The following is a 47370-nucleotide window of genomic DNA, read 5'->3' as shown; positions in this document are numbered from 1 at the left end:
CTCGTCGCCAAGGGCAAGATCCGCCACTACGGCGTCTCGGTCGAAAAGGTCGAGGAAGCGCTGAAGGCGATCGAATATTCCGGCGTTGCGACCGTGCAGATCATCTACAACATCTTCCGCCAGCGCCCGCACGAGCTGTTCTTCGCGGAAGCACAGAAGAAGAATGTCGGCGTCATCGTGCGCGTGCCGCTCGCCTCCGGTCTGCTTTCGGGCAAGATCAACCGCGAAACCGCATTTGCCGCCGACGACCATCGCAACTTCAACCGCCATGGTGAAGCCTTCGATGTCGGCGAGACCTTTGCCGGCGTGCCGTTCGAAGCGGCGCTGGAAGCGGTCGAGCAGCTTCGCCCGCTCGTGCCCGAGGGCGTGCCGATGGCGCAGTTTGCGCTGCGCTGGATCCTTGAGCAGCAGGCAGTCTCCGTGGTGATCCCGGGCGCCCGCAACGAGGCGCAGGCGCAATCCAACGCGGCCGCCAGCGCGCTTGCCGCCATCGACGACGACACGAAGGCGGCGATTGCAGCGGTTTACGAGCGGCTGGTGAAGGTTCATGTTCATCACCGCTGGTAACTGACGCCGCGCCGACGGGGCGGCCAAGGGAGGTGCAGCGATGACCGACCCCTTCGACCTGCAACGGTTTGTCGACGCTCAGGACCGCGTCTATGCCGCGGTCCTCGATGAACTCGGGCATGGCCAAAAGCGAACCCACTGGATGTGGTTTGTCTTCCCGCAGCTTGCCGGCCTTGGCCATTCGCCGATGGCACAGCGCTATGCGATCTCCGGCCTCGACGAAGCGTCGGCCTATCTCGCCCACCCGGTTCTTGGGCCCAGGCTGCGTGAATGCACAGAGCGCGCCAATGCGGTTGCGGGCAGATCGGCCCACGACATTTTCTCCAGCCCCGATGACATGAAGTTCCGGTCATCGATGACGCTGTTTGCCGAGGTCGAGAGAGACCGGGGACCGTTCAGAGTGGCGCTTGCGCGTTATTTCGCGGGAGAGAAGGATCGGCGCACTATGGAAATCCTGGCGCAGCGGCGTTGATGCCGGCGTTCAAGCGCTCAGGAAGCGCGCTTCGGCGACCCTCAGAGGTTGGGCGTCGAATTGATCAGGAAGAACAGGATCATGAAGGCACAAACCGAAAGGCCAGCAACAATCACCAGCAGTTCTTTCATCATATAGCGATACATCGGCACCTCCTTTCTTCGAGCGGCCCCTTCCTCCTTCATATAGGAAGCCGCGGGACCGATTTTCACACTTCGGCGTCAAAAGATCGTGAACCCAGCGCTTTCGTGATCGGGGTCTCAATCGTAGCAACTCGGCCCATTCGCCGCCGCAACACCGCTCCCGAGAAGCGTAAATCATTATATACTAACATATATTATTGTCTCCTAATCCTTTCGAAGGGCGGCGTTGCCGGAACTGACCCGGCGCCCGAAGCCCCACCGGATGCGGCGCACTGCCCGCTCCTTCGAAACAAGCGGCAGTACCACCATTGACGAACGGCAGATCGCTTCTTAAATCTACACCCAACGTCAGGTTTAGATAGGTGTCGGATTGTCGTCGCTCATGCAGATTGGGGAATTGTCGGAACGGGCCGGCGTCAGCCACCGCACGATCCATTATTACGAGCGGCTGGGCCTGGTGAAGCCGGCCGAGCGCGAAGGGACCGGCTACCGCTACTATGACGACACCGCCGCGAAACGGCTGGAAAAGATCGCGGCGCTGAAGCGTCTCGGTCTCAGCCTCGACGAGATCGCCGCTGTCATCGACCTCTATTTCGAGGATGCCAGCGGCATCCGGGGCAAGGAGCGCGTGCTGGAAATCCTGCAGGCACAGCTCGACAAGACGAATGCCCAACTCGACGAACTCTCGACATTCAAACGGGACCTCGAAAACAACATCACCCGCATGCACGGGCTGATCGCCGAGGCGCGGCAAAAGTGAACGCGGCAAGAACGGGACGTGGCATATGCTCAATCTACACTTGACGTCAGGTTTCATTCCCAGATCCACGTGCCCCGCCAGCTCCCTGCCGGTACTCCGCTTCCGTTGCCGGCAACATCCGCCTCTCAAGTGCCCCCTTAGCGATCCGCGATCGGTTTCATGACCACCTTCCGCCCCCCAACCAGACATAAGGAGCTCTGGACATGCCGCATAGACGCCCTCTCGCGGCCCTCGCCGCCCTCGGCCTTGCCGCCGGCACGGCAACTGCAAACGTAGCCTTCGCGGAGACAGGAGTGAGGCCCGCTGCAGCCGACAGCGCTCAGCCCGCAGCCGCCACCATCGGCGCCTTCATGCCCGCCGGTTACCGCGAGGCGGGCCGCCGTGCCGCCGTCGTCGATGGTAAAGCTGCGGAACTCGTCCGCTACGCGCGCGCCGACGGACGCAATGCAACGCTCGGCGGCGAGCATTTCAGCACCGTCATCGCCGACGATGGCCGCCTCAAGGGCTTTGCCCGGATCGACCTGGATCTGGTCGGCCGCCCATTGCCGACCCGCGAGGAAGCGCAGGCAATCGCCATGGACTTCCTGCGCGAGGCAGCGCCAGACCTTCTACCGGGAATGAGGATCAGCTGGATCGACCCGCATGACGAACCCCTGCGGGTTGCCCGCAACGGCCGCAGCGAAAACCTGACCCTCACGGGCATGAAGGTCAAGATGCGCAACGAGGCCGACGGCCTCTGGATGTGGGTCATCGTCGGCGCGGACCGAAAAGTCATGGTCTTCGAGCGCGACATTCACTGGATCAGCTTTCCCGGCCGCCGCGGAACGGAAAAGTGGCTTCACGATGCCTGGCTCGTCGAGAAGGGCTACAGCGTAGGCCAATCCTAGCGCTACAAGGAAGGCGCTTGCGGGATAGGAGACGTGCGTCGCGAAACGTAAGGCCGCGACGCACGTACCGGCCGAGATATTTGGGTGCCACAGATATGTCGGCAGCGCCAGAAATGGCGGCCAAACGTATCGCCCTCACTACGCCTAAGCTAATAAGCGAATTCCATGAGGCGAAATAGAGAAACCCTTCTGCGCAGCTTCCCGCCAATCGCACTGGACAATCTTATCCAAACTCAACCACGGAGCCGCCCCCGTGTGCGGACGCCGCCAGCGGCTTGAATGCCAAAACATGAAGTGAAGATACAATATGCCGGACGAGAACCGCTCATTCGAGAGCTGTCCGTTCTTCCAGGTCCATGCGTCAGGGCTCTGCAAACCATCCGGCCAAAGACGCTCGCCACCGCCAGGTGTCGTATAACGCTCAACCAGGAGCGACTTCGGCGCCAACAGCCTTTTGATGACATGCTTGCGGCGCGGCACCATCATCGTTGTCAAAGCACCTTCGTCCAAACCGAAGTGTTCGACGGCCGCTATTCGCTCACGCCAATTTGGAATGCGTTTGGCGATTGTCTGCATTTTGGGCGTATTTCGAAAAACCGACAGATGACCGGCCATTCTGTCTGAATGCGATGAAATCGCTTCATACCTGTCAAGAATATCGTCAGTGTATATCGCCCGTAAATCTCCAAAAACAATATCATTGTCGCAATACCCAAAAGACTTGTAGCCTTCCAACTGCGCTGAGAATATCAACCCCAGAAATGGCTTTAAATCACACAATTTATATGGCGTTAGATTGTGAAGATCGACGCCAATTTTGCTGGAGAGCTTCTCTCTATAATCATCAAACGAATAGTGAACAAATTTTACATTTGGCGCTTTGTTTTCAGGCTCAGCTTGATCAGTTGGTATCAACCAGTCAATTTCACGATTGTGCTTACAGGACTCGATAAAGAAATTTATCCATTCAGGCCACGCCCCGAACCATGGCGAAATAAGCAGCAATCGTTTCATGCAAATGCGCACTCGATCTTAATAAGCGATGGCTTATTGTATTCTTGGATAAAATCCACGTTAAAGCATCGAAATATTACTGAATATTGCCGCGCCTGTTTCATCCACAGCACATCAAGATCTTCCGACGTCAGCGCGCGGACGGCAGCAAAGCCTGGAGAAAAACCGCCAAGCTGCAAAATTGCGCACCGCTCATCGGACCACTGCGGAACAGGGCAAAAAACGATCGAAAAAGCGTCGTCAGACTACCGCGCGCAAATTCTAGTAAGCTATTGAAAAGAATGGCGCACCCGAAGAGATTCGAACTCCTGACCCCCAGATTCGTAGTCTGGTGCTCTATCCAGCTGAGCTACGGGTGCGTTTGTCTGCCGCGGTCAAACCGCTTGCGTGAGCGGTTCTCTAAAGGGTCCTTTCGGGGATTGCAAGCGCCGTTCCGCAAAAAAATTCATTTTTACGACGGCAATTCCGCTTTGCTGTGGAAGGACGAAACCGTGCCGGTGCTGAACCCGCTGGAAAGCAAGGCATCGTGGCCTGCGAGCCTCGCCGCGAATTTTTTCGAGGCACCCGCATTTGCCGCTTTCGCTTCGCACAGTCAGCCGTATCGCGGAACGCGCGCAGCCCATTTGTGAATGGAATCATTGAAAACGACGCGACCTCGGGCCCCACCTTTCGTCGCCCAACGACGCCGAACTAATGGCGGAACTTCGAACGGAAGGCGTCGAGCGGCACCGGGCGGTCGGGCAGTTCGATGCGGAACAGCGTGCCGGGCGTCGGCTTTTCGACGAGGGCGATGGTGCCGCCGTGGGCAAGCACGAGTTCCCGAGCGATCGCGAGGCCAAGGCCTGTACCGCCGGAGCGCGCCGAGCCGCGGAAAGCGGCAAACAGGTTTTCTCGCGCCTTGGGCGGCATGCCGGGGCCGGTGTCGTCCACGGAAATGGTGACGACACTGCCGATGCGCATGGCGGAGACGGCAACGGCGCGTGGGCGCCCGTCCTCGGGCTCGTGATTGGTCAGCGCCTGCACGGCATTGCGGCAGATATTGTGCACCACCCGGAAGAGCTGCTCGCTGTCGGCGTCGACTTCGAGGTCGTCCTGCATCTGGATTTGGAAATCGATGCCGGCTTGCGGATCGATCGCCAGCAGTTCGGCGACATCGGAGACCAGCGGCTTCAGCGCGACGAAGCGCCGATGCGGCTCGGCCTCGGTGGTGCGACCGTAGGACAGGACTTCGCGGGTGTAGCCGACGGCGCGGTCGATGGTGCGCAGCAGGGTCGGCGCGAAGCGCTTGACGACAGGATCGTCCACATCGGCCAGCCGGTCGGAAATCAGCTGCGCTGAGGACAGGATGTTGCGCATGTCGTGGTTGATCTTCGACACCGCGAGTCCGAGTTCGGCCAGGCTCTTCTGCTGCTTCAGCGTCTTTTGCAGTTCGCGCTGCATGCTGGCGAGATGCTGGCCGGCGACGGCGAGTTCGTCGTGGCCCTGCGGCGGCACGAGCACGCGGGCAGGATCGGCCGGGTCGTTGGAAAAGTCCTGCATGTTCGCCGTCATCCGCCGGATCGGCGCGATCAGCATGCGGTTGATGGCGAGGAAGATCAGCGCCGCGGTGATCAGCGAAATGATCAGGGAGAGCACAAAGACATTTCGCGAGTAGACGAGCATCGCCTTGCGCAGGCTCGCATCCTTCATCAGGAGTTCGATCGTCGCATCGCTTTCGCCAAGCGGACCATAGACGCGGATCACGCGATCGCCGCCGAAGAGCAACGTGTCGAAGGCGTCGCGGATGGCGGCGACGGCGGTGGAATTGGCGACGTCGTATTCGCCTTGGATCTCGAGCGGCATGTCGGTGAGCGCGATCATGCGCGAGGCGTCCTTGCGCCGAATGACGATCGCCTTGGTGCCGGTCGCCATCAGCGTGTCCTTCTGAACGCTGCGCGGCAGCTCGACATTCTGCAGGCCGTCGACGACGACGGCTGCAGCCGCGGCCGTATTCAGCCGATCCTCGAGCCAGCGGATGCGCATGGTGGCAACGGACGGAGCGAAAATCAGCACTTCGGCCAGCATGACGAAGACGATGGTCAAGAGCAGCAGCTTGCCGGATAGACCGCGGAAAAACCCGGCACTGGTTCTCAATGCCTCGCCTGCCTTCGCCGGACGTGTTTCTTCCGCCATGCCTTAAAAACTTTCCTGCCCGTCAACCAAAACGCCTGGGACCCCGTATGAACATCCGGGCCATGGGGCATCGCGCCTGAAGCGCATAATAGGAGATGGCGGCCGTTTTTCCAATCGCTGACGGACTTTAGAGGGTGCGGCATAGGCGCGGCCATCTCTCCGTCTCGTGCCGTCGATCATGACCAAGGATCGCATCCCGCTCATCTTTCTCCCCTTGCATCGTCGAAGCAAATTTCGGCACACCGCCGCCTCGGCTCGACCTACCTGCACAGAATTGGCATCGATGTAAGTCACCCAGGGAACAGTTCACGTGGCGCCCTTGCGGGCGGCGACGGCAGCCCTGCCCATGATCAGGGGCAAGTCTTGATGGCCCCAAAGACAGAAAGCCCGCGGCACCTTGTGGCACCGCGGGCTCCAATCACCTGGCGAGGCAAGCCGCCGATCAGAACTCTTCCCAATCGTCCTTGGCGGCCGCCGCAGCGGCGCCGCCGCCGCCAAAGGCGCGGGCAACGTTGCCCATCATGCGCCGCGCCGGCGATGCGACCGGCTGGGCCGTCTCGCGGGCGACGGCGATCGGCCGCGCGGCAACGTTATCGACCTTGAAGTAGGCGATCAGGCTGGCGAGATTGTTGGCTTCGCCGGAGAGCTTGTGGGTTGCGGCATTCGCCTCTTCCACCATGGCGGCGTTCTGTTGGGTCACCTGGTCCATCTGGTTGACGGCGGTGCTGACTTCGCTGAGGCCCGTCGACTGTTCGCGCGCGGCGGTCGCGATCGAGTGGATGTGGTCGTTGATTTTCAGGACCCGTTCCTCGATCTCGCCGAGCGCCGAACCGGTCTCCTGTACCAGGCGGACGCCGGTTGCCACTTCGCTGCCGGACTTGGAGATCAGCGACTTGATATCCTTGGCGGCACTAGCGGCGCGCTGGGCGAGCTCGCGCACTTCCTGCGCGACGACTGCGAAGCCCTTACCTGCGTCACCGGCACGGGCTGCCTCGACGCCGGCGTTCAGCGCCAGGAGGTTGGTCTGGAAAGCGATTTCGTCGATCACGTTGGTGATCTGGCCGATTTCGCTCGAGGCCTGCTCGATCCGGCCCATGGCGTCGACGGCGTTGCGCACGACGGCTGCCGACTGCGCGGCGCTGTGCTTGGCCTCGTTGACCATGACCGTCGCTTCCTGCGCCCGCTCGGTGGAACTCTTGACGGCGACCGTGATCTGGTCGAGCGCCGCAGACGTTTCCTCAAGGGCGGCGGCCTGCTGTTCCGTCCGCTTCGACAGATCGTCGGCGGCCGAACGCAGCTCGGACGAATTGCCGTTGATCGAGTCGGTGGTCACACGGACCTCGCGCAGCGTCTTTTGCAGCGTGGAGAGGGTCTCGTTGACGTTCTTCTGCAGCTCGGCGAAGGCGCCTTGGTAGTGGCCGTTCATGCTCTGGGTCAGGTCGCCGGCCGCAAGGCTCGCAATGACCCGGCGGGTTTCGGCGATACCGGCATCGACGCTGCCGACCAGCTCGTTGACGCTGCCAGCAAAGCGGTTGAGATCGTCGTTCTCGTAGTCCTTGCCGATGCGCTTGGTGAAATCGCCGGCGGCGGCGGCCGCAACGACGACACCGATGCTCGACTGCAGGTCGGCGCTCTTTTCACGCAACACCGCTTCCTGCGCATTGAGGTCGCGCACGGCCAGGCCGTTTTGCTTGAAGACCTGCACGGCTTCGGCCATTTCGCCGATCTCGTCCGTGCGGCCCACGAAGGGCACGTCTGCGGCGAGATCGCCGCCAGCCAGTTGCTTCATCTTGCCGGTCAACTCGAGGATCGGACGGCTCAGATGGTTGGTAGCGATATAGAATGCCGCGCCTATGCCGGCGATGAGGCCAAGGCCAGCGATAGCAAGAATCGTGATGATCACGCCGCGCTCAAAGACAGCAACGTCAGCCGTCACGACTTCAAGCGTCTTCAGATTGATGTCGACGACGCCGTCGATCTGCTCCTGGAACGCCTTGCGGTTGGCGCGATTGGCGTCAGTATTGCCCTGCTCGTTGGCAGCCTGCGGCGAAACTTCCTCGCCAAGACGGGCGGTCTCGACGCGGAAAGCCTTGAACTCCGCGGCCCGCGCGACCAGCGTGTCGAAGGAGGCCATGGTTTCAGCCGGGATCAGCAGGCGCCACTCGGCGAGCAGCGTATCGATCTTGTCGAGATTCTTGCGAATGCCTTCGGCGAAGGGCTTTGCCTTCTCAAGGGTCGGGGCGGCATAAATGCCACGCGATTCCATCACCACCGCGGTCACCAGACGGTTGAGGCGCTCGGCATTGAAGGCGCGCTCCGCAACGTTCTCGTACTGATGGAATTTTTCGTTGTATTTGTTGACCGCCACCAGCGACATGCCGGTCACAGCGACCGCCAGCATGCTCATGATGCCGACGATTAGATTGATCTTTCCGCGTATTTTCATCCCGACCTCCACGGAGTGACGAGAGCGTCCGATTATCGGACATGCCGCCGCCCCATATGCACCGGGAAGACCCTAAAATAGGCGTGGTTAATAAAGCTCGTCGGCCTCGACCGGCATTCTGGGGAGTTCCAGTTAGGGCTCCCTTTACCAATCTCGGCTAGTTGACCTTCCTTTTCGCGGTCCGACGGATCGCCATTGGCGGGTGCACCGGCGCTTTTTGCGGCGCTGTCGCCACTGAATCGCCGCCCGCAATTGACTTTCCGGGAAAATTCCCCTTATAAGCCGCCCACGTCCGGTCAAGCCCTCCTGCCCGAAATGGCGGAGCCATGTCCGATAACGTAAACGCTCCTTGCTACACGCAAACCCAAGAAGGGCCGCACACCGCGGTATTAAATAAATGAAGCGTACTTACCAACCGTCCAAGCTTGTCCGCAAGCGTCGCCACGGCTTCCGTTCGCGTATGGCTACCAAGGGTGGCCAGAAGGTCCTCGCAGCCCGCCGGGCTCGTGGCCGCAAGCGTCTTTCGGCTTAAGCCGAAACTGCCCGAAACCAGTGTCCGGGCACATGACGTCAGATAAAGACAAAACGACTGTCGGGCGGCTGAAAAGCCGTCCGCAGTTTTTGGCCGTTCGGGCTGGAGAAGGCCGCAGAGGCCCCCTGTTTCTCCTCGAAGTGCTCGACCGCAACGATCCGGAAGGCGAAGCCCGCGTCGGCTTCACCGTGACCAAGAAACACGGCAATGCCGTCGAGCGAAACCGGATGCGCCGACGCCTGAAAGAGGCGGTGCGGCTTTCCGCCGGGTTTGCAATGAAACCCGGACACGACTATGTGATTGTCGCCCGACGCGAACTCCTGAATGCTCCCTTCGACGCCTTGACCCGGGGCCTTCACGAGCGCATCGAAAACAAGCCGAAACAGAAGCGGCCGCCGGCCGGTTCCAGGAAACTATGATGGAAAAAAACCGCAACTATTTCGTGGCGATTGGCCTGTCCGTGCTGATCCTCATTGCCTGGCAGTTCCTTTACGTCAATCCGAAGATTGAAAAGGAACGCATCGCTGCGGAAGCGCTGCAGGCCCAGCAGGCACAGTCGCAGTCGGCAACGCCGGCACAGCAGACGCCAGGCCAGGCCCTGCCGGGCGGCGGCGCAATCCCGGGCGCCGGTGAAAACCGCGACCAGGCCATTGCCAAGTCGGCCCGCGTTGCGATCGACACGCCGGCGCTTTCCGGCTCCATCAACCTGACCGGCGCCCGCTTCGACGACCTGAAGCTCAAGGAGTACCGCGAGACGGTCGATCCGAAGAGCCCGGTCATCACGCTTTTCAGCCCGGCTGAAACCGCTGACGGCTACTTTGCCGAAATCGGCTATGTCGGCAGCGACGCGACCGGCACCGTGCCCGGCCCGCAGACCGTCTGGACGCTTTCGGGCGGCGACAAGCTGACCTCGGCAACCCCGGTGACGCTGACCTTCACCAACGAAAAGGGCGTCACGTTCAATCGCACAATCTCGGTTGACGAACATTACATGTTCCAGGTGGTCGACAGCATCAAGAACGGTGCAGCCGAGCCCCTCAGCCTTTCCTCCTACGGCCGCGTGACCCGCTTCAACAAGCCGACGACGCCGAGCGTCTACGTGCTGCATGAAGGCTTCATCGGCGTGCTTGGCGAACACGGCCTGCAGGAACTGAAGTACGGCAAGATCGAAGACGAAAAGTCGGTCGAGCCGGGCAAGGCGACCGGCGGCTGGCTCGGCATCACCGACAAGTACTGGGCAGCGGCCATCGTTCCGCCGCAGGCAACCCCCTACGACACGCGCTTCACGCACTTTACCGACGGTCGCGCCCGCTACCAGAGCGATTACAAGAGCGACGCGATCACGGTCGCGCCTGGCCAGTCCTCGGAAATCAAGAACCTCGTCTTTGCCGGCGCCAAGGAAGTTCCTGTCGTCGACAACTATGAAGTGGCTTACTCGATCCCCAACTTCGACAAACTGATCGACTGGGGCTGGTTCTACTTCATCACCAAGCCGATGTTCAAAATGATGGACTTCTTCTTCCGTCTGTTCGGCAACTTCGGCATCGCCATCCTGATCACCACCATCGTGGTCAAAGCCATCTTCTTCCCGCTCGCCAACAAGCAGTACGCTTCGATGGCGAACATGAAGAAGGTTCAGCCGAAGATGGAGGAACTGAAGAAGAAGTTCGGCGACGACCGCATGGGGCTGCAGCAGGCGATGATGCAGCTTTACAAGGACGAGAAGATCAATCCGCTGGCCGGCTGCTGGCCGATCCTGATCCAGATCCCGGTGTTCTTCGCGCTCTACAAGGTGATCTACATCACCATTGAAATGCGTCACGCACCGTTCTTTGGCTGGATCCGCGACCTCTCGGCGCCGGATCCCACGACGATCGTCAACCTCTTCGGCCTCCTGCCGTTCGACGGTCCGGCCTTCCTGCACCTCGGTGTCTGGCCGATCATCATGGGCGTCACCATGTTCGTGCAGATGCGCATGAACCCGACGCCGCCGGATCCGACCCAGGCGATGCTGTTCACCTGGATGCCCGTGGTCTTCACCTTCATGCTGGCCTCCTTCCCGGCCGGTCTGGTGATCTACTGGGCCTGGAACAACACGCTTTCGGTGCTGCAGCAGTCGATCATCATGAAGCGCCAGGGCGTCAAGATCGAGCTCTTCGACAATCTGAAGGGCCTGTTCTCGAAGAAACCCAAACCGGCGGAATGACGCCGGCCGACACCACAATCGCAGAGCCCCGGACTTCGGTCCGGGGCTTTTTTGTTTCCACGCCGCGGCGCGACACGCGGATGGCGTTGACGCGGGCGTGCGGTCCGGGCATCTGGCGTTATTGAAATCAGCGCGCCCCTGCTCCAGGACAACTTGCCATGACCGACCCGTCGGCCACTTCCACCCCGTTTGCCGCCAACGAGAAGCTTGGCGCCCTGCTCGTCTTCGGCTCGGCCTTCTTCTGGAGCTTCGGCGGCGCCATTGCGCGGTTCCTGCACATTTCCGACAGCTGGACGATCGTCTTCTGGCGCTGCCTGTTCGCCGGCCTGTTCCTGCTCGCCTTCATGCTGGTGCGCGACGGACCGCGCGGCACGGTGGCGCTGTTCAAGGGCATGGGCTGGCCGGGCATCGCCGTCGGGCTCTGTTTCACCATCGCCTCGACGTCCTTCATCATTGCGATCTCCTACACGACGATCGCCAATGTCGTTCTGCTCGGCGCCGGTGTGCCGCTGTTTGCAGCGCTGATGAGCTGGGTGTTGTTTCGCGAACGGGTCTCGCGCTTCACCTGGGGCGCGATCACCGCCGTCATCTTCGGCGTCGGGATCATGGTGTCGGAAAGCCTGACAGGAACAATGTCACCGGTCGGCGACGCGCTGGCGCTCTTGATCCCCGTCGTCTTCGCACTGGCGACCGTCATTACCCGCCGCTACCCGCATGTGCGCATGACGCCCGCCACCTGCTTCGGCTGCTTTGCCGCAAGCGGCATTGCCGCCAGTCAGTCGTCGGGCCTGGCGGTGACCGGAGGCGAGCTCGCGCTGCTCTTCGTCTTCGGCGCCTTCAACCTCGGGCTTGGCATGGCGCTCTTCGTCACCGGTGCCCGGCTGGTGCCCTCGGCACTGGCCGCGCTGCTCGGGACGGCGGAAACCGTGCTGGGGCCGCTATGGGTCGCGATCATCCATGGCGAGGTACCGAGCAGCCGGACGATCGTCGGCGGCACCTTCATTCTTCTGGCCTTGCTTGCCTACCTGCTCAACGAATTCCGGCGGACGCAAACCATCCCCACACGGCCGGTCCGCACGCCGACGCCTTGACATCCACGGCCAAAACCTTGAAGCCAAGGACTTTCTCGATGAAGGACCGACCGCCGATGGCCGATACCAGACCCAAAGACGACAAGCCGTTGTTCGGCCGGCCGTGGATTTTCATTCGCGGCGTCCCCGCCATGAAATTCCTGCCACCCGAAGGACCGGCCGAGATTGCCTTTGCCGGTCGCTCGAACGTCGGCAAATCGTCATTGATCAACGCGCTGGTCGGCCACAAGGGCCTGGCGAGAACCTCCAACACGCCGGGACGCACGCAGGAACTCAACTACTTCGTGCCGGATGGTTTTTCCGGCGAGGCCGACGACCTGCCGCCGATGGCGCTGGTCGACATGCCCGGCTATGGCTATGCCCAGGCGCCCAAGGACCAGGTCGATGCCTGGACGAAACTCGTCTTCGACTATCTGCGCGGCCGCTCGACGCTGAAGCGCGTCTATGTGCTGATCGACAGCCGTCACGGCATCAAGAAGAACGACGACGAGGTGCTCGACCTGCTCGACAAGGCAGCGGTCTCCTATCAGCTCGTGTTGACCAAGACCGACAAGATCAAGGCCGCCGGCGTGCCACGGCTGGTCGCCGAGACGCTCGAAAAGATCAAGAAGCATCCGGCGGCCTATCCCGAGGTCCTTTCGACCTCTTCGGAAAAGGGGGAAGGTCTCGAGGAACTGCGGGCCGCGATCGCCACGGCGATTGCCCACTAGCGGAACCCGCGGGACAAACCCGGGGCGGCGCGGCCTCGACAACCTCTGCCAATTCTCTGTCTTTGATCTCTGTCACTACCCCGACATGCAATCCGCTCTATCTCTGCGTTGCGCCCAGAACGGTGGCGCGGCCAGAGATAGGAGTGAGACATGTCCGATTTGATCGTTGTCGGGTTCGATTCCCCCGAGGAGGCTGACAGGGTTCTGGTCCGGCTCGCCGGGCTGAAGAAGGAATATCTGATCGACCTCGAGGATGCGGTGGTCGTCGTGCGCGACACCGAAGGCAAGGTCCACCTCAAGCAGAGCCTCAACCTGACGGCCGTCGGCGCCACCTCGGGCCTGCTCTCCGGCTCGCTCTGGGGCGGCCTGGTCGGCCTTCTGTTCCTCAATCCACTGGCTGGCTTTGCAATCGGCGGCGCGCTCGGCGCGGGTGCCGGCGCTCTCTCGGGATCGCTCAGCGACTACGGCATCGACGACGAATTCATCAAGTCGCTCGGCAACACCATCCCGAACAATTCCTCCGCTCTGTTCATCCTGGTGCGCAAGGTCCAGCCGGAAAAGGTTCTCGCCGAATTCCCCGACTTGCGCGGCCGCGTGCTGAAGACGTCGCTTTCGCCCGAACAGGAGCAGAAGCTGCAGGCAGCCCTCTCCGGCGCAGCACCGGCTACGCCGCCTGCCGGAGCCTAGTCGTCCGGACTGGCTTATCGAGACAGCGCGAAGGCAAGCGCCAGGCCATTGATGCAATGGCGCTTGCCGGTCGGTGGCGGGCCGTCGTCGAAGACGTGACCGAGGTGGCCGCCGCAACGGCGGCAATGGCATTCCGTCCGGGTCATGAGCAACGAGTTGTCTTCCCGTGTCGCCACGGCATTGGGGAGGGATTGCCAGAAGCTTGGCCAGCCCGTGCCGCTGTCATATTTCGCCTCGGACGAATAGAGCGGCAGCGCGCAGCCGGCGCATTGGAAGGTGCCCTTGCGCTTTTCGTGGTTGAGCGCGCTGGTAAAGGGACGCTCCGTATCCTCGTGCCGCAGGATCCGGTACTGGTCGTCGGTGAGCGTCGCCCGCCATTCGGCATCGGATTTGACGACTTCGAAGGTCTCCGTTCCCGCAGCCCATGCCAGCGGCGTGAGGCCGCGAAACGCAAATGCTGCGGCCAATGCCGTGCCTGCCATCAGGAAGACGCGCCGGCTGATCATGATAACCTCCTACCTATCCTAAAGCGCGTCACGGTCATTCGTGCGGTGCGCTGTAAGCTGTCGATTTGTCGGATGTCGAGATCGACGATATCGCCCGGACGGAGGCACTGCAAAACAATGCCGTTCAAAGCGTCGTGACGCGGCGAAAAGCCATCCCGTACGACAGATGCGCCAGGCCGCCGGCAGCGGCCCGGCGCAACAGAGGGTCAGCTTTTCGGCAGGAGAACCTTGTCGATCACGTGGATGACGCCGTTCGACTGCTTGACGTCGGCGATCGTTACCGTCGCGGTACCGCCGGTTTCGTCGGTCAGCATCAGCTTGCCGCCATCTTCCCTGGCTTTCAGCACACAGCCCCCGACCGTCTTGACGTCATGCTCGCCGCCGTCCTTCTTGATCATCTCGGCAATCGTCGCCGACATCGCGTCGGCGGCAACCACATGGCAGGTCAGGACCTTGGCGAGCTTGTCCTTGTTTTCCGGCTTCAGCAGCGTATCGACGGTACCGGCCGGCAGTGCGTCAAAGGCGGCATTCGTCGGCGCAAACACCGTGAATGGCCCCTTGCCCTCCAGCGTCTTCACCAGGCCGGCGGCCTTGACGGCGGCGACCAGCGTCGTGTGATCCTTGGAATTGACCGCGTTTTCGACAATGTTTTTCTCCGCATACATCGGCGCGCCGCCGACCATCGGATTTTCGGCGTGGGCGACGAATGCACTTGCTGCGAGGACGGACGCTGTTGCGACCAAGCGGATGGCAGACGTGAACATCTTCTCTTCCTTCCTGTTGAGGGAGGCGGCATAGCGCCGCCCGCCGAAGCTGCCGTTCCCTGCGGGGAACAGGACAAGCAACGGAAGGACGACAGAAAGAGTTTCAGGAATTCGCGGGAAAGTTAGCCGACTGATAAATAAGGGTATTTGTCAGGCTGATGCGATCAGAGGTTTCGCGCCTTGCCGAGCGCGATAATCGGTCCGGTGGCCGCGCCGGTTGGCGAACCGCCGAGCGGCTCGACGCTGACGGCAAGAACCGAACCGGCGGAGATCCTCGAGCGGAACGTCGACGGCACGGCGATTTCGCCTTCCCCGGTCTGCGGCAAAACACCGAGCGAAATCGCCGGATTGTTGCCGTTGATCAGCCAGAGTTCGAGGGATTTCTGTTCCGCCTGGCTGGCGGCCACCGGCGTTACCTGCAGGCGGCCCGACGCCCGGTCGAAACGGGCAACGAGATCGATGGCGGCCCCTTTGCCCGTAAGCTCTGCAACGAGCGAAGCACCGGTCGACGGCGTCTCGAACAGGCCGGCCATGGAGGCACCCATCACCATCAGCGCGGCGAGCGAGGCAAGCGCCAGCCCACGCCAGAGCGCCAGCGAATGCCACAGCCCGCGAGACCGCGCGGGTTCCGGCCGCAACGTATCGAAAAGTTGCCGCTCGATCGCGGCGAAAGTCCTGGGTGGAGGCACCACCGGATCATAGGCTTCATCGAAGGAGGATAGGTTGCTCTGCCAGCGGTCGACCATGGCGGCGAAGTTGCGATCGGAGGCAAGCCGGGCTTCGACCTTGCGGCGATCGTCGGCAGACAACACGCCGAGCACATACTCGCCCGCAATCACCTCGTCGCGGCGAAAGTCCCGGCCCTCTGGGGTTGGTGTCGTCATCGCTCCATACACTCTCGCAACTTCAGGAGGCTGCGCCTCAACCAAGTCCGCATCGTGTTCAGCGGCACCGCGAAGACGTCAGCCAGTTCCTGGTAGCTCAGGCCCTCGACATAGGCGCGCCGCACCGCTTCCGCGCGGTCTTCTTCAAGCTCCTCCATGCAGGCGTCGATCCGCCTGCCCTCCGCTTTCACCACTGCCGATTTTTCCGGATCGGCAGCAGGATCAGCCAAATCGTAGGCTTCGTCAATCACGTTGGCGGCTGGTTTGCGCGCCCGGATGAGATCGATCGCCTGATTGCGCGCGATCGCCGCCAGCCAGGACGCCGCCGGCGCCTGTCCTTGCGCGAAACGCCCGGCGTGCTGCCAGATCTTGACGTAGATTTCCTGCAGGGCTTCTTCCGCTTCGCTCCTGTTTGCAAGGATACGCAAGCAGATGCCGAAGAGTTTCGGGCTGGTCTGGCGATAGAGTTCGGAAAAGGCATCGCGGTCGCCGAGCGAAATGCGGCCGAGCAGCCCGGCTATGTCCTCGTCCATCATCCAGTGCGCGCCCCAAAGCCTCGTTCACGAAACGTGAGATAGGGCGCCGATCACAATGTGCCAGCCGTTCCGTCATTCCGGCTTTATCTTGTTCGCCGATCATTCCCTCGGTCCGGAACTTGCGCTAAACAGCAGCCGGTATTTTTCGAGGGTCCGCCATGTCCGCCAATGAAAGTGAAATCCAGGCACGCCTGCTCACCCAGGCCCTGCCCTACATGCAGCGCTACGAAAACAAGACGATCGTCGTCAAATATGGCGGCCACGCCATGGGCAACAGCGAGCTCGGCCGCGCTTTTGCCAGCGACATCGCGCTTCTGAAACAGTCGGGCGTCAACCCGATCGTCGTGCATGGCGGCGGCCCGCAGATCGGCGCGATGCTGACGAAGATGGGCATCGAATCGAAGTTCGAAGGCGGCCTGCGCGTCACCGACGAAAAGACCGTCGAGATCGTCGAGATGGTGCTGGCCGGCTCGATCAACAAGGAGATCGTCGCGCTCATCAACCAGACGGGCGAATGGGCGATCGGCCTTTGCGGCAAGGACGGCAACATGGTCTTCGCCGAAAAGGCGCGCAAGACCATCAAGGACCCGGACAGCAACATCGAGCGCGTGCTCGATCTCGGCTTCGTCGGCGAAGTGGTCGAAGTCGACCGCACGCTGATCGACCTGCTTGCCCGCTCGGAAATGATCCCGGTGATCGCGCCGGTGGCGCCGGGCCGTGACGGCCACACCTACAACATCAACGCCGATACCTTTGCCGGCGCGATTGCCGGCGCGCTCAACGCCACGCGTCTGCTGTTCCTGACGGACGTTCCAGGCGTGCTCGACAAGCAGGGCAACCTGATCAAGGAACTCTCGGTTTCCCAGGCGCACGCACTGATCGCCGACGGCACGATCTCCGGCGGCATGATCCCGAAGGTCGAGACCTGCATCGACGCGATCAAGGCGGGCGTCCAGGGCGTCGTCATCCTCAACGGCAAGACCGCCCATTCGGTGCTGCTCGAAATCTTCACCGAGCGCGGCGCCGGCACGCTGATCGTGCCCTGATCAAGCCGATCGGCAATGACATGACGAGGATCCGGAAGCCGTCCCGCACGGCTTCCGGATTTTTTATGCGGCCGCGCTGTCTGCCGGACGGCGCCGGCGCGGCGGCAGCATCGATTCTTCCTCGGTCTCCTGCGGCGCGCCCCAGAACACCTGAAGCGTCGGGCCGGAGTCGAAATGGCGGCGGCGGAAGACGAATTCATAGAGCTCGTGAAACCAGACCCTGCGTCCCATGCGAGTGTACCACCGCATCGAATGGCGCTGCTGCGGATCGCGGTGCAGGAGAACGCGTGCGAGGGCCTTCGGCCGCGCCTGGATCGCAACCTCGATCAACTTGACGCTCAGGAAGAGCACGGCTGGATGAAGGTGCTTCATCTTCAGTACCTGATGCTTATAGTCCCATTTGCGGACGTCCGGCTCGATGACGGTGCGATCTCTGGCAAGACCAAAGAAGGGGGTCCACCGATGGGGCGTGACGTAGAGCGCCTGGATCTGGTCCGGATCATAGGACAGGAGCTGCTTGAAGCCGCGCCAAAGGTCGCCCAGGCGCTCCTCCTCGAAGCCAACCACCCAGGTGGCCATCGAGAGAATATCGTGCTGGCGCAGGAGCGCGATTGCCTGTCGGTCGCTCGTGGTCGTCCCGCCCTTTTTGATGAGCTTCAACGTGGCGTCGTCAGTGTTTTCCATTCCGAGCAGCCAACGCACGACACCCGCCTTGCGATACAGGGGCAATATGTCGGCATCGCGTACAATATCGTCCGCCCGCGTCGAACCGACGATCTGCACCGGTACGTTCTCGGCGATCATGGCGTTCAGGAAGGCGAGCCAGGCCTTGCGCGACGAGGTCGGGTTTTCGTCGGCGAGATTGATCAGTTCCACGCCCTCTTCGCGGTGAAGGCGGGCGATCTCCTTAGCGAACGCGACCGGATCCCGGTGCCGCCATCGCGTCCAGAAACCGCGCTGGCCGCAATAGTTGCACAAATGCGGGCACCCTCTCGAAAACTGCAGCACGACAGCGCGCTTTCCGCCCCAATAGCTGTAACGCCTATGCTCGATCAGCTCCCAGCCGATGCGGTAGGCATCGAGATTGGCGATCGCCTCCGCCGGATGGGTGGCGAGAGCCCTGCCGCCATCATCGCGATAGGCGATGCCCAGAACCTCGCTCAAGGGTTCTAAGGATGACAGGGCGCGCACGAGCCGTCGCACTGTCTCCTCGCCCTCTCCCCTGACGATGAAATCGAAGGCGCCGCTCTCGCTTAGAACCTCGCGCCAATGATAGGTCGGGAACACACCGCCATAGATCACCCGCACGGACGGTGCGGCCATTCTGACATCGCTGGCAATACGCCTGGCCGTCGGGTGGGCCGACGTCGACCCCGAATGTCCGATCAGCAGAAGATCCGGGCAGTCGTCGAGCACGCGTGCGACAATCTCCTCGAAGCCCAAAGGGCCGAATTCGCAATCGATGAGCCGCACGGCATGGCCGTCATCAAGGAGCGGCCCGCCAACGGCGAGCAGGCCGAGGGGCGGAAGATGGTCATCGGGAATACGGCTACCGATGGCCGTATGCGGCGGATTGAGCAGAACAATCTTCATACGGTGCCTCTCGGGTCGCAAAGAATTGCCAGAGACACCATAAAGCTGAAGATTGCGGAAATAACAGCTCCAGGCTGCGGCCAAAAACGTACGCTTTCAGGGTGAAATCGCGCAGCTTGCGCCGCGCGACCAGCCGGCCCTCACGTCAGCGCGGAGCGTAGATTTCCGACGCAGCCGCCTTCAGCTTCTCCATCATCACGCGATAGGGCCCCGGACCATAGCTGACGCGCGAAACGCCGGCGCGGGCGAGCGCTTTCAGGTCGGGTGCGGCCGGGCGCATCATGATGTTGACGGGCAGGATCGACGCGGCGCAGACCTTGGCGATCAGCGCCTCGTCCACCAGCCACGGCACGAAGAAGCCGCTGGCGCCGGCTTCGGCATAGGCCCTGCCGCGGGCAATCGCCTCGTCGACGAGGCCGGCATGCCGGCTCTCGTCACTTTCTTGCAGGAAGAGATCGGTGCGGGCATTGATGAACAGAGGGATGCCGCGCCGGTCGGCCATCTCGCGGATGGCGCGGATGCGCGTCGCCTGCTTTTCGACCGGGTGTACGCCACCCTTGCCGACGATCTGGTCCTCGAAATTGATGCCGATGGCGCCGACGTCGAGGATGCGCGAGACATTGGCGGCACCGGTCGCCGGGTCGTCGGAATAGGCGCCCTCGAAATCGATGCTGACGGGCAGGTCGGTCGAAGCCACGATCAGGCGCGCGATATCGGCAAGCCATGCCAGCGGCACCTTCTCGCCGTCGCCGAAGCCGTGGGCGGCGGCCACCGACCAGCTTCCGGTCGCAAGCGCCTTGGCCCCGGCTTCGGCCACCGCCTTGGCACTGCCGGCGTCCCAGATGTTGTAGAGCACCACCGGCTCGCCCTTTTTATGCAGGGCGGCAAAGGCGAGCGCCTTTTCCTTCTGGTTCATTGCGTTTCCTCCACCAACAGGCTGACAGGTTTCATCTTCGCCTCGTGCCGAAGCAGCCACTGCTTGCGCCAGAGCCCACCACCGTAGCCGGTCAACGAACCATCCGCGCCGAGGCAACGGTGGCACGGAATGACGATGGCGATCCGGTTGGAACCGTTGGCCTTGGCGACTGCACGAGCGGACTGGATGGTAGCGACCTCGCGGGCAATGTCACCATAGGAACGCGTTCCGCCGGCGGGAATCTTCACGAGCTTCGCCCAGACGCTGCGCTCGAAGGGCGTCCCCCCAGGCGCAAGCGGGGTTTGAAATCCGCTCGCCTCGCCGGCGAAGTAGCTCTTCAACTCGCCTTCGATCTGGTCGATCGGCGTCGTCCGGCCGGGAACGATGGCCGAGCGCGTCGCGCGCTTCAGCGCCTCCAGTTCCGTCGGCAGCGCCTTGCGCTCATGGAACTCCAGCAGATGGAGGTGCGTCGCATCGGCAACCGCGACCATCGGCCCGATCGGCGTTTCGATCCAGTCGGACGTGAGCAGCGCCCTCCCCTGGGCTGCCGCCGGCGCATCTCCGAGCAGGCGCTGGAAGGCTGCGCGAAAACCGCTCGGCGACTGATAGCCGGCCTCGAGCTGGGCGTCGATCACCCGCCCGCCGTCGGCGAGCTGGCGGGCGGCAAGCCCCAGGCGGCGATGCCGCGCGAGATCGAGGAAGGTGATGCCGAGTGCGCGCTTGAAGGCGCGCCGGACGGTCGACGGATCGAGCCCGCGGCGAACGAGATCGTCCTCACTCCAGCGCCGTTCGGGCGCCGCTTCCAGCGCCTGCAGAAGCTCCTGGACGAGCGGGTCCTTGGCGCCGAAGGTGGCAAGCGGCCGGCACCGCTGGCAGGGGCGGAAGCCCGTCTCCAGGCAGGTTCCGATCGAGCCGACGAAGATCGTATTCTCCCGCTTCGGCTTGCGGGCGGGGCAGGACAGGCGGCAGAAGACGCCTGTTGTCTTGACGCAGACGAAGGCGGAACCTTCGTAGTCGCTGCTGCGCGCAATCAGTGCATCGTAGAGCGTGTCATCGGAGGGGAGATCGAACAACATGCTGCCGTTCTAGCACGCCCCGGGGGTGGGCGACGCCGGTTTTCGGGCGTCTATTTCTCAGACCGGCGCCCGTCTTCAGATGAGCACGAGCATCACGACGCCAAGCACGATCAGGAGGCAACCCAAAAGCTCCAGCCGGTTGATCCATTCCCGGAAGATGAAGAAGGACGAGGCGAAGGTGAAGAGCATTTCCACCTGGGCCACGACCTTGACGACGGCCGCCTGCTGCAGGGTCATCGCCATGAACCAGCCGAACGACGCAGACGCCCCGACGAAACCGACGACAAAGGCCGGTTTCCAGGCAGCCGCGATGCGCGGCAGCTCGTCGCGTTCGCGCAGCACGATCCAGATCAACATGACGACGGTCTGCAGGAGGATGACGAAGCCGAGCGTGAAGCTTGCCTGCATCATGTAGTCGGGTGCCGGCAGGCTCGGCGCCAGTGCCAGCGACGCCGAACGGTAGGCGACGGCCGAAAGACCGAAGAAGGTGCCGGATAGCAAGCCGATGCCGGCCGTGCGCGAGAATACGGAGGTCACCAGCGTGCGCGCGCTCAGGGTCGTGCGCGCCACCGAAATCAGCATCACGCCGACGACCGAGATGGCGATCGCCACAAGCGTGCCCTGGCTCGCCTTTTCGCCGAGGAAGATCAGGCCGAAAAGGGCCGCCTGCGCCGGCTCGGTGCGCGAATAGGCGGTGCCGACGGCGAAGTTGCGGAATGAGAAGAGATGGACGAGCAGGAAGGTCGCGGCAATCTGCGCAAGCCCCCCGATCACCGCCCAGAGGAAGAATGTGCCATTCGGCACCGGCAGCGGACGGCCCACCACCTGCCAGAGCACAATGAGATAGAGGAAGGCGAACGGCAGGCCGAAGCCGAAGCGCACGAAGGTCGCGCCCGTCGTGCCCATGACGCCTTTCAAGTGTTTCTGCATTGCGGAGCGGACGTTCTGAAGGAAGGCCGCGGCGATGGTGATGAGGACCCAGGTTTCCATCGTTTCGAGCTAGCATGCAGGCCGGCTCGTTGCCAAGGACCACCTAACGGACCGATTGCTACTCTGCCCGTTCCGGCGCCTCTACGAGGTCCGTGCCCTCGCTGATCGTGATCCGCGGCGCTTCGTCCTCGAAGGTCTTCACACGCTGATCGTAGTTGGGCGCGAGCGTCCCGAGCACACGGTCCCAGAAGGAGAAGTAGTTGGCGTAATTGTACCTGAAGCCCGAATGGTGCTGATCATGGAACGTCGTGCACAACAGCGGAGACGGATAGCGCGCGGTGGAGGCGGCAAAATATTCGAAGCCGCAATGTCCGATCATGCCGTTGAAATGTTCGAACAGCCGATGGGCGACGAGCACCAGCGGCGGAAACGGCACGACGAAAACGACGACGGCCGAAAAGCTCTGAAGCAGGAAGTTGTCGAAGACGTCTTCCGAATAGGTGGCCCAGATCGTCGGCGCGACGCTTTTGTGGTGCAGGGCATGCAGCGGATAGAGCCACTTGGTGTGCAGCAGCCGGTGCATGAAATAGAACCAGGCATCGTAGAGGATCATGCTGAGCACGAAAAGCGGCAGGGCGTTCCACCAGGTGAGCGTCCAGGGCGCCGGCGCCCAGCCCTTCTGCTGGGCGTAAAGCCCGATCGTCAGCGGCAGGCAGGCGCTGAACATCGATTTGAGGCTCTGGCGGATCTCGGCGCTGCGGCGTCGGTCGGAGCCGCGTCCCTTCTGGATCTTTCGCTCGGGGTTGCGCTCGTTGAGCCATGTGATGCCGTAGCCGAGCGCAAAATAGGTAACGACCGTGAACGCGTAAAATCCGAACAGAAAGAGCAGATAGAACACTTCGTCAGACATTGGCATTCGCGTCCCCGAGCCAAAAACCGCGCGAGCCGGAAGATGCCACGCACAACTGCCAATTCAAAGCGCTAATCTATGCGCCAGCATTACGCCCTAGAGCCCCGCATCGCTATTTTCCCGTTTGCCGCCACGGTTGGCCGTGTCATAAGGCGGTCATGAAAAAGCTCGACCGCCTGCCGACCCGCTCCGAATTTGCCCATGTCACCGACTGGGTGTTCGACCTCGACAACACGCTCTATCCGCATCACGTCAACCTGTTTGCGCAGATCGACCGCAACATGACGGCCTATGTGGCGAAGCTTTTGTCGCTGGAGCCGGCCGACGCCAAGAAGCTGCAGAAGGATTACTACCGCGACCACGGCACGACGCTCAAAGGCCTGATGGTCCATCACGGCATCGATCCGAACGAGTTCCTCGAGCAGGCGCACGCGATCGACTATTCGATCGTTCCAGCCGACCCGGCGCTCGGCGAGGCCATCAAGTCGCTTCCTGGCCGCAAGTTCATCTTCACCAATGGCAGTGTTGCCCATGCGCAGATGACGGCCCGGGCACTCGGCATCCTCGACCATTTCGACGACATCTTCGACATCGTCGCCGCCGATTTCGTGCCGAAGCCCGCCGGCGAGACCTATGACAAGTTCATGAGCCTGCACCGGGTCGATACCCGCAATGCCGTCATGTTCGAAGACCTGCCGCGCAATCTCCTGGTGCCGAAGGCGCTGGGCATGAAGACTGTGCTGCTGGTGCCGCAGAACCTCGAATACACCTTTGCGGAATCCTGGGAAAAGTCGAACGACACCGACGAGCAGATCGACTACGTGACGGAAGACCTCACGGGCTTCCTGCGCCGTCTCCTCACGGATCTCTAGAAAAACGGATACGGGCGGGACACCGCAGAGACGGTGCCCCGCCCGCCCCGACACAATTTCGCCGCCGAAAAACCCCTTTTCGGCCAATGACTTAAATTACCAAAGTTTAACTGGCGTCGGCTGCACCTGCGTCTATCCTTGCGATCAGAAACAACCGATCGAAAGGACGCATGATGCCGAACAAGACCCTGATCCTCGGCGTGGCTGCACTCTCCGTCGCCGTCACCGGAATGGCCTCCCCCTCCTTTGCCGCCCGCGATAAGATGACGCCCGAGCAGCGCGGCCAGCGCATGATTGAGCGGCTCGACACCAACAAGGACCAGAAGGTTTCGCTCACCGAGTTCCAGGCGCGGATCTCCGACAACTTCAAAACCTTCGACACCAATGGCGACGGGCAGATCAGCGCCGAGGAAATGAAGGTCAAGCGCGAAGCTTTCCGCGAGGCACGCCAGGCCTGGAAAGATGCCAAGGGCAAGACCGGCACGGAGCGCGAGACCGCCCTTGCCAAGTTGAAGGAAGCCCACCCGGCGATGTTGCCGGGGCTGCGCCCGAAGGCCTTCAAGCGCGTCGATACCGACGGCAACGGCTCCTTGAGCGCCAGCGAAGTTTCAAGCGCCGCCGAGACGATGTTCAAGCGGCGCGACAAGAATAGCGACGGCGTCATCGACGCGGCCGACTTCACCAAAAAGATCTGACGGGAGCTCTTCTCTCTCCCCACCGCCCGGTGGAGAGGCTCCTGCCTAGCCCATAGCCCCTTGCAACCCGCGCGAGGGGCTATGCGCTTTTTCGAACCGCTGCGATCAGCGGCGGCCGTTTGCCATCGGAACGGACTTCGGGTCGACCGTTTCGTAGAAGCGGGAAATGATATCCCAGGCTTCGTCGGCCGTTTCGACAAACTGGACCAGATCGACGTCATTGGGCGCGATCGTACCGAATTCGGCGAGCGCTTCGAAATTGACGATCGAGCGCCAGAACTTCTCCCCGAACAGAATAAGCGGAACCAGCGCCAGGCGCCCGGTCTGCATCAGCGTCATCGTCTCGAACAGTTCGTCCAGCGTACCGAAGCCACCGGGGAAAACGGTGACGGCCTTCGCCCGCAGCAGGAAATGCATCTTGCGGATGGCGAAGTAGTGGAAGTTGAACGACAGTTCCGGCGTCACGTAGCGATTGGGCGCCTGCTCGTGCGGCAGCACGATGTTAAGGCCGATCGACGGCGCGCCGACATCATCGGCGCCGCGATTGCCGGCTTCCATCACGCCAGGGCCGCCGCCGGTGACGACGACATATTCCTTGTAATTCAGCTTGGCCGAATGCTCGGAGCAAAGCCGCGCGAACTTGCGCGCTTCCTCGTAATAGACCGAGGCGGCCTCCAGGTTCTGGCGCTGCGTCTCGTTCTTCGCCGCCCAGGCGTCGCCGCCGGGTTCAGGAATGCGGGCGCCGCCGAACATGACGACGGTGGAATTGATGCCGCGCTCCTCCAGCATCATTTCGGTCTTTAAGAGTTCGAGCTGCAGCCGGATCGGGCGCAGTTCCTCACGGCAGAGAAAATCGTCGTCGATATAGGCGAGGCGATAGGAAGGCGAAGCCGATTGCGGCGTGACCGGAACGGTCTGTGCGCGTTGCCGGCTCTGCGAGCTGTCGGCCAGCGGATCCCAGACCCCATCTTTGCGGCGCAGAGCGCGCTTCTTCATGCGTGCCATATTCTCGTCTTTCCCGTCGCGTTCCGGACAATCGGCATCTCGTCCAGACGCGTCCTATCCTCAATCCTCGGTCATGAAGGTCGCAAGCGCATCAGCGCGCTGCGGCGGCCTTTGCGTATCCCGAACGGGTACGCGGCGCTGTAGTGCCGTGTTCGCCTCAGTTTGCCAAGCCCTGGCCACTCCGGCGGCCTGAAAAGCCCTTCAACTTTTCAGGATCATGTCGTGCAGCAACTGCCGCGCAGGACATGTCAAGGTCGCTGCAGCAGCTAGATCTGCTGCATAATATTGTCCTTAAATCGATTCCGATTTTCGGATTTATGCAGTAGAGCTTTCGCAGGATAACCGCCGAACTTTAAGGAATTCCGATGACGAACCACGACCTCGCCTCCCTGTCGCAGACGATCGAAGCCGCCTTTGAAGACCGCGATTCCGTCAACACCGGAACCCGCGGCGCGGTGCGCGATGCCGTCGAGACGGCGCTGAACCTGCTCGACAGCGGCAAGGTCCGCGTCGCCCAGCGCGGCGAAGACGGTAACTGGACGGTCAATCAATGGCTGAAGAAGGCCGTGCTGCTCTCCTTCCGCCTCAACCCGATGGAAATCGTCAAGGGTGGCCCGGGCCAGTCGGTCTGGTGGGACAAGGTGCCCTCGAAGTTCGACGGCTGGAGCGTCAACGAGTTCGAGAAGGCCGGCTTCCGCGCCGTTCCGAACTGCGTCGTGCGCCGTTCGGCCTATATCGCCCCCAACGCTATCCTGATGCCCTCCTTCGTCAACCTCGGCGCCTATGTCGGCGAAGGCACGATGGTCGATACCTGGGCGACCGTCGGCTCCTGCGCCCAGATCGGCAAGCACGTGCATCTTTCGGGCGGCGTCGGCATCGGCGGCGTGCTGGAGCCGATGCAGGCCGGCCCGACGATCATCGAGGACAATTGCTTCATCGGCGCTCGCTCGGAAGTCGTCGAAGGCTGCATCGTGCGCGAAGGCTCCGTCCTCGGCATGGGCGTCTTCATCGGCAAGTCGACCAAGATCGTCGACCGCGCCACCGGCGAAGTGACCTATGGCGAAGTGCCGCCCTACTCGGTCGTCGTCGCGGGCTCGATGCCCTCGGGCTCGACCATGGGCAACGGCCAGCCGGCGCCGAACCTCTATTGCGCCGTCATCGTCAAGCGCGTCGATGAAAAGACCCGCTCGAAGACCGGCATCAACGAACTGCTTCGGGACTGATCGCGATGACACCGGAGGGGCCGCAGCCGAGCATGACCTGGCTGTTCTTCAGCCCCTCCGGTCGCATCGGCCGCCTGCCCTTCTTTCTCTCGTGGCTGTTCTGGTTCCTGATCGGCGGCTTCATGATCGCCCGGATGGTCGCCAACGAGGGCAACGAGACGGTGCTGGCGCTCTGGACGCTGGCATTCGTCGTCTCGAGCCTCGTCTCGCTACCCTCCATTGCGATGCTGGCGATCAAGCGCCTGCACGACATCGGCTATCCCGGCCCGCTTTCCCTCACTCTGTTTATCCCGGTCTTGAGCCCGGTCGTCTTCATCGCCCTTTGCCTCTGGCCGGGCGATCAGGGGCCCAACGAATTCGGCGCGCGCAGCGACGAACCCGGCCCCTGAAGCCTTCGCCCCTGTACAAGAACCGCGCGAGCGCGTATGTAGCGCGCCATGACAGGCCCGCGACGTGTTGGCCGCGGCAATTGGCGCCGAGACGATCCGTTCGTCCTGGGCTCTACGACCGATATCCGAAAGACAAGATATGACTGAATTCGAAGGGATCGCGCCTGCGATCGCCGAGGCGTTGGCAAAACGCGGTTACAACGAATTGACGCCGGTTCAACAGGCGATGCGCGATCCGGAACTCGCCGGGCGCGACGCCCTGGTTTCGGCGCAGACCGGCTCCGGCAAGACCGTCGCCTTCGGCCTGGCGCTGGCGCCGACGCTGCTTGGCGACGAACGCCGCTTCGGGCCTGCGAGTGCCCCCCTGGCGCTCGCAATTGCACCGACGCGCGAACTGGCGCTGCAGGTCAAGCGCGAGCTTGAATGGCTCTACGGTGAGACCGGCGCGACGATCGCTTCGTGCGTCGGCGGCATGGACATGCGCACCGAGAAGCGCACCCTGGAGCGCGGCGCCCACATCGTCGTCGGCACGCCGGGTCGCCTTTGCGACCACATCCGCCGCAACTCGCTCGACATCTCCGCGCTGCGCGCCATCGTGCTCGACGAAGCCGACGAAATGCTCGACCTCGGCTTCCGCGAAGACCTCGAATTCATTCTCGAAGAGTCCCCGGATGACCGTCGCACGCTGATGTTCTCGGCGACCGTGCCGAAGTCGATCGCAACGCTTGCCAAGAACTACCAGCGCGACGCCGTGCGCATCAGCACCGCGTCCGAGCAGAAGCAGCATGTCGATATCGAATACCGTGCGCTGACGGTTGCGCCGAACGATCGCGAAAACGCGATCATCAACGTGCTGCGCTTTTACGAAGCGCGCAACGCCATCGTCTTTTGCTCGACCCGCGCCGCCGTCAACCATCTGACCGCCCGCTTCAACAATCGCGGCTTCTCGGTGGTGGCGCTTTCGGGCGAGCTGAGCCAGAACGAACGCACCCACGCGCTGCAGGCCATGCGCGACGGCCGCGCCCGCGTCTGCATTGCGACCGACGTCGCTGCCCGCGGCATCGACCTGCCGGGCCTGGAACTGGTCATTCACGCCGACCTGCCGACCAATTCCGAGACGCTGCTTCACCGCAGCGGCCGCACCGGACGCGCCGGCCAGAAGGGCGTCAGCGCCCTGATCGTTCCGGTCAACCAGCGCCGCAAGGCCGAGCGCCTGCTCGACGGCGGCCGGATCACCGCGACCTGGGCGCGCCCGCCGTCGGCCGACGAGGTCAGCCAGCGTGACGACGAGCGGCTGCTTGCCGATACGAGCTTTGCCGAGCCGATCCGCGAGGACGAGCAGGCGATCGTCGCAGCGCTGCTCGAGCGCCACGGCGCCGAGCAGATGGCCGCCGCCTTCGTGCGCCAGTTCCGTTCGGGCCGGTCGGCTCCGGAGGACCTGATCGAAGTTGCCGTTGGCGCCAAGCCGCGCCGCGACGAACGCGCGCCGCGCGAGGATCGTGGACCGCGCGAGGATTTTGGCGCCGAGCGCGCCGATTTCAGCGACGGCAGCTGGTTCTCGCTGTCCGTCGGCCGCAAGCAGAGTGCCGAGCCGCGCTGGCTGATCCCGATGCTCTGCCGTCACGGCAAGCTGACCAAGCGCGACATTGGCGCAATCCGCATGCAGCAGGAAGAAACCTTCGTCGAGATGACCGCCGAGGGTGCCGAACGGTTCCTGTCGGCGATCGGCAAGGACAAGATGCTGGAGAAGGGCATTCGCGTGAAGCCGCTCGCCGGCGCGCCGGATCTCTCGCAGCAGCGCCAGGAAAAGCCGAGCTTCTCCAGAGACAAGCCGAATTTCTCCAAGGACAAGGCGGGCTTCGGCAAGAAGCGCCCCTATTCTGACGACACGGCCCGTGGCGACGACCGCGGCGACTTCAAGCCGAAGCGCAAGTTCGACAAGAAGCCCGGCTATTCCGAAGGGCCGGCCTACACCGAGGACCGGCCGCCGGCAAAGGCTGCAGACAAGCCCTGGGCCAACAAGAAGAAGGGCAAGCCGGACGCGGGAAAGGACGGTAGCTTCAAGCCCAAGACCAAGCCGAAGGGCAATGCCAAGAACCGCCAGGGCTGAGCCCGGCGACGGCAACTCCAAAGCCAATCAAGAAGGCGCTGCGATCGGATCGCGGCGCCTTTTTTATTGCGCCGAAGACCGGGAAGAACCGTCTCGGCACCAGCGCTCGGCACTCAGCGCACCAAGGATCATGGCAGCGATTGCGCGCAATGGTCAGGCGGCGTCGAGCTGCGACTGGGCGACGATCTTGACCACCCAATCGGCGAAGACGCGCAGGCGGCTGCTGAGGTGCCGGTTCGGCGGATAGACGAGATAGATCGGCATGGGCTCGACCTCCCAATCCTCAAGCACCGGCCGCATGGCGCCGGTCTCGAGGTCGTCCCGCACCATGAAACGCGGCGCCTGGATGACGCCGAGGCCGGCGCGCGCCGCCGCAAGATAGGTAGTGGCCTCGTTCGCCGCCACGGCGTAGCGACCGTTCACCTCGATCTCCTCGTTGCCGCGCTTGAAGTAGAACGGCAACTGCTGCCCGGTCTGCGGCCGGAAATAGCCGACGACGTAGCAGTTCTTCGAGAGATCTGAGGGGTGCTGCGGGACCGCGTGGCGCGAGAGGTAGTCGGGTGCTGCGCAGGCGACGAAGCTCATCTCGGTGATGCGGCGCGCGATCAGGGACTGGTCGGTGAGCGCGCCGACGCGAATGGCGCAGTCGACATTCTCCGCCACATAGTCGACCGTCCGGTCCGAAACTCCGAGATCGATCTGGATGTCGGGGTAGCGTTTGTGGAACTCCGGCAGGGCCGGAATGACGATCAGGTTGGCGATCGCGCTGGCCATCTCCACCCTGAGCCGTCCCTTCGGCAGGGTCTGGGCACTCGAAAGGCTGCCGTCGAGTTCGTCGAGGTCGGTCAAAAGGCGGGCAGCGCGTTCGTAGTAGAGCGCGCCATCGGGCGTCACCAGCACCCGGCGGGTGGTGCGGTTCAGAAGTTTTGTGCGCAGATGCGCCTCCAATCCCTGGATGAGATTGGTCAATGTCGCCTTGGGCATATTCAGCGAAGCGGAAGCGCGGGTGAAATTTCCGGTTTCGACGACCCGGAGAAACGCGCGCATGGCCGTGAGCTGGTCCATTTTCAAGAGCCGTGATTGTTCGAGAATACGAATAGTGTAATCAGATTGAAAAGACTATTCCAGACAGAAGACAATGCTATTCTCCCATCGTGGCGTGATGTCGCCACATGTGGGTTTGGCTCGGGCCGAAGGCAAGAGAGATGGGCGAACAGTTCAAAGTGGAGACGATGCAGACGGGCCAAGGCTCGTGCACGGCACGCGTCTACCGCGGCGAGGCCCTGCTCAATCCGCCGCCGATCGTGCTGCACCTGCATGGCGGCTCCTTCGTCGGTGGAACGATCGCCGCCGGCGAGCGCGTCGCCGAGGCACTCGCGGCAGCCGGAGCAGTGGTGATCTCTCCGGAATATTCCGCGGCCTGCCTCAATCCCTTTCCCGCGGCCCTCGATGTCGCCTATGCCATGCTGTCGTCGATGCGCGCGCGCTGCCCGCAGTTCGCACACAAGAAGTCGTCGCTGTTCGTGGCCGGCGAAGAGGCTGGCGGCAATGTCGCCGCCGGGGCCGCGTTGATGGCGCGAGACCAGTATCTGACCGATCTCAAGGGCCAGATCCTGCTGTCGCCGATGCTGGATCCATGCCTGGCAACGGCATCGTTCCGGCAATACTGTCCCCAGTCCTCGGCGCAATCGATCGCCGACGGCTGGCAGCGTTATCTCGGCCAGAACGGTGGCTTCACCCACCCTTACGCCGCGCCGGCCCACTGTACGCGGCTCGCCGGCCTCGTGCCTTCGCTGATCGTGACCAGCGAGCAGTGTCCGATGCGAGACGAGGCTGAAGCCTACGCCGAGCGCCTGCGCAAGGCGGGCGTGGCGGTGGAGTCCCACGTGCTGCCGGGACGCGCCGGATGGTTGCCGCAGAACGCGGATACCGGCGAAAGCTGGTCGGCACAGCAGAAAGAAATTACCGGCATCTTCGCCCGCTTCTTCCAGAAGGCGGGGGCAAAGCCGGCGGAAATGACGGTGCGTTAGGCGGGGCCGCTCCGAGGCTCATTCCCCGATCTGGCATCGAACGCAAAGCGCCGGCTCCCAACCGGCAAGGAGAGAAAAGATGACATCGACAGTGACCCGCCGGGCCCTCTGGGGCGCCGGCCTGAGTATCCTTTTGTCTGTCGGCGGCGGCGCTGCCGTCATGTTCGGCCTGCCGCAGCATTTCGAGGCCGACGCCGCGACCGATGCGTCCGCCGCCGCACCCCCGGCCGTGCCGGTCTCGGTGGCACGGGCGCAGTCCAAGCGCATCACCACCTGGGAGGAATTCTCCGGGCGTCTCGAAGCGATCGAGCGCGTCGAGGTTCGCCCGCGCGTCGGCGGCGCCATCCTCAAGGCGCACTTCCGCGAAGGCGCGCTCGTCAAGCAAGGTGACCTGTTGGTGACGATCGATCCCGAGCCTTATGCCGCCGCTGTCGAGCGGGCGAAGGCCCAGGTCGAAGCCGCCGAAGCACGCGTTTCACTCGCCAAGATCGAGCTTGAGCGCGGCCGCAAGCTGGTGACCACCAGCGCCGTGCCGCAGAGCAGCGTCGACCAGCGCGCCAGCGCCTATGACGAAGCCCAGGCCGAGGTGCGCTCGGCCAAGGCGGCGCTGCGCACGGCCGAACTCGACCTGCAATATACCGAGGTCCGTGCGCCGATCTCCGGCCGCGTCGGCCGGCTCGACGTCACCGCCGGCAACCTCGTTGCTGCCGGCTCGGCTTCACCGGTGCTGACGACGCTCGTCTCCGTCGATCCGATCTATGCGAGCTTCAACGCCAGCGAAGAGGTGGTCACCACCGCTCTCGCCCGGCTGGCGGTGTCAGCCGGCGGCAACGCGATCGAGCGCCTGCCGGTCCAGGTCGGCACCGCCGCCGACGACGGCACGCCGATCTTGGGCCATATCCAGCTCATCAACAACGAGGTGGATGCGGCAACCGGCACGATCCGGGTGCGCGCGGCGCTTGAAAACGCCGACGGCCGGCTGATCCCCGGACAGTTCGTCCGCATCCGCATCGGCGAGCCGGACCCTGAGGAAAAGCTTGTGATCAGCGACCGCGCCATAGGCTCCGACCAGGACAAGAAGTTCGTCTTCGTCGTCGGCACCGACAACAAGGTCGAGTATCGCCAGGTGAAGCTGGGGCCGAATTCCGACGGCCTGCGCATCGTCGAAAGCGGCCTGAAGTCCGGCGAGAACATCGTCGTCAACGGCCTGCAGCGGGTTCGCCCCGGCGTCGTCGTGGCACCGCAGCAGGTCGAGGAAACGACCGCTTCGATCGCCCAATAATGATCGCCAAATAAATCCCGGCGCCTCTTCGCCCGGTGTGAAGGGGCGCCCGCCAAAGCATCACTCTGCAGACATGGCTGCGCGGCGAGCTTTTTCGCCGCGCCCGCCGGAGGTCTGCCCGAACGCATCCCAAGGGGGATACCATGAACTTCTCACGCTTCTTCGTCGACCGCCCGGTCTTCGCGGGCGTCTTGTCGGTCCTGATCTTCGTGGGCGGCCTGATCGGCATGACCGGTCTGCCGATCTCCGAATATCCCGAAGTCGTCCCGCCGCAGATCGTCGTGCGCGCGCAATATCCGGGCGCCAACCCGGCCGTCATCGCCGAGACGGTGGCGACACCGCTTGAAGAGCAGATCAACGGCGTCGAAGACATGCTCTACATGCAGAGCCAGGCGACCGCCGACGGCCTGATGACGCTGACCGTCACCTTCGCGCTCGGCACCGACCCGGACCAGGCGCAACAGCTCGTTCAGAACCGCGTCTCGCAGGCCGAGCCGCGGCTGCCTGAGGAAGTGCGCCGCCTCGGCGTCACCACGGTCAAGAGCTCGCCCGACCTGACCATGGTCGTGCATCTGCTTTCGCCCAACGGCCAGTACGACATCAACTACCTGCGCAACTACGGTGTGCTCAACGTCAAGGATCGGCTGGCCCGCATCGAAGGCGTCGGCCAGGTGCAGATCTTCGGCGGCGGCGACTATTCGATGCGCATCTGGATCGACCCGCAGAAGGCGGCCGAGCGCGGCCTTGCCGCGGGCGATATCGCCAATGCAGTGCGCGGCCAGAACGTCCAGGCGGCAGCCGGCGTCATCGGCGCCTCGCCGTCCGTTCCCGGTCTCGACCTGCAGCTTTCGGTCAACGCGCAAGGGCGACTGCAGACGCCTGAGGACTTCGAGAACATCGTCGTCAAGTCCGGCGCCCAGGGCGAAGTGACCCGCCTCGGTGACGTCGCCCGCGTCGAAATGGGCGCCTCCGACTATTCGCTGCGCTCGTTGCTCGACAACAAGCCGGCTGTCGGCATGGCGGTCTTCCAGGCGCCTGGCTCGAACGCGATCCAGATCTCCGACGACGTCCGCGAGGCGATGGCCGAGATGAAGCTCACCATGCCTGCAGGTGTCGACTACGGCATCGTCTACGACACCACGCAGTTCGTGCGCGCCTCGATCGAATCGGTCGTCGACACGCTGCTCGAAGCGATCGCGCTCGTCGTGCTCGTCGTCATCATCTTCCTGCAGACCTGGCGCGCCTCGATCATCCCGCTCGTCGCCGTGCCGGTCTCGATCGTCGGCACCTTCGCCGTCATGTACGTCTTCGGCTTCTCGATCAACGCACTCAGCCTCTTCGGCCTGGTGCTCGCGATCGGCATCGTCGTCGACGACGCGATCGTGGTGGTGGAGAACGTCGAACGCAACATCGAGCAGGGCCTGTCGCCGGTCCAGGCGACCTATCGCGCCATGCAGGAAGTCTCGGGCCCGATCATCGCGATCGCACTGGTGCTCGTCGCCGTGTTCGTGCCGCTTGCCTTCATCACCGGCCTCACCGGCCAGTTCTACCGCCAGTTCGCGCTGACGATCGCCATCTCGACCGTCATTTCGGCGCTCAACTCGCTGACGCTTTCCCCGGCACTGGCCGCCCTTCTCTTGAAGGACCACCACGCGCCGAAGGATTGGCTGACGCGGGTGATGGACAGGCTGTTCGGCTGGTTCTTCCGTGGCTTCAACCGCTTCTTCGGTGCAAGCTCGGAAGCCTATGGCCGCGGCGTCGGGCGGATCCTGACGCGCAAGTCGCTGATCATGGTCGTCTATGTCGTGCTTCTCGGCGTGACCTTCACGCTGTTTCGCGCGGTCCCCGGCGGCTTCGTGCCGGCGCAGGACAAGCAGTACCTGATCGGCTTTGCCCAGCTTCCGGACGCAGCCACGCTCGACCGCTCGGAAGACGTGATCAAGCGCATGAGCGAGATCGCGCTCAAGCATCCGGGCGTCGAAAACGCCATCGCCTTCCCGGGCCTGTCGATCAACGGCTTCACCAACTCGTCGAACTCCGGCATCGTCTTCGTCGCCCTCAAGCCGTTTGAGGAACGCAAGACGCCCGAGCTGTCGGGCGGAGCGATCGCCATGCAGCTCAACCAGGAATTCGGCGTCATCCAGGATGCCTTCATCGCCATGTTCCCGCCGCCGCCCGTCCAGGGTCTCGGCACGACAGGCGGCTTCAAGCTGCAGCTGGAGGACAAGAACGGCCTCGGCTACCAGGCGCTCGACGAGGCGGCCAAGGCCTTCCTCGCCAAGGCCTACCAGGCGCCTGAGCTGGCCGGGCTCTATTCGAGCTACCAGATCAACGTGCCGCAGCTCTATGCCGACCTTGACCGCGTGAAGGCGCGCCAGCTCGGCGTAGCCGTCACCGACGTCTTCGAGACGCTGCAGATCTACCTCGGCTCGCTCTACGTCAACGACTTCAACGCCTTCGGCCGCACCTACAGCGTACGCGTCCAGGCGGATGCCAACTACCGCAGCCATGCCGACGACATCGGCAAGCTGAAGGTGCGTTCGCAGTCCGGCGAGATGATCCCGCTGTCGGCGCTTCTGAAGGTCGAGCAGACGGTGGGTGCCGAACGGGCAATCCGCTACAACGGCTTCCTGTCGGCCGACATCAACGGCGGCCCGGCACCGGGCTTCTCGTCCGGCCAGGCGCAGGCTGCCATCGAGCGCATCGCCGCTGAAACCCTGCCGCCGGGCATCGGCTACGAGTGGACGGACCTGACCTACCAGCAGATCCTTGCCGGCAACTCCGGCATCCTGGTCTTCCCGCTGGCGCTGCTGCTCGTTTACCTGGTGCTCGCTGCCCAGTATGAAAGCCTGACGCTGCCGATCGCGATCATCCTGATCGTGCCGATGGGCATCATGGCGGCGCTGGTGGGCGTCTGGCTGACTGGAGGCGACAACAACGTCTTCACCCAGATCGGCCTGATCGTGCTCGTGGGATTGTCAGCCAAGAACGCCATCCTGATCGTCGAGTTCGCCCGCGAACTGGAACTGTCGGGCAGCACGCCGGTCAAGGCGGCGATCGAGGCAAGCCGGCTGCGCCTGCGCCCGATCCTGATGACCTCGATGGCCTTCATCATGGGCGTTGTTCCCCTGGTGATATCCACCGGCGCCGGCGCGGAAATGCGCTCGGCCATGGGTGTCGCGGTCTTTGCAGGCATGATCGGCGTCACCGCCTTCGGCATCTTCATGACGCCGGTGTTCTACGTGCTGATCCGCAAGCTCGCCGGCGAGCGACCGCTGAAGCACACGGGAGCCCAAATCGAAGCGCCGCACTTGGCACCCGGAGAATAAGCCTTCTCCTACCCTTCGCGATCTTCAGGCGGGCCGGATCACTCCGGCCCGTCGAAGCTGCGGCGCTGCGCCTCCGCCCAGGCGCAGCGCCGTTTTGCGTCCGGCGTCACGGCTCCCCGCCCCGCGCCACAGTCGCCCATCTCGCGCGACAGGTCGCCATCTTGCGTGACAGTTTGCTGGCGATCGGATAAACCAGCACCTCCATTCCCAAGGCCTCTCATGGCCATGCAGACGGCATAACGCTAAATGACCTCCACCGATCCGATCGCCAATCTCGCCACCCTCATCCGTTGCCCCTCGGTTACCCCGGCCGAAGGCGGCGCGCTTGCAGCCCTCGAAGCCATGCTGAAGCCGCTCGGTTTCGCGGTCGACCGCGTGATGGCCAAGGAGGCCGGCACACCCGATATCGAAAACCTCTACGCGCGGCTCGGAACCGAAGGCCCGCATCTGATGTTTGCCGGGCATACGGATGTCGTTCCCGTCGGCGACGAGGCGGCCTGGAGCCATGGTCCGTTTTCGGCCGACATCGCCGGCGGCGAGATGTATGGCCGCGGCGCGGTCGACATGAAGGGTGGCATCGCTTGCTTCGTCGCGGCAATCGCCCGCCATGTTGAAAAGCATGGCGCCCCGAAAGGCTCGGTCTCCTTCCTCATCACCGGCGACGAAGAGGGTCCGGCGATCAACGGCACCACCAAGCTCCTGCAATGGGCGGCCGACAAGGGCGAGCGCTGGGATGCGTGCCTCGTCGGCGAGCCGACCAACCCGGACCAGCTTGGCGACATGATCAAGATCGGCCGGCGCGGCTCGCTTTCCGGGCGCATCACCGTTCACGGCGTGCAGGGCCACGCGGCCTATCCGCACCTTGCCGACAGCCCCGTGCGCGGCATCCTGCAGCTGACGCAGGCGCTGATGGACCCGCCCTTCGACAACGGCACCGACAGCTTCCAGCCCTCCAATCTGGAAGTGACGACGATCGATGTCGGCAACGGCGCCGTCAACGTCATTCCGGCCAAGGCGACGGCTGCCTTCAACATCCGCTTCAACGACACGTGGACGGCGGAAAGCCTGATGGCGGAGATCATCGCCCGGCTCGACCGTGCTGCGGCAAACGGTAGCCTGCGCCCAGACCGAGCCCCGGTCCGCTACGAAATCGCCTGGGCCGAGCGCCCGAGCCACGTGTTCCTCACGCGCAACAATGCGCTGATCGACTCGCTCTCCGGCGCGGTCGAGGCCGTCACCGGGCGTCAGCCGAAGCTGTCGACGACCGGCGGCACCTCGGATGCGCGCTTCATCAAGGACTACTGCCCGGTGGTCGAATTCGGTCTCGTCGGCCAGACCATGCACATGGTCGACGAACGGGTCGCCGTCGCCGACCTCGAGACGCTGACCAATATCTATGAAACCTTCATCTTCCGCTGGTTCGGCCATGCCGCTGCTTGATGAGGTGCTTGCCTATATCCGGGGGCTCTGGCTCCTGGCGCAGGGTAACGAAGAAGGCTTCCGTTGGCTCGATTTCAGCGAGAGCGGGCTCTGGCGCTCGTTCACGTCCATGCTCTGGTGCCTGCCGGCGATCGCCGTCACCTGGGCGTCCTGGCGGCTCTATTACCTCTCGGTCATGCCTGACGGCACCACGATCGGCGTCGGCTTCATCTTCAAGCTGCTCGTCGTCGATCTCGTCAGCTGGCTCCTGCCGCTGGTGCTGATCGCCATTCTCTCGCGACCGCTCGGCTTTGCCGGAGCGGTGGTACCGATCGTCGTCACCACCAACTGGCTCTCGGTGCCGCTCTCCTACGCCATGGCGTTGCCGGCGGCGATCCGCGTCGTCATTCCCGGGAGCCAGGGGCTGACGAGCTTCATCTGGCTGACGCTGCTCGTCATCAGCGTTGCGGTGCTCTTCCGGCTCTTGCGGATGGTGACCGGCAACCAGACGCTGCTTGCCTCGGCGCTGACCGCGCTCTTCCTGCTGCCGTCGATGATGATCGGCGATCTCCTGCAGCGCTTCTTCGGCCTGATCCCGACAAGCTAGGACTTCGGGATCAGTAGTCCACCTGAAGGAAATAAAGCCCATCGGGCGGGGCGACGGGGCCGCAGGCCTTGCGGTTGCGGGCTTCAAGCGCTGACTGCAGATCGTCAGGCGTCCACTTGCCCTCGCCCACCAGCTTCAGCGAGCCGGCGAAGGAGCGGATCTGGTTGTGCAGGAAGCTCTGCGCCGTCGCGCGGATCTCGATGACGCCGGCGACAAGCGCGACGTCCAGCCGATCGAGCGTGCGCACCGGGCTCGCCGCCTGGCAATGGGCGGAGCGGAAGGTGGTAAAGTCGTGATGGCCGACGAGGCGCTGGGCGCCCGCGTGCATGGCGTCATGGTCGAGCGGCTTCGGCACCCACCAGGCGCGCCGGGCTTCCAGCGCCAGCGGCGCCGGCCGTGAGATGATGCGGTAGAGATAATGCCGGCGCAGCGCCGAGAAGCGCGCGTCGAATTCCTCGGACACTTCCTCGGCCTCGAGGATCGCCACCCGCTCGCCCGCAAGCCCCAGATGGGCGTTCAGCGCGTTGCGCAGCGTATAGGGCTTCCACGGACGCGTGAGGTCCGCATGCATGACCTGGCCGCTGGCATGCACGCCGGAATCGGTACGGCCGGCGCCGCGGATCGATACGGTCTCGCCGGTGAGGGACAGGATCGCCTTTTCGATCGCCCCTTGCACGGACTCTCCGTTGTCCTGCCGCTGCCAGCCGACATAATCCGAGCCGTCATACTCTACGGTCAGCTTGAACCGCGGCATCAGCCGACCCTCGTGCCGGGTGCAACCGGCGTTCCGCGCAGGAAGTCGCCCGCGTCCAACGCCTTGCCGCCGGCGCGCTGCAGGCGGGTGAGCCGAACGGCGCCCTCGGCGCAGGCAATCGTCAGATTATCGTCGAGCACCGTGCCGGCCTCGCCCGCGCCGGAAGCGGGCTGCGAGTTCAACACCTTGATGCGTTCCGGCTTGCCGGCGATCTCAAGCTCGAACCACGCGCCCGGGAACGGCGACAGGCCGCGGATATGGTCGTGCACCACGCGGGCGGGACGGGCGAAATCGATGCGGGTTTCGGTCTTGCTGATCTTCTGGGCATAGACGACACCGTCCTCGGCCTGGACCGTCAGCGGCAGGTCGCCGGCTTCGAGCTTCGCCATCGCTTCACGCATCAGCGTCGCGCCGACCTGCATCAGTCGGTCGTGTAGCTCGCCACCGGTCATTGTCTCGCCGATCTGGACCGTCTTGGTGAGGGCGACCGGGCCGGTATCGAGCCCCTTTTCCATCTTCATCACCATCATGCCGGTGTCGTGGTCGCCGGCCATGATCGCGCGCTGGATGGGCGCTGCCCCGCGCCAGCGCGGCAGCAGAGAGGCGTGGCCGTTGTAGCAGCCGAGCTTGGTGCCGGTGAGGATGGCCTCGGGCAGAAGCAGGCCATAGGCGACGACGACGGCGACGTCGGCGTCGAAATCACGGAAGGTCTGGCGATCCGCCTCGTCCTTGAAGTTGACCGGCGTCAGCACCGGAATGCCGAGCAACTCGGCCGCCTGATGCACCGGCGACTTCTGCAGGTCGAGCCCGCGACGGCCGCCCGGCCGCGGCGGTTGGGTGTAGGCGGCGACGATCTGATGGCCGGCCTCGGCCAGTGCCGCCAGCGTCGGCACCGAAAATTCCGGCGTGCCCATGAAGATGATGCGAAGCGACAAGGCGGTAACTCCGTCCTTTCAGATCACTTCATGCGGGGAAACGGCGAAATGATCTCATTCACTAAAACAGGACAATTCCAGAAAAGCCGTTTCACGCTCTTTCCTGGAATGTTCAATGGGTTCCCGCCTTCAAGCTTTCGCGCGATCGTCCGCGATCGAAGGCTCAGATCGCCTTGGCGCCGCGCGTCTTGGCGGCCTTGGTGAATTTGCGGATCACCATGTCGCGCTTGAGCTTGGAGATATGGTCGATGAACAGCACGCCGTTCAGGTGGTCGATCTCGTGCTGCAGGCAGGTGGCGAGCAGGCCATCGGCCTCGATCGTCTGTTCCTTGCCGTCACGGTCCAGATGCTTGACGGTGATGACAGCGGGGCGCTCGACCTCGGCGTAATAATCCGGGATCGACAGGCAGCCTTCCTCGTAGACCGAATAGGTGTCGGACGAAGCGACGATCTCGGGGTTGATGAAGACAAGCGGCGTCTTCTCGTCGCCTTCTTTCGAAACGTCGAGCACCAGCATGCGCCTGGCGACACCGATCTGGATCGCGGCAAGGCCGATGCCGGGGGCATCATACATGGTTTCGAGCATGTCGTCGGCCAGGCGGCGGACGTCCGCGTCGACGGTTTCGATCGGCGTGGAAACCTGGCGAAGCACAGGATCGGGAAGGATGATGAGCGGCTTGATGGTCATGATGCTCCCATAGCCGATCTTTCCATCGACGCGCAAGGAAATTGCCTTGCCACCTGCGGCACCCGTTCGCCCCTGGCCGGGCATTAACCTCGACGCGCATCTGTTCTTGTTTTGATCTACACTTCGCGAGAGAATCTGTTAGGTTTGGCGCATGGAACCTGCGCCCCTTCCCTTCGCCCAGCCGCTGTTTTTCATCGGCCCTCTGCCGATCACCCTGGGCCATCTCGTGATTGCCGCCGGCCTTGTGGTCGTCGTTGCCGGTCTGATGGCGTTGTCGCGCCGACGTAATCCCCGCGACGACGAGCGGCAGGAACAGATGGCAATGCTGCTGGCCGCCCAGACGGAGATGCAGGGGCGGGTCGCGGCGATGGCCGAGGTGTTCGGCGCCCGGCAGGCGGAACTCAACCAGACGCTCAGCCAGCGCATCGACGGCATGACCCACCGCATCGGTACCTCGATCAGCGAGCAGACCAAGGCGACGCACGAAAACCTGCGCCGGCTGCAGGAGCGCCTCGCGGTCATCGACACGGCCCAGAACAACATCCAGTCGCTCGCCAAGGATATGGCCGGGCTTCAGGCGATCCTCTCGAACAAGCAGACGCGCGGCGCTTTCGGCCAGTCGCGCATGGAAGCGATCATCGCCGACGGGCTGCCGATGGGCGCCTTTGAATTCCAGGCCACGCTGTCGAACGGGGTGCGGCCCGACTGCATCATCCGCATGCCGAACGGCCAACCGCCGCTCGTCATCGACGCCAAGTTTCCGCTCGAAGCCTGGAACGCAATGCGTGACGCGCCGACCCCGGAACGCCGCCAGCAGATCGCCCAACTCTTTCGCCGCGACATGGAAACGCATGTGCGCGATATCGCCGGCAAATATCTGATCCCGGGTGAAACGCAGGACACCGCCTTCCTCTTCGTTCCCTCGGAATCGATCTTTGCGGAGATCCACGAGCATTTCGAAGCGATCGTGCAGAAGGCGCACCGCCAGCGGATCGTCATCGTCTCACCCTCCCTGCTCCTTTTGTCGATCCAGGTGATCCAGGCGATCCTCAAGGATGCGCGCATGCGCGAGCAGGCGCACCTGATCCAGGGCGAAGTCGCGCGGCTGATGGAGGACCTCGGCCGTCTCGATGAGCGTGTGCGCAAGCTGCAGGGCCATTTCGCCATGAGCCAGAAGGATGTCGAGGACATCCTCGTTTCCTCCAGCAAGCTCACCCGCCGCGGCGCCAAGATCGAGGCCCTCGAATTGCAAGCGGAAGGCGGCACACGGGACGCTGGCGAACCACGTGCCCCGGTCGACAATCGCGTCGGGCAATTGCGCCTGCGGGTGGTTGACGAGGACTGAGGCTGTCGGGCACTCTCCGGCCCAATTCGCAAAGCCGACAGGATACCTACACATGATTACTGTTTTTGGGTCCATCAACATGGATCTGATCGCCACCACCGCACGCCTTCCGAAGCCCGGCGAAACCGTCGCCGGCACCGGCTTCTCGACCGCCGCTGGCGGCAAGGGCGCAAACCAGGCGCTGGCCGCACGGCGCGCCGGCGCCACGGTGCAGATGGCAGGCGCGGTAGGCAAGGACAGCTTTGCCGACGGCGCGCTCGAACTGCTGAAGGGTGCCGGCGCCGACCTGTCGCTGACCAAGACGGTCGGCGAACCGACCGGCACCGCCCATATCCTCGTCGGCGGTGATGGCGAAAATGTCATCGTCGTCGTCGCCAGCGCCAATGCGACGGTCAATGAGGCCGATGCTGAAAAGGCAGTCGATGGCATGAAGCCCGGCGACACCTTGATGCTGCAGCTCGAAATTCCGGCCGCCTCGGTCGAAAAGGCGCTCACCGCTGCGAAACGGAAGGGCGTGCGCTCGGTCATCAACATCGCGCCGCTGACGCCCGAGGCAGCCCGCCTTGGCCGCATGGCCGATATCGTCATCGCCAACGAAACCGAATTCGAACTGCTCGCCGGCAAGAGCGGTATCGGGAGCACCGAGCGCGAAGAGGCGATGAAGGCGCTGCACGCCGAGACCGGCCAGACGGTCATCGTCACGCTCGGCGCCGAAGGTGTTGTTGCCGTTCATGCAGGTGAGATCCAGCGCGCCAAGGGCCTGAAGATCGAGCCGGTCGATACCGTCGGCGCCGGCGACACCTTCTGCGGCTACCTCGCAGCCAGCCTCGATGCCGGTATCGCCTTCCCCGACGCCCTGCGCCGCGCAGCGGTCGCCGGTTCTCTCGCCTGCCTGACGAGCGGCGCCCAGCCTTCGATCCCGCTCGCCGCGGACGTGGCATCGCGCCTCTAGATTCCGCACCTGAAAGCGCACGCTTGAGACGGGCGATGTTCGCCCGTCTTTATTTTGCGCAGGCCCCTGCCCGCATTGTTTTCCCCTTCCCGACGGCCGCTTGCGCAATCCGGACAGACGATGTCGCGGACATAAAACTTTGCGCCTAATTTTATGCAAGCGACGCGTAAAATAACGTCCGTGTTGGCCCTATCTTAAGATTCTCCAGTCTATTCAGGACCCTGAGAAAACCGGCCGAAGCGCCTGGTCGCCTCCAACATGCCGGTCGGCATCTGACGCTCCATGATGGAGTTCACCCCCATTGCGAAATGCGTCCACCGCAGGTGAAAACCTGCGGACCTCCCAGCACGTGAGGATTTCATGTTCAAGTTCCAAGCCAAATCGCTGGCGACCAAACTGATCGCGGTGACAGGCGGCACGATCGCACTTGTCCTGCTTGCCTCGAATTTCGTTCTCATCTCCCAGACCCAGGACCGCGTCGAAACGCTGGTCCTCGAGCAGGCAAGCGGCGAAGCCCGCGCGATTGCCTCCGACATTGCCGGCGACATCGGCGAGCTTGCAAGCGCTGCCCGCTCGATGGCGGGCATCCTCGGCCGGGCACATGCCGAAAAGTCGCTGGAGCGCACCGGGGTGATCAACATCCTCAGGGCCAACCTCGAGCAGAACCCGTTTGCCTTCGGCAGCTGGTTCGCGGAGGAGCCCAAGGCCTTCGACGGCCGCCAAGAAGACGTCGTCAACAACAAGGAACTGGGCGGTAACGACAAGGGCATCTTCACGCCCTACTGGTCGAAGAGCCGCACCAACGAAATCCAGTACTCCACTTTCGGCGCTGACTACGCGGCCGAGTGGTACAAACTCGCTGCCAAAAGCGGCAAGGGTGCAATCACCCAGCCCTACACGGCACAGGACACCGACGTTCCGACCGCGATGAGCTCGATCGCCTACCCGGTCATGTCCGGCGGCAAGCTTCTCGGCGTCACCGGCGTCGACATTTCGCTCGCTTCGCTCGGCGATGGCCTCGCGAAGCTGAAGCCCTTCGACACCGGCCGCGTCTACCTGCTGTCGCAGACCGGCAAATGGCTGGTCGCGCCGATCCCGGACCTCCTGCTCAAGGAGTATGACGGCGAAGGCAACGACGTCGTCAAGAACGCGCTCGCCTCCGGCAAGCCGGGCATCATCTCCAACCTCTCCTATGACGGCAACGAGCCCTTCGACCGTCTCGTTTATCCCTTCACGCTCTCGGGCGTGAACACCAGCTGGATTGTGCTCGTCGACGTGCCGCGCACCGCGATCAACGCGCCGGTCAAGGATCAGACCTACATGATGATCGTCGGCGGCCTCGTCGTACTCGGCGCCGTTCTGCTTGGCCTCTATCTCGCCGTTCGTGGTTTCGTGCAGAAGCCGCTGGCGAGCCTCGTCAAGGACGTAAACGATCTCAGCCACGGCGACTACACCAAGGCGATCGCCGGCCAGGATCGTTCCGACGAAACCGGCGAAGTTGCCAAGGCGCTCGAAGGCTTCCGCCATCAGCTTGCCGACACCAAGCGTCTCGAAGGCGAAGCCCGCCATGAGCGCGAACAGGCCGAGCGCGAACGCGGCCGCTCCGAAACCGAACGCGCCGAGAGCAGCGCGCTTCAGCGCGACATCGTCGCTCGCCTCGGCAAGGGTCTCTCGCACCTGTCGTCCGGCGATCTCGCCTTCCGCATCACCGACGACTTCCCGGGCGAATACGCCCAGCTCAAGCGCGACTTCAACGCGACGATGGAAAGCCTCGAAGAGACGATCCGCACCGTCAACCATTCGGTCGTCAACATCAGCAACGGCACCAGCGAAATCAGCAGCGCCGCCAACGACCTGTCGCACCGCACCGAACAGCAGGCTGCAAGCCTGGAAGAGACCGCAGCTGCCCTCGACGAGCTGACCTCGCAGGTCAACGCCAGCGCCGAAAACGCCAAGGTTGCCGCGAAATCGGTGGACGTGGCCAGCAGCGATGCCGGACAGTCGGGCGAAGTGGTGCAGAAGGCGATCGCCGCGATGAAGGGCATCGAGCAGTCCTCGCACGAGGTCAGCCGCATCATCGGGGTCATCGACGAAATCGCCTTCCAGACCAACCTTCTGGCGCTGAACGCCGGTGTCGAAGCGGCGCGTGCCGGTGACGCCGGCAAGGGTTTTGCCGTCGTCGCCCAGGAAGTGCGCGAGCTCGCTCAGCGCTCCGCTAACGCCGCCAAGGAGATCAAGACCCTGATCAACACCTCGGCCGGCCAGGTGCGCGAAGGCGTCGATCTCGTCGGCAAGGCCGGCGGTGCGCTCGAAAAGATCGCCGAGCAGGTGGTGCAGATCAACGGCCTCATCCGCCAGATCTCGAGCTCCGCTTCCGAACAGGCCGTCGGCCTGAAGGAGATCAACTCGGCCGTCAACCAGATGGACCAGGTCACCCAGCAGAACGCCGCCATGGTCGAGGAAACGACTGCGGCCGGCATGGCGCTCAACGAGGAAGCGCGTACGCTCAACACGCTCGTTGCGCGCTTCCGGGTCGCGCAGGCGACAGCAACGGCCCAGCCGTCCTCCGCAGCGATGCTGCGCGGCACGGCCGAGCGGATGCGCGCGGCCGAACGCCCCGCTCCGGTCCCGGCTCCCGCTCGCGAAGCGCGGCCCGCTCCGGCAGCAAGCCCGGCGCGAAGCAACTACTCGGCTTCGACACAGCGGGTACTGACCCAGACCTCCGGCGCCAACGCGCTTGCCCAGGATAACTGGGAAGAGTTCTGATCAGCGGAACGAGAAAAGAAAACGGCGCCTCTCGGGGCGCCGTTTTCGTTTGGAGTACGATGAACCGAGGTTCAGATGCGGGCCAGCCGCTCGGTCAAAAGGTCGAAGAAGCCCTGGTCGTCGACGAAGCGCATGACCTTGGCGTTGTGTGGCCGGCCGGTGACCTGCCACCAGTCCACAACGGTCATGCCGGCCGTCAGCTCCGACTTGGTCTCGATCGCGACGTTGCAATCGCGACCGGTGAAAAGCTCGGGCCGCAGCAGATAGGCAATGACCGTCGGGTCGTGCAGCGGGCCGCCATCGGTGCCGTATTTCTCGATATCGAAGCGCTCGAAGAATTCGAGCATCTCGGCCATGGCGATCGCCGGGCGGCTGCCGATGTCGCGGATCTTCTGGACACGCGCCTTGTGGGTCAGCACCCGGTGGGTGACGTCGAGCGGCATCATCACGATCGGAATGCCCGAACGGAAGACGATGTCGGCTGCCTCGGGATCGACGTAGACGTTGAATTCGGCGGCGGGCGTGATGTTGCCGCCTTCGAAGAAGCCGCCACCCATCATCACCAGCTCCTTGACCCGCGGAGCGATGTCAGGCGCCTTCTGCAGGACCAGGGCGATGTTGGTGAGCGGGCCGAGCGTGCAGAGCGTCACGGTGCCCTCTGGCTCCTTTCGCAGCGTCTCGACGATGAAGTCGACCGCATGCTGCTCCTCGAGCTTCATCGTCGGCTCGGCAAGCTCCGGGCCGTCGAGGCCGGTCTTGCCGTGGACGTGCTCGGCGGTCACCAGCGGGCGGGCAATCGGCTTGTCGGCGCCCGAGAACACCCGAACCTTCGGCCGGTCGCAGAGCTCGCACAGGATGCGCGCGTTGCGGGCCGTCAGCGCCAGCGGCACGTTGCCGGCAACTGCGGTGATGCCGAGCAGGTCGATCTCTTCCGGGCTGCCGAAGGCGAGCATGATGGCGGCGGCATCGTCCTGCCCGGGGTCGGTGTCTATGATTATCTTTCTCGGCACGGGCACTTTCTCGTCCTCCCTGGATCACGGTGTTCGGCGCGATCGATACGTTGCATTCGGCCGGACGGGAGTGAACGCCCAAGCGTTCCTTGGTCCCATTCCCGGATTCTGCGAGAGCGGACTATGATTTGCGTGCACGCCGGAGGCAAGCGGCTTGCACTCATTGCGCACAGCTACCATATTGCGGAAAGGATGCTGCAAGGCAGGTCCGAACAACGGTCGCTTGATCTCGCAAGGACTTGAAGAATGAGCCGAATTACCCCTTTTACGAGCCCGCTTCTGCTGGGTTTCGATACGATGGAAAAGACCCTTGAGCGGATCGCCAAGGGCAACGACGGATACCCGCCCTACAACATAGAACGCGTTCGCGGCGATGCCTCGACCGACGAACCGGAACGGTTGCGCATCACGCTCGCCGTGGCAGGCTTTTCCGAAGAGGATCTCGAAGTCACCACCGAAGAGAACCAGCTCGTCATCCGCGGCCGGCAGATCGACAACGGCGACCGCGATTACCTGCACCGCGGCATTGCGGCACGCCAGTTCCAGCGCACCTTCGTTCTTGCCGACGGCATGAAGGTTCTGGGCGCGGAACTGCGTAACGGCCTGCTCTCGGTCGACCTCGTTCGTCCCGAACCGGTTCGTATGGTAAAGAAAATTAACATTTCAGTCCCAGAGTAGGATAACCGGCGGGATTCTCCCCTCACCGGCGACCACGGAGTGTCACCATGGGACTGAAAGACATCAGCTCGTCGCTGTCGAAGAACGACCTCGCGCATCTCGGCGAAGGCGAAATCGGCTACATCCGGAAAATGCGCTCGGAAGAAGTCTCGCGCTGCTTCCCGGAAGCACCGGAGATGGGACCGGGTATTGATCTCTGGGCGCTGTTCGGCGCCGATGGCACGCCGATCCTTTTGACAGACAATCGCTCCAGCACCTTCTTCAAGGCGGCCGAGGACGATCTGAAGACCGTTACCCTGCACTGACAGGCTGCCGTCCATGGCGGCAGCGCCATGAAGTTTGATTGAAAGCCGTCGCTCGAGAGAGCGACGCAGGCCGGAGCGGAAGCCGCTTCGCACTTTTCCTGGAATTGATCTTCTAGTCCGCAAGTCCG

General features: G+C 63.3%; 45 protein-coding genes and 1 tRNA gene. 27 read left to right on the top strand and 19 right to left on the bottom strand.

Translation table 11 applies throughout. From position 1 onward, the window contains the following. The 4 genes from L981_RS13940 to L981_RS13920 all read left to right on the top strand — a co-directional run. Window positions 1-567 (top strand): aldo/keto reductase (locus tag L981_RS13940; protein ID WP_043616871.1); only part of this gene is annotated, 567 nt, incomplete at its 5' end. A gap of 40 nt (window positions 568-607) precedes the next feature. Next, a complete protein-coding gene (locus tag L981_RS13935) occupies window positions 608-1039 on the top strand; it encodes a DUF1810 domain-containing protein (protein WP_043616869.1) in 432 nt (143 codons plus the stop codon). Window positions 1040-1564: 525 nt separating this feature from the next. Then, window positions 1565-1942 carry a MerR family transcriptional regulator gene (locus L981_RS13925; protein ID WP_043616863.1) on the top strand — a complete coding sequence of 126 codons (378 nt, stop codon included), beginning with the start codon at window positions 1565-1567 and terminating at the stop codon, window positions 1940-1942. A gap of 203 nt (window positions 1943-2145) precedes the next feature. After that, a complete protein-coding gene (locus L981_RS13920) occupies window positions 2146-2829 on the top strand; it encodes a hypothetical protein (RefSeq protein ID WP_156134079.1) in 684 nt (227 codons plus the stop codon). Window positions 2830-2973: 144 nt separating this feature from the next. Here L981_RS13920 and L981_RS34500 read toward each other — a convergent pair whose 3' ends face one another. Continuing rightward, on the bottom strand, window positions 2974-3843 hold the full coding sequence (locus L981_RS34500) for a DUF6625 family protein (RefSeq protein ID WP_156134078.1): 870 nt from the start codon (window positions 3841-3843) through the stop codon (window positions 2974-2976). Window positions 3844-4125: 282 nt separating this feature from the next. Then, a tRNA-Arg gene (locus L981_RS13915) sits at window positions 4126-4202 on the bottom strand. 24 nt (window positions 4203-4226) lie between these two features. Between L981_RS13915 and L981_RS13910 the strand changes: the two genes are divergently transcribed. After that, the gene (locus tag L981_RS13910) at window positions 4227-4472 is read left to right on the top strand and encodes a hypothetical protein (RefSeq protein ID WP_156134077.1); all 246 of its coding nucleotides are present in this window, start codon (window positions 4227-4229) and stop codon (window positions 4470-4472) included. A 61-nt stretch (window positions 4473-4533) separates the two neighbouring features. On the opposite strand, the gene L981_RS13905 is transcribed toward L981_RS13910, so the two are convergent. Next, window positions 4534-6015 carry a HAMP domain-containing sensor histidine kinase gene (locus tag L981_RS13905; protein ID WP_043616856.1) on the bottom strand — a complete coding sequence of 494 codons (1482 nt, stop codon included), beginning with the start codon at window positions 6013-6015 and terminating at the stop codon, window positions 4534-4536. Window positions 6016-6457: 442 nt separating this feature from the next. Continuing rightward, entirely contained in the window at window positions 6458-8461 is a 2004-nt protein-coding gene (locus tag L981_RS13900; RefSeq protein ID WP_043616854.1) for a methyl-accepting chemotaxis protein, read from the bottom strand. Window positions 8462-8858: 397 nt separating this feature from the next. On the opposite strand from L981_RS13900, the gene rpmH reads away from it, so the two are divergent. The 6 genes from rpmH (at window position 8859) to L981_RS13875 (ending at window position 13687) form a co-directional block, all read left to right on the top strand. Next, window positions 8859-8993 carry a 50S ribosomal protein L34 gene (gene rpmH, locus L981_RS33775; RefSeq protein ID WP_077962533.1) on the top strand — a complete coding sequence of 45 codons (135 nt, stop codon included), beginning with the start codon at window positions 8859-8861 and terminating at the stop codon, window positions 8991-8993. Between the two features lie 20 nt (window positions 8994-9013). After that, on the top strand, window positions 9014-9412 hold the full coding sequence (gene rnpA / locus L981_RS13895) for a ribonuclease P protein component (protein WP_034797300.1): 399 nt from the start codon (window positions 9014-9016) through the stop codon (window positions 9410-9412). Further along, window positions 9412-11199, top strand: coding sequence for a membrane protein insertase YidC (gene yidC / locus L981_RS13890; RefSeq protein ID WP_082006016.1), 1788 nt, complete (start codon window positions 9412-9414; stop codon window positions 11197-11199). Before rnpA ends, yidC begins: the two co-directional genes overlap by 1 nt. Window positions 11200-11357: 158 nt before the next feature. Continuing rightward, entirely contained in the window at window positions 11358-12290 is a 933-nt protein-coding gene (locus tag L981_RS13885) for a DMT family transporter (RefSeq protein ID WP_043616849.1), read from the top strand. Window positions 12291-12346: 56 nt separating this feature from the next. Then, complete coding sequence (gene yihA, locus L981_RS13880; RefSeq protein WP_043616883.1) at window positions 12347-13000, top strand: ribosome biogenesis GTP-binding protein YihA/YsxC; 654 nt, start codon at window positions 12347-12349, stop codon at window positions 12998-13000. Window positions 13001-13150: 150 nt separating this feature from the next. Then, window positions 13151-13687: a DUF1269 domain-containing protein gene (locus L981_RS13875; RefSeq protein ID WP_043616846.1), complete on the top strand. Its 537-nt coding sequence runs from the start codon at window positions 13151-13153 to the stop codon at window positions 13685-13687. Window positions 13688-13701: 14 nt separating this feature from the next. Here the strand turns inward: L981_RS13875 and msrB are convergent, their stop codons facing one another. The 4 genes from msrB to L981_RS13855 form a co-directional block, all read right to left on the bottom strand. Next, complete coding sequence (gene msrB, locus L981_RS13870; protein ID WP_043616844.1) at window positions 13702-14193, bottom strand: peptide-methionine (R)-S-oxide reductase MsrB; 492 nt, start codon at window positions 14191-14193, stop codon at window positions 13702-13704. A 206-nt stretch (window positions 14194-14399) separates the two neighbouring features. Continuing rightward, a complete protein-coding gene (locus L981_RS13865) occupies window positions 14400-14957 on the bottom strand; it encodes a fasciclin domain-containing protein (RefSeq protein ID WP_043616880.1) in 558 nt (185 codons plus the stop codon). 164 nt (window positions 14958-15121) lie between these two features. After that, a complete protein-coding gene (locus tag L981_RS13860) occupies window positions 15122-15841 on the bottom strand; it encodes an anti-sigma factor domain-containing protein (protein WP_043616841.1) in 720 nt (239 codons plus the stop codon). After that, window positions 15838-16377, bottom strand: coding sequence for a sigma-70 family RNA polymerase sigma factor (locus L981_RS13855; protein ID WP_043616839.1), 540 nt, complete (start codon window positions 16375-16377; stop codon window positions 15838-15840). The genes L981_RS13860 and L981_RS13855 overlap by 4 nt, the downstream gene beginning before the upstream one ends. Window positions 16378-16535: 158 nt before the next feature. Between L981_RS13855 and argB the strand changes: the two genes are divergently transcribed. Next, entirely contained in the window at window positions 16536-17423 is an 888-nt protein-coding gene (gene argB / locus L981_RS13850; protein WP_043616836.1) for an acetylglutamate kinase, read from the top strand. Window positions 17424-17486: 63 nt separating this feature from the next. Here the strand turns inward: argB and bchE are convergent, their stop codons facing one another. From bchE to L981_RS13825, 5 genes are all read right to left on the bottom strand, one after another. Next, window positions 17487-19016, bottom strand: coding sequence for a magnesium-protoporphyrin IX monomethyl ester anaerobic oxidative cyclase (bchE, locus tag L981_RS13845; RefSeq protein ID WP_043616834.1), 1530 nt, complete (start codon window positions 19014-19016; stop codon window positions 17487-17489). Between the two features lie 145 nt (window positions 19017-19161). Then, window positions 19162-19932 carry an isocitrate lyase/phosphoenolpyruvate mutase family protein gene (locus L981_RS13840; RefSeq protein ID WP_043616832.1) on the bottom strand — a complete coding sequence of 257 codons (771 nt, stop codon included), beginning with the start codon at window positions 19930-19932 and terminating at the stop codon, window positions 19162-19164. Then, complete coding sequence (locus L981_RS13835; RefSeq protein WP_043616829.1) at window positions 19929-21008, bottom strand: bifunctional transcriptional activator/DNA repair enzyme AdaA; 1080 nt, start codon at window positions 21006-21008, stop codon at window positions 19929-19931. Before L981_RS13835 ends, L981_RS13840 begins: the two co-directional genes overlap by 4 nt. 75 nt (window positions 21009-21083) lie before the next feature. After that, a complete protein-coding gene (locus L981_RS13830) occupies window positions 21084-21998 on the bottom strand; it encodes a DMT family transporter (RefSeq protein WP_043616826.1) in 915 nt (304 codons plus the stop codon). A gap of 58 nt (window positions 21999-22056) precedes the next feature. Further along, entirely contained in the window at window positions 22057-22848 is a 792-nt protein-coding gene (locus L981_RS13825; protein ID WP_043616823.1) for a sterol desaturase family protein, read from the bottom strand. A gap of 158 nt (window positions 22849-23006) precedes the next feature. Here L981_RS13825 and L981_RS13820 point away from each other — a divergent pair, with 158 nt between their 5' ends. Together L981_RS13820 and L981_RS33290 are read left to right on the top strand one after the other, a co-directional pair. Then, the gene (locus L981_RS13820) at window positions 23007-23720 is read left to right on the top strand and encodes a pyrimidine 5'-nucleotidase (RefSeq protein WP_043616820.1); all 714 of its coding nucleotides are present in this window, start codon (window positions 23007-23009) and stop codon (window positions 23718-23720) included. Window positions 23721-23893: 173 nt separating this feature from the next. Further along, window positions 23894-24415 (top strand): EF-hand domain-containing protein, encoded by a 522-nt coding sequence (locus L981_RS33290; protein ID WP_197067132.1) that lies wholly within the window; start codon window positions 23894-23896, stop codon window positions 24413-24415. Window positions 24416-24520: 105 nt separating this feature from the next. Here L981_RS33290 and L981_RS13810 read toward each other — a convergent pair whose 3' ends face one another. Beyond that, entirely contained in the window at window positions 24521-25420 is a 900-nt protein-coding gene (locus tag L981_RS13810) for an LOG family protein (protein WP_043616817.1), read from the bottom strand. 365 nt (window positions 25421-25785) lie between these two features. On the opposite strand from L981_RS13810, the gene dapD reads away from it, so the two are divergent. The 3 genes from dapD (at window position 25786) to L981_RS13795 (ending at window position 29142) form a co-directional block, all read left to right on the top strand. Next, complete coding sequence (gene dapD, locus L981_RS13805; RefSeq protein ID WP_043616814.1) at window positions 25786-26643, top strand: 2,3,4,5-tetrahydropyridine-2,6-dicarboxylate N-succinyltransferase; 858 nt, start codon at window positions 25786-25788, stop codon at window positions 26641-26643. Window positions 26644-26648: 5 nt separating this feature from the next. Then, window positions 26649-27032: a DUF805 domain-containing protein gene (locus tag L981_RS13800; RefSeq protein ID WP_043616811.1), complete on the top strand. Its 384-nt coding sequence runs from the start codon at window positions 26649-26651 to the stop codon at window positions 27030-27032. A 139-nt stretch (window positions 27033-27171) separates the two neighbouring features. Continuing rightward, complete coding sequence (locus L981_RS13795; protein ID WP_043616809.1) at window positions 27172-29142, top strand: DEAD/DEAH box helicase; 1971 nt, start codon at window positions 27172-27174, stop codon at window positions 29140-29142. 153 nt (window positions 29143-29295) lie between these two features. On the opposite strand, the gene L981_RS13790 is transcribed toward L981_RS13795, so the two are convergent. Beyond that, a complete protein-coding gene (locus tag L981_RS13790; RefSeq protein WP_043616806.1) occupies window positions 29296-30207 on the bottom strand; it encodes a LysR family transcriptional regulator in 912 nt (303 codons plus the stop codon). A gap of 140 nt (window positions 30208-30347) precedes the next feature. On the opposite strand from L981_RS13790, the gene L981_RS13785 reads away from it, so the two are divergent. The 5 genes from L981_RS13785 to L981_RS13765 all read left to right on the top strand — a co-directional run bounded on the left by L981_RS13785 (window position 30348) and on the right by L981_RS13765 (window position 37809). Then, window positions 30348-31172, top strand: coding sequence for an alpha/beta hydrolase fold domain-containing protein (locus L981_RS13785; RefSeq protein ID WP_043616803.1), 825 nt, complete (start codon window positions 30348-30350; stop codon window positions 31170-31172). Window positions 31173-31251: 79 nt separating this feature from the next. Then, window positions 31252-32454 carry an efflux RND transporter periplasmic adaptor subunit gene (locus L981_RS13780; RefSeq protein WP_043616800.1) on the top strand — a complete coding sequence of 401 codons (1203 nt, stop codon included), beginning with the start codon at window positions 31252-31254 and terminating at the stop codon, window positions 32452-32454. A gap of 143 nt (window positions 32455-32597) precedes the next feature. Further along, window positions 32598-35783, top strand: a complete 3186-nt coding sequence (locus tag L981_RS13775; protein ID WP_043616797.1) for an efflux RND transporter permease subunit — start codon at window positions 32598-32600, stop codon at window positions 35781-35783. Window positions 35784-36029: 246 nt separating this feature from the next. After that, window positions 36030-37223 carry a succinyl-diaminopimelate desuccinylase gene (gene dapE, locus L981_RS13770; RefSeq protein ID WP_043616794.1) on the top strand — a complete coding sequence of 398 codons (1194 nt, stop codon included), beginning with the start codon at window positions 36030-36032 and terminating at the stop codon, window positions 37221-37223. After that, the gene (locus L981_RS13765; RefSeq protein ID WP_043616792.1) at window positions 37210-37809 is read left to right on the top strand and encodes a hypothetical protein; all 600 of its coding nucleotides are present in this window, start codon (window positions 37210-37212) and stop codon (window positions 37807-37809) included. Before dapE ends, L981_RS13765 begins: the two co-directional genes overlap by 14 nt. Before the next feature lie 10 nt (window positions 37810-37819). Here the strand turns inward: L981_RS13765 and truA are convergent, their stop codons facing one another. The 3 genes from truA to def form a co-directional block, all read right to left on the bottom strand. Further along, a complete protein-coding gene (gene truA / locus L981_RS13760) occupies window positions 37820-38563 on the bottom strand; it encodes a tRNA pseudouridine(38-40) synthase TruA (RefSeq protein WP_043616790.1) in 744 nt (247 codons plus the stop codon). Then, window positions 38563-39498: a methionyl-tRNA formyltransferase gene (fmt, locus tag L981_RS13755; protein WP_043616788.1), complete on the bottom strand. Its 936-nt coding sequence runs from the start codon at window positions 39496-39498 to the stop codon at window positions 38563-38565. The genes truA and fmt overlap by 1 nt, the downstream gene beginning before the upstream one ends. 163 nt (window positions 39499-39661) lie before the next feature. Further along, window positions 39662-40186: a peptide deformylase gene (gene def / locus L981_RS13750; RefSeq protein ID WP_043616874.1), complete on the bottom strand. Its 525-nt coding sequence runs from the start codon at window positions 40184-40186 to the stop codon at window positions 39662-39664. 151 nt (window positions 40187-40337) lie between these two features. Between def and L981_RS13745 the strand changes: the two genes are divergently transcribed. The 3 genes from L981_RS13745 to L981_RS13735 all read left to right on the top strand — a co-directional run bounded on the left by L981_RS13745 (window position 40338) and on the right by L981_RS13735 (window position 45249). Beyond that, window positions 40338-41531 carry a DNA recombination protein RmuC gene (locus L981_RS13745; protein WP_043616786.1) on the top strand — a complete coding sequence of 398 codons (1194 nt, stop codon included), beginning with the start codon at window positions 40338-40340 and terminating at the stop codon, window positions 41529-41531. Window positions 41532-41583: 52 nt separating this feature from the next. Then, the gene (locus L981_RS13740; RefSeq protein ID WP_043616783.1) at window positions 41584-42483 is read left to right on the top strand and encodes a ribokinase; all 900 of its coding nucleotides are present in this window, start codon (window positions 41584-41586) and stop codon (window positions 42481-42483) included. A 360-nt stretch (window positions 42484-42843) separates the two neighbouring features. Further along, complete coding sequence (locus L981_RS13735; RefSeq protein WP_043616781.1) at window positions 42844-45249, top strand: methyl-accepting chemotaxis protein; 2406 nt, start codon at window positions 42844-42846, stop codon at window positions 45247-45249. A 71-nt stretch (window positions 45250-45320) separates the two neighbouring features. Here L981_RS13735 and L981_RS13730 read toward each other — a convergent pair whose 3' ends face one another. Then, the gene (locus tag L981_RS13730) at window positions 45321-46265 is read right to left on the bottom strand and encodes a nucleoside hydrolase (protein WP_043616779.1); all 945 of its coding nucleotides are present in this window, start codon (window positions 46263-46265) and stop codon (window positions 45321-45323) included. A 240-nt stretch (window positions 46266-46505) separates the two neighbouring features. On the opposite strand from L981_RS13730, the gene L981_RS13725 reads away from it, so the two are divergent. Further along, on the top strand, window positions 46506-46937 hold the full coding sequence (locus L981_RS13725) for an Hsp20 family protein (protein WP_034797386.1): 432 nt from the start codon (window positions 46506-46508) through the stop codon (window positions 46935-46937). Window positions 46938-46984: 47 nt separating this feature from the next. After that, entirely contained in the window at window positions 46985-47242 is a 258-nt protein-coding gene (locus L981_RS13720; protein ID WP_034797387.1) for a DUF1150 family protein, read from the top strand. Window positions 47243-47370: the final 128 nt, after the last annotated feature.

This window comes from Ensifer sp. ZNC0028 (genome assembly GCF_000799055.1).
Classification (GTDB): Bacteria; Pseudomonadota; Alphaproteobacteria; order Rhizobiales; family Rhizobiaceae; genus Ensifer.
The sequence above is the reverse complement of the archived record's forward strand: the minus strand, read 5'-3'. Positions and strand labels throughout refer to the sequence as shown.

Coding starts and splice junctions, on each gene's coding strand:
- yihA (WP_043616883.1), top strand. CDS start 12,347: ATGGCCGATACCAGACCCAAAGACGACAAGCCGTTGTTCGGCCGGCCG.
- L981_RS13925 (WP_043616863.1), top strand. CDS start 1,565: ATGCAGATTGGGGAATTGTCGGAACGGGCCGGCGTCAGCCACCGCACG.
- L981_RS13800 (WP_043616811.1), top strand. CDS start 26,649: ATGACACCGGAGGGGCCGCAGCCGAGCATGACCTGGCTGTTCTTCAGC.
- L981_RS13830 (WP_043616826.1), bottom strand. CDS start 21,998: ATGGAAACCTGGGTCCTCATCACCATCGCCGCGGCCTTCCTTCAGAAC.
- truA (WP_043616790.1), bottom strand. CDS start 38,563: ATGCCGCGGTTCAAGCTGACCGTAGAGTATGACGGCTCGGATTATGTC.
- dapE (WP_043616794.1), top strand. CDS start 36,030: ATGACCTCCACCGATCCGATCGCCAATCTCGCCACCCTCATCCGTTGC.
- L981_RS13765 (WP_043616792.1), top strand. CDS start 37,210: ATGCCGCTGCTTGATGAGGTGCTTGCCTATATCCGGGGGCTCTGGCTC.
- L981_RS13745 (WP_043616786.1), top strand. CDS start 40,338: ATGGAACCTGCGCCCCTTCCCTTCGCCCAGCCGCTGTTTTTCATCGGC.
- L981_RS13790 (WP_043616806.1), bottom strand. CDS start 30,207: ATGGACCAGCTCACGGCCATGCGCGCGTTTCTCCGGGTCGTCGAAACC.
- L981_RS33290 (WP_197067132.1), top strand. CDS start 23,894: ATGCCGAACAAGACCCTGATCCTCGGCGTGGCTGCACTCTCCGTCGCC.
- L981_RS13775 (WP_043616797.1), top strand. CDS start 32,598: ATGAACTTCTCACGCTTCTTCGTCGACCGCCCGGTCTTCGCGGGCGTC.
- L981_RS13885 (WP_043616849.1), top strand. CDS start 11,358: ATGACCGACCCGTCGGCCACTTCCACCCCGTTTGCCGCCAACGAGAAG.
- argB (WP_043616836.1), top strand. CDS start 16,536: ATGTCCGCCAATGAAAGTGAAATCCAGGCACGCCTGCTCACCCAGGCC.
- L981_RS13740 (WP_043616783.1), top strand. CDS start 41,584: ATGATTACTGTTTTTGGGTCCATCAACATGGATCTGATCGCCACCACC.
- yidC (WP_082006016.1), top strand. CDS start 9,412: ATGGAAAAAAACCGCAACTATTTCGTGGCGATTGGCCTGTCCGTGCTG.
- def (WP_043616874.1), bottom strand. CDS start 40,186: ATGACCATCAAGCCGCTCATCATCCTTCCCGATCCTGTGCTTCGCCAG.
- rpmH (WP_077962533.1), top strand. CDS start 8,859: ATGAAGCGTACTTACCAACCGTCCAAGCTTGTCCGCAAGCGTCGCCAC.
- L981_RS13900 (WP_043616854.1), bottom strand. CDS start 8,461: ATGAAAATACGCGGAAAGATCAATCTAATCGTCGGCATCATGAGCATG.
- bchE (WP_043616834.1), bottom strand. CDS start 19,016: ATGAAGATTGTTCTGCTCAATCCGCCGCATACGGCCATCGGTAGCCGT.
- L981_RS13825 (WP_043616823.1), bottom strand. CDS start 22,848: ATGTCTGACGAAGTGTTCTATCTGCTCTTTCTGTTCGGATTTTACGCG.
- L981_RS13785 (WP_043616803.1), top strand. CDS start 30,348: ATGGGCGAACAGTTCAAAGTGGAGACGATGCAGACGGGCCAAGGCTCG.
- L981_RS13835 (WP_043616829.1), bottom strand. CDS start 21,008: ATGTTGTTCGATCTCCCCTCCGATGACACGCTCTACGATGCACTGATT.
- L981_RS13795 (WP_043616809.1), top strand. CDS start 27,172: ATGACTGAATTCGAAGGGATCGCGCCTGCGATCGCCGAGGCGTTGGCA.
- L981_RS13905 (WP_043616856.1), bottom strand. CDS start 6,015: ATGGCGGAAGAAACACGTCCGGCGAAGGCAGGCGAGGCATTGAGAACC.
- msrB (WP_043616844.1), bottom strand. CDS start 14,193: ATGATCAGCCGGCGCGTCTTCCTGATGGCAGGCACGGCATTGGCCGCA.
- L981_RS13840 (WP_043616832.1), bottom strand. CDS start 19,932: ATGAACCAGAAGGAAAAGGCGCTCGCCTTTGCCGCCCTGCATAAAAAG.
- L981_RS13720 (WP_034797387.1), top strand. CDS start 46,985: ATGGGACTGAAAGACATCAGCTCGTCGCTGTCGAAGAACGACCTCGCG.
- L981_RS13855 (WP_043616839.1), bottom strand. CDS start 16,377: ATGATGGACGAGGACATAGCCGGGCTGCTCGGCCGCATTTCGCTCGGC.
- L981_RS34500 (WP_156134078.1), bottom strand. CDS start 3,843: ATGAAACGATTGCTGCTTATTTCGCCATGGTTCGGGGCGTGGCCTGAA.
- L981_RS13810 (WP_043616817.1), bottom strand. CDS start 25,420: ATGGCACGCATGAAGAAGCGCGCTCTGCGCCGCAAAGATGGGGTCTGG.
- L981_RS13875 (WP_043616846.1), top strand. CDS start 13,151: ATGTCCGATTTGATCGTTGTCGGGTTCGATTCCCCCGAGGAGGCTGAC.
- L981_RS13735 (WP_043616781.1), top strand. CDS start 42,844: ATGTTCAAGTTCCAAGCCAAATCGCTGGCGACCAAACTGATCGCGGTG.
- dapD (WP_043616814.1), top strand. CDS start 25,786: ATGACGAACCACGACCTCGCCTCCCTGTCGCAGACGATCGAAGCCGCC.
- L981_RS13865 (WP_043616880.1), bottom strand. CDS start 14,957: ATGTTCACGTCTGCCATCCGCTTGGTCGCAACAGCGTCCGTCCTCGCA.
- L981_RS13725 (WP_034797386.1), top strand. CDS start 46,506: ATGAGCCGAATTACCCCTTTTACGAGCCCGCTTCTGCTGGGTTTCGAT.
- L981_RS13820 (WP_043616820.1), top strand. CDS start 23,007: ATGAAAAAGCTCGACCGCCTGCCGACCCGCTCCGAATTTGCCCATGTC.
- L981_RS13860 (WP_043616841.1), bottom strand. CDS start 15,841: ATGACGACACCAACCCCAGAGGGCCGGGACTTTCGCCGCGACGAGGTG.
- L981_RS13780 (WP_043616800.1), top strand. CDS start 31,252: ATGACATCGACAGTGACCCGCCGGGCCCTCTGGGGCGCCGGCCTGAGT.
- L981_RS13920 (WP_156134079.1), top strand. CDS start 2,146: ATGCCGCATAGACGCCCTCTCGCGGCCCTCGCCGCCCTCGGCCTTGCC.
- L981_RS13935 (WP_043616869.1), top strand. CDS start 608: ATGACCGACCCCTTCGACCTGCAACGGTTTGTCGACGCTCAGGACCGC.